The organism is Prochlorococcus sp. MIT 1306 (assembly GCF_047304515.1).
In the GTDB taxonomy this organism is placed as follows: domain Bacteria; phylum Cyanobacteriota; class Cyanobacteriia; order PCC-6307; family Cyanobiaceae; genus Prochlorococcus; species Prochlorococcus marinus_D.
Genome location: NZ_CP138959.1, coordinates 626,042 through 683,712, shown reverse-complemented (window position 1 = coordinate 683,712; position 57,671 = coordinate 626,042). Strand labels below are relative to the sequence as shown.

Here is a 57,671-nt window from a genome sequence, read left to right as displayed (position 1 = left end):
CTGCACCGCAGGCACACGCAACAAAGCCAAAGGCACAACAATATTCAGAGCAATCCAGGCAAAACCAAGGATTGCGCCGATTCGTCCACTCTTCTTGAGCAAACTCTCTTTCGGCTGCGGTTCGTCCATCGAATCACCGCTCATCAAGCTTTCTGCATTATGCCCTCCACCAAAAAGGAGGCTCATTGCAGCCCCATGGGGGGGGGCTGATCAACAAAAAAAAAGACCCTCGCGTGACGCGACGGGCCTGGGTGATGGGGAGCTTTATTTCTAAGGGAAAGAGCTTATTGACGCAAGCCCCTACAAATAGCGCTTCGGCTTAAAGAAAGTACAAGGGGCACCAGTAGTAGTGTTTCTACGCATGGCAGGTTCAAAGCCTGTTCCTAGTGTCAATGTGGCTGGGCGATGGGGAGCAGTTGGCTTTTTACTTCAGTGCGCCTCCATCAAGCAAAGGGGCTCCTTTTTTCAATGCGCAAGGTTCAACGACCAACCACCGAGCCGTGCTGAACTGATAACCAGAACAAACTGACCCCATTGACTTTCCCCACTCTTCTGGCCTACTCCACAGTCGGCGACGCAAGCAATGCAGGCGTACTTGGCCTAAGCATGGGGACATGGATGATCTTGACGTTGATCTTCCTAGGCATCTCATCGGTTTACTTCATTCTGCTGTGGTTCAAGATTGCCCAGCAAGAATCAAGCAAGAAGGGGAGCAGCAGTTAAGCCTTCCTGTTTTAATTTAGACATTTCAACAGTTTAACAGTATTGCATTAACAGCAAAAATTAATCCTAGCTAAGTCTTTAGATCCTTTTCCGGCCGAGATCGTCTGCACGACCTAGCAGGCCTCAGAGCAGTCAGATTTACGCCCATATCAACCTCCGATTAGACTACGTAGACTAAAGAATCAGAGATCTCAGCTAATTAGAGCGATGGCTTTCTTTTGTTAGCACTATGTTCATAAAGTGTAGGCTGGCTTGAAAATAAGATGGGAAGTTTGTATTAACAAATAGTCTGGTCATTAACAGCAGCGGTGAGCATTAAGTGTCTTCAATACCAGACAGAAGCCGACAAGAATAGACAACCCAGACACAAACGGTCTACGAAGTCTCCAGTACTGAAATCTCATATTCATGCGGCTTCAATTCAACAATACAGGTGACAAGTTATTGATTCGTGCCTGTCACCGGGAACCCAACCACCAGCCACATATTGGTAGCGCTTTGTACTGGCTTACGGCTAGACTATGAGCAGCCAAAATATCAATACTTGAACAACACCTCTAGCTGGTACGATTTCTTTGCGGGCAATGCAACAATACTTACAGAGTTTACAGTCGCACTAGCGACAGTTGCTTGGCTCTATATCCTGAGACAGCGACCTAAGGATAAAGAGTAAGAGCAACTAATTTTAGAGACATGCTATTGCTATGAATTTATCACTTAGCACTTTAATCCTACTATTATTAGTGATGCAGGATAGTGTCAATGCTCAGGGATTTAAAAACTCAATCCGTCAATGCAGCCGAGAAGTATATGATCTAATAGAAGGAGAGCATCAATACGTATGCATCACTAAATCGGCAGTAACGCAATCAGAAGCTAGAGAGAAAGTCTTCATAGAGGAATGTAAGACCACATATGCACGAAGGTTTGACAGGTGGTCTAGAACTTTAGTAGAAAGAGTTGTCAAAGAAGAGTGTACCTCTAGGCCTAAGGATCCTGAAATAATTATTGAGTATCCCGAAGTCTGGCCCTAGCTCAATACTTATGGTTGAACACTACTTAGGAATAGTCCCTTATAGTAATAGCGACTTAAGTGTAAATATTCAAACTATTAAAAAAGAGAGTGGAGTCCTAAAGTTTAAGCGGTATGGATTACCCTCGCTTAATCATTCAAGCTAGTATTTCAGTCTCGCGGAAGTGATGCTCTTTTTCACCAGCAATGAAAACTGGGATAAGGGTGCAAATGTTACATATTGGCGAGGGAGCCATACGGTAGGTAGCAAGATCTTCCACTTAGCTCTCTTGCTATTGGCTGTTCTGAACTTCCAGAATAAATGAAGTGATAGAGAAATTGCCCCGGCAATGACTCCAGCCATAGTTTTCTTTTTTCATTCACTCCATTATCTAGCTTTGTCAAGTTCCAGGGCCTTCTCCTATGGAGCCCCTCAAAGAACGAGGCCTGAGTAGACCTGTCTAAGGGAGGGATCGCTAGTATTGAGTATTCCCTCCGATCGCGCATTGCAGGTTGATGCGCTTTCCTTCAAGCAAAGAAAATACATGAGTACATGGCACATCAAGCAAGACAAAGAGAAGACCACTACGCATCCATCCTTGAGGCCTACAACAGAGGAGAGCTTTGGCCGACAGGCTCATGTCGCAGCACAGGCTGCTCAGCAGAAATCCCAGTCAACATCGAATCGTTCCGAAAAAAAATCAGCAATGCTTCAGATCAAGCAACTGCAAGATGATCTCGATTGGCTTAGCCATTGGCATGCGTGATTACGCTCCGTCTTCCCCCGTGGCCTTGATGTGAATACAGCATTGATTCTTAGCAACGCGAAGAACGTCAGATGAATCTTGAGTAGGCCAAGCAAAAAGCACAAAACCTATGTAGCAAAACTGAACGACGAAAATGCCCTCCTTCACCAGCTCGCACCCCGGACAGCAGCACTACTGCATTATAGCGCTACTGTTATTCAGCTGTCTGGTCTGCTTGATGTTTCCCGACAGGAATCAACGAATCATTTGCATTTCTTAGACCATGCATTGATCCAGTGTTCAGCGAGGTCACTTCACAGCTAGCCGTCATGGCTCATTCATCAACCAAAGCGATAGTGCTTACGAACTGCCTGATGAACCTCCCAAATGCATGACATTCCAGCAGGGAACACCACCAGATCACCTGCACCAAAGCGCACGGGCTTTCCGCCTTCGGGCTTAATGGTCACCTCGCCTTCCAACAACAGGCATGTTTCCTGTTCAGCATAGGTCCAAGGAAAGGTGCTGGCCTCACATGTCCAAATGGGCCATTGCCGGATGTCCAGTTCATTAATTGTGCTCTCTGGACATGCAGAGGTAACGCTAATCGCCATGGGCGGGTCGAAGGAAAGCTCTCTTGAACCTAGTAGCAGACCTGATGAATTGTTTAACAAGAACACGGAGCGGAAGCTTCAGGTTTCTTTAAAGATGACGAATAGAAGCAAAGATACTAACGAGAACAAACTCTTATATGGAGCTAAGTTTGTCTCTTGAATGAGACAAACCAATCATTTGCTCAGTTATGCCAAGAGCTCATTCAACAGAATCAAACCACTTTGCGGTAGCAGCTAACGTGGATCAATCTGCGCTCCAACGCCAAGAGAAAGAAGATGAAGAGACGCTGCAGCAAGCAAAAACAGCCACTGCAAGACTTGGGGAAGTCATAGGCAGCAGGGCCTAGGTGTTGACACTGGTCAGAAAAGCTGCACATCAGAGATGCCACTTTATTAAGCCTATGCGTGTCTATCAGCTAGTATTCAACAATTGTTCTGTGTTTTCAGAGGTCACATGTCAAAGAAAGACTGGTTCGGCATTGGATATGTGTCTGCATGGGTATTGATTTGGGGAACCATAGGTTCTCTGATTGATTTGCCATTTCTGAACTCTGAAATCTACTTGCCAGGTTCAATAGGCCAAGTCACTACATTCATTGTCACAGCGATCATATCGGTGATCATTGGTGTATTGCTATATCCAAAGGTATTAGAAAATACCCTTATTGTCTCAGCATTAGGCTTGGATACTGACGAGAAAAAATAATTTCAATCCTCGAACTCAGCCTGACATAATAGAGACATGTAGGATTACTAAAAGGTCTATATTTATTTGCATACGAGAAGAGAATGGGTGAAATTAGACAGGTAAGAATGAAAATAAAGCCTCTAAAATTAGATCCATGGATTGTCGCAGCATTATTGATCTTCTCATCAACAAACGAAGGCTTTATCACTTCATTGGACCTCAAAGAGTGATGTCGAAAATAGTCAACATTGCAAAAAGCATACGAGGCAAAGGCAATCAGCCCCTACAATCATCCCCATAGAGTTAGGAGCAAGAATTCTGATCACTATTTACCTTCCAATCAATTATGGTAAAAAGCCATAGGAAGCATCATGGCTAGCAATAAGCGGATCAAATCAAAGACTTACTTAAAAAATTGAATTGCTTAACAGGCAAGAAAGTCATTAAATCATATCTACAAAATGCTGTAAGTGTTCACGGCAATGGATAGGATCTCATGGAAATAAATGCAGCCATTAATAATCTTAATGACATTGGCTTATTGCATGATTTGAGTAAGGTTTCAGCAGCAAAACTCGCTGCTGCAGAGCTGATCAAAATTCACCGCGCAGTTATTACTCAACAAGTGCTGATTGCTATTTTCAATAAAATAAAAAAATAAATTGGAATTAACTTTATTATTCAGGTGGTACGGTCTCCTTGTTGAACAGCATTAAGCAAGCCTGCCTCCAAGCGATCAAAGGCATCTATCAATTCAGCGCCTTCAAGCATCCCCACGCTGATGCGCAGTACACAACTCTCGTTCTTAAAACCAAAACTACAACCTCCAATCGTGGCAACTCGATAATCTCTTACCAGCTGACGCATCAAGGTGTCTCCATTGCAACCACAATCCACTTCAAGTAAGCAATAAAAAGCTCCATTGGGTTGATGTAAAAAGCGCCAGGGTCGATTGTTACTAGCGGCAAAACGCTTCAAGAGCAACTGATATCGACTCATCAATTGAGAGACATTCTGACGCACCCAATCAGAACCATCCAACAAGGCCGCAATCGCTGCTCGTTGGCAAAAACGAGGTGGACAGATCAAGACTGTGTCTTGAACCTTGGCCAAAGCCTTACTCCAGCCAATAGGAACAGACATATAACCAAGACGCCATCCGGCCATGCCATAGGCCTTGGAGAACGAATAGAGCGAAACAGTATGGTTCCCTGCGCCAGGAAGAGATGCAGGGCTCCAATGAGGTACATCACCAAACACAAAATCCTCATAAGCTTCATCACTGATGTGCAGCAAACCATGCTGGGCACAGATCCCATTGATGGCGGCAAGTAAGGTTTGAGGGAAAACGATTCCGCTTGGATTATTAGGGCTTATCGTGACAATGGCACGGGTGCATTTTGTAATCGCAGCCTCTATGAGCTCAGGGTTAGGTATTAAACCAGCATTCACAGGCACAGGCACTCCACCGGCCAACTGAATAGCCATAAAATGATTAAAGTAATAAGGCAGCGGAAGAATGACCTCATCGCCAGGGTCACAGAGAACCTGAGCAATGGCATGAAATGCCATGTTGCTACCTGCAGTGACCATGACCATGCTTTCGGCCAAATCCAAACCATTCTGGATCATCAATTTCTGCTTAATTAGCTCAAGCAGATCAGGATCACCTCGAGCCGGGCCATAACGATTGAGGCTTGATTCTTGATTCAAAAGAGCATTGTTCATTGCCAGTTTTACAGCAACGGGTGGAGCCCAATTCACCATGCCCTGTGCCAGCGAAAGGGTCCCTGGCGTCTTCGCCACCAACTCGTTAAGTTCTGGAATCACAGGATCCAGAACAGCATCGATCTGCGTGCCAGGTTGAGGGTGTTTGCTTGAGGACAAAGAGTTCACTTCGATCGAGTTAAAGGTTCATCCATTATTTACCAGAATGGAATGGAAATCTCAAATCACCAAATCCATAAGATATTGACCGACTAAAAGAGAAGAGCCACCTTCTCAACATGAAGTTATTAAAGCATTTATCATTCCTGAAATAATCCGTCTTACACGATGCAATCTCAGCCGAGTACAAGTATCCTACCTAAGAAGCCTGCCGAAATCAAACCCATTACTGATCGCGATCTGCTGCCAATAGAGGCACTCACAGATCAAAAACACCTGGCATAGAATCAACATCTGCGGTTCAATCAGACCTGTAAATGTTAGCAACAAAATCAATTAGTTCCGATCTTTATGTCTCTTCTAAACACTGCCATAGGAATCTTTACTGTTGCTAACCCTATTGGCAATCTGCCGATCTATCTTTCATTCACAGATGGAGATCAAAAAACCGACAAGGCAATCGCACGCAACAGTGCCTTCACCTTCTTGATCGCACTTCTCTTGGCTACATGGCTCGGGAATGATTTGCTGGCAATTTTCGGAATAAGCCAAGGAGCCTTTCAAATATCTGGTGGGTTAATTGTTATCCTGATCGGCCTTTCCATGCTCCGATCCAAACCACCAGAGGAGCACCATGACCCAGCCTCGATTGATCGGGACAAGAGTTCTTCAGGGAAAGGAATCGTGCCTATCGGCATTCCCCTTCTTGCAGGCCCTGGCACACTGACGATTGCAATTGCCGACCCGGTGAATTCTTCCATCGATGGCAAAATTTCATTGAGCTTAATAGTCTTACTACTATCTTTGATAATCTATCTTATTTTTGATGCAGCCGAGATACTTTCCTCCAAGATTAGTGTATCAGCCCTGCAAGTGCTAACAAAAGTAATGGGAATAGTGCTTACATCTATTGCTGTTCAGATGTTACTTGATGGCCTAAAAATCTCGTTCCCAAACATTTCACAATGAGCCTATGTATGATCATCAAGGCAATGAGAAATTCATAAGCTCGCCGCTTGAACCAGTAAACACCTCCATCGAGACAACCAAAACAACAAGGTTGTGAAAGCTCATCGTCTTGTCACCTCAACTCGGATATCTGGCTCATCGATTGACTTTTGAAGCTTAAGCAGCATCTGTTTGATTGCATAAGCAGCAACACCAAAGATCACCAGTGCCCCGATGGCCTGAACAAAAACAACATAAGTGGCAGCAAAAGTGTTCATTCCTCTTTCCTCTTAAACCAGCCAAGCTCAGATCTGGCGCGGATCAATGCAGTGATGAGTGCGCCTCCAAAAAACGCTCCAACCGCTGTTGTAACCAGCAGAATTGCTAATGGAAGGTGTCTTCCCGTCTGGCTTAAAGGGTCTAAAGGATCCATCAAGCCATTAAATAGCCTCAAAGCAAATATGGAGCAAAGCTTTGATGAACTGGAATCTCACCAGATTGCTGAGTAGTGACTAGCCCAAAGTTCGCCATCACCAGCAAGGAGACCGGTCTTCGTTTACGAATCGTCCCAAGCAAGGGCAGTCTTAAGAGCTACGAGCTCCACAAGCCATTGAGTCCATCGGCACAATTGGTCATAGAAGAAGCTCTTTGAGATCTAAACAAGATCACAAAAGCCCTTATCAAGGCAAACCACCCACTCCTAGAAAGCCTGGCAGATCAACCCAGTGATCTAGGCAAAGCAACTCCTAGATCTGCCAGCTAAAGGCCCCATACTGCAGAAATCTGGCAGAAGGCTTCGCACCGACGACTCATGAGACAGCCACTCAAATGAAAAGCGAATGGATTGTGATCAAAGAAGGCTCAGTCCCCCTGCGCTGCTGGTGGTCAAAACCGAGTCAAGGTCGTGATGAAATCGTTGAAGCGCCGAATCGTGTTGCCCTGGTGTTACCAGAAATCTTCGGAGTCAATAACTGGGTTCGCAGTGTGGCCGATCGCCTCGCCACCAGAGGCATCCCAGCCCTGGCGATGCCACTATTTTCTCGCACCGCACCGGAGCTAGAGCTTGGCTATAGCGAAGGCAACCTGATCGAAGGTCGACGACACAAGGACTCAACCTCAATGGAGCAAATCCTTAGCGATACCTACACAGCTATTTGCTGGCTTAACAAACAGCTTGATCAACCACAAATCACTGTGATTGGCTTCTGTTTCGGCGGACACGCTGCTCTGATCACTGCAACCATGACCGAGGTGAGCGAGACCTTCAATTTTTATGGTGCCGGTGTAAGCAAAACCCGCCCGGGAGGTGGTGCACCAAGCCTCGAATTATTGCCGCAGGTCTCAGGCCGACTGACATGTCTGTGCGGTACAGCAGATCCGTTGATCCCAACTTCAGATCGGCAAGCAATCCAAGCGGCATTACGCATGCAGGATCCTGATGAAGATCGACTGCGCTACGTAGAGATCAATGGCGCCGATCATGGTTTTATGTGCGAAGAAAGAGAAAGCTTCGCCGCTGAAGCTTCCGCCCTAGGTTGGCACCTACTGCTAGAGAGTCTCGAACGCTAATCATTTGACAGCTTCTGGCGTCATCCTTGCGACGAACCATTCTGCTTAAAAGGCCTGGTTTTTAACCCTTTTGTCAAAGCCCAGTCCACGACATCTCTGGCATGTGCAACCAGGCTCAAATGTCATCACTCACCCCCTGAAACAAAGTCACTATCTCAACGTAGAGCTAATGAGCCTTGAAATTGTTGCTGAGTACCCACGTCCGCCAGCTCTTATGGCCTGCTCAGACCACGTGATTGTGGAGGCCCTCGGTACGCGTATCTGCGAAACCCATGACTGCCTGCGTGTGCTGGAGACATTCCATCCGCCCACCTACTATCTTTCGCCAAAGGCGATGCGGAAGGATCTACTGATACGCAGCCGTCGCAGGAGTTTCTGCGAATGGAAGGGAATCGCAAACTACTGGGATCTGGTGATTGCAGACAAACGTCTCGAGGGCGCAATCTGGTCATATCCAGATCCCTCCCCAACATTTAGGGCCCTTACGGGCTGGTATGCGCTATACCCCGGACGCATGGATCATTGCAGCGTCAATGGAGAGACAGTGATCCCCCAACCCGGCCAGTTCTATGGAGGATGGATCACATCGCAAGTGGTCGGTCCATTCAAAGGTGATCCTGCACATCCTCAGTTAATTTGATCCATGAGAGCACCTCAAAAGAAATCGAGGCTGTGTGACATCATGGTGACTCTGCATCAAAGTCAGCAGCGACTACTCCCTAGGTATTGATAGTGATCCACCATTGCAGTAGCGAGTCGCCCACAACTTCGAAACCAACTGTGGATCCGTTGGGAACGTTTTGCGATCCCAACGAAAGGACTCCTGGAAACATCCGTTCCAGCGTGTTGCCTGCCTAGAGATTGGAACAAGAGACCAGGCAATCACAATCAAGCTAACAGTACATAAAGTAGCCAAAACCACATAAGAGTGAGATCCAAACCCTTCAATCGGATTGAGGTTCTGTTCTTTACGGTCGGAGTCTTGCAACGATGTAGAGACGTTGTCTGAGAGAGGTTTTTGAACGGTCATCGGTGGATGCCAACTATCACTCATTGCTCCAATTTAGACATCAGACAAAGTTGTATACTTAAAATACAGCTTGATAACAGCCTACAACCTGTAGGTTTCTCTTAAATGATTGCTTTTCAATGAAACGTCTAGCATACAGTCTGCTTCCTTGCCTTTTGATAACGCTCATCACCATTCACAGTGATCCCGCCATGGCATTCACGATGGAGGGAGGTTTATCCGAATGCAAAGTTGACACAAACTGTGTGCTTGTTGAATGGGAAGTCAACGAAGTGAAGCAGTCCTATGAGGATCTTTTAGGCATTGCTTCTCAACTACCAAGGACCAAAGTCCTCGAGCAAACTAACAATTATTGGCATGCTGTCGTTAGAAGCCTAGTTTTTCGATTCCCAGATGACCTGGAGATTCTTCAAATACCAAACGAAAAGGTTATCCAAGTTCGATCAGCTTCAAGAGTTGGTGTTTCAGATCTAGGCGTGAATAAAAAAAGAGTCAGCAGTCTGTACAATCAACTGTTGAAAACATTAAAAAACTCATAAATATAGTGCTCAGGCCTATAAAGAAGAGCAACAAAAAAATGCATAAGTCTCTAACGAAAAAGCCTTTTCTACAATATTAAAACAGGGGTAGCAAAAGAAAAGACCACTTCAATGGTCAAAAAGCTATTAAAGATACTTGCATAAAAGAATCAATCATTAGAGTAATGATACAAAAGTCACACAATTAACCAGAACAACTGTCAAAAGGCCAATAGGGAATGACTTCTATATTCGTCTTATATTCTACAATCGGGACCCAAGAAAAAGTTGAATGCTGAAGCACAATATATAGTATTTCAAGGACGTAAAGAAAATAGACAACGCTATACAATTACCTAGACTAGAGTTAAACATTCTGCAAGCTATCTAGAAGATGTCAAATTGGTGGGAAGAGCCTTATTTCAATACTCTTTGGGCTTTTGGAAGCAATCCTGACGATGATAATGTTGGCGCCATAGATGCCTTCCAGCAATGGGCTGGGCCGGTAGATGGAATTACTGACCTCTCCATAGGTCAAAATATCATTGCCATTATCGATAGCGGTGTTCGCTATACGCATGAAGACCTTGCAGACAATATCCTGATAAACAAAGCTGAGATTCCTAATAATCAAATTGATGATGATCAAAATGGTTATACCGATGACTACTATGGATATAATTTTGCTTATAACAATGGTGATCCGTTTGACGATTCAGCCAATGGCCATGGAACACATGTCGCGGGAATTGCTGCTGCTGCTGCCAATGATCTAGGAATTGTCGGCACAAACCCAGCCGCTAAAATTCTGCCAATAAAGGTATTTGACAAAAACGGTGACGTATCATATTCCAGCCTTATAGCTAGTATTGATTATGCTGTAATTCGAGGGGCAAAAGTAATAAATATGAGTCTTGGAGTTGCACAACAATATGAACTTTTTTATCAAGCCATCCAATCAGCAGAAGGGAATGGATGCTTATTTATTGTATCGGCAGGGAATGATGATCGTGATATTGATCAACAAAAACCGACATACCCCGCGTCCTATAAAATGGAAAGTGGCATAAAAGTAGCTGCATCAAATCAAGATGGCCAAAGAGTTATGGAGGGTGGTCCAAGGTCCGATCCACCATATAGCCCTAGATGGGGCTCAAACTATGGGAAGCAAAGTGTTGATCTTTTCGCGCCAGGCATTGATATTTATAGCACTGTTAATACCTCAGATATTGCCTATGGTTATATGTCAGGCACCTCGATGGCAACCCCATTAGTAGCAGGCATTGCTAGTTCATTTTGGGCAAGAAATCCAGATCTTTCTGCAAGCGAAGTAAAAGCAAGAATCCTCTCAAATGTTGATGTACCGGAAGAGGCCTTCGATGGAGATACAGTAACAGGTGGTCGTATTAATATGGAGAGATTGAATCAGGACAAAATAGGTATTTCAAGCAAAATATCAAGCCACGAGTTCACTTCCACAACAAACTCCTATTCCCATGTGGAAAGATGGCAAAAAGAAATGGATATCACAAACTGGATCACACCTGCAAACCTTATCTTCCATGATTCAGATGATCTCAAAGGAAAGACAATTATCGGCCTTCTATCTGTTGACATAAGAGATAAAGAGAAGGTGGTGAATGATCTTGCTAAAGACATCAAAACTGATCAAGAAGAGCTAAAGCATATTGATTTTTTTAAATCAATGGAAGCGCTTGATCATTCAATATGTACAATTCAATTGTCAGATCAAGACGAGGCTCAGCCCAAAGATGCTATTAAAACATTGTTCAACGAATTCGGCTATACCAGTTTCTACTTTGACAGTGAGGTCTTAATTTAATAAGTCAAAGGAAAGTCCATCTAACTATTAATCAAGATGTCAATACGCAGGTGATCGCTTTATGTGTGCCATCGAGAAAATAAATCAATCTGCTTATAGGGAAACAGTTTCCCTGCTTGCCTTATTGGACGAAAGCACAGCGTGGGCCTTTATTCACCACATTGCTTATTAGTCGTTGAGATCCGGCGTTGAATGATTAATTCACCATTTTCAATTTTTTCAAGGCATTCCATGCAGCTTTTATTGCTCATCAATGCCTCCTTTTCCCATTGGTAGTCAGAAGAAATCGCCTTTCCGCAATATCGACAAAGAATTGAACTGACCATAGGCTCTTCAAACCAATAGCCTTTTCTAATCAAATTTCACAGCAAAAACCATTTGGCAATAAAGAGATATAAATTCTTCCACAATATTGTTTGATCATAAAAGGATTGAACCCTTTACAGAAAAAGCCTTTCCTATACAGGAAAGGGGTTGATGGTTGCTTTTGGCTCACTAAGAAAGTAACTGCTCAGACAATGACCCATAAGAATGCTTCAACAGCCATAGGCCTGGCCAGAGCGATCTCCCCAGGCCTCTGATGAAAGTCGCCTAGGGTACTGAATTGAAGAGGTTTCCAGTCGGCGCTTAGCGGCCCCAAAAAACGAGAACTTCATGCTCTAAGCAATATTTATACTATCCAAGGGGAGCTTATAGATGGCCAGGAGAAGGCGCATCTCATCTCTGCCACGAATAAAAAGAGCAGAAAGATCGGCTAGATTTTTTTCTTCAGTTCAAGTTCAACAAAAGCCAAGAGCTCGCCAATGGAGTCATGTGAAGCTACGACAGTTAGAAACAGTTTTGAGCCATTCCTACGATTACCGTCTAATTATGGGTAACGCACAGAGTCGTTAATGGCGTCACCAGTCGAACAGGCACTATCTCTCTTATCGATTATCAAGCATCCCGTGGAGGGGATGGCCTACCTCTTCTATTTGGCTCTAATCGTTCGCTGGAGGTGGCCAAAAGCTTGGAATAAGTTCCTTGATCGATGCAAGGCGCGTGAAGAGATCAAATCCCTATAGATAGCAATGCCATCAATACTGCGCTAATTTCTATCATCTGAAAACTCTCTAACCGCAACACCTATCACTAACTTTAAGACCAAAAAATGCCAGCTTATTGATATCTACGCATTTATCAGATTAAATTTCTTTGTACCAAAAAAATGACTTCATAAAAAATCTAAAGCAATTTGACTTATCAATTAATCAGCAAGTCTAGCCAACAGAAAAACTAGACAATAAAAAATCCATAACTATTGACTAGACTCTTATGGTAAAGCATACGTAAGTCAGCACTATCAATGCTGGTGCAAAGTAGAATTGGATTGATAGCTATTAGGGTATTTCTCAGGCTAAGGTTTTTTCGGATAGAGACTAGCTATCTTTTTTGCTCTCATCTCATCCTGATAGGCTTTGCTACCTTTGTCTGGGTTAAAATCATCACTTTTAATCAAAAAGAAGGGAATACAAAAGGTAAAAACCACCCCAAAAGTTAAAAGTGCGATTCCCCAAGGAGAGAAGGGATCTAAGCCGTTTGAAAGATCAGGCACAAGCAAGCTTGATTAAATCAGTCACTCATTCTAGCTATGCATCTGCCTGAACAACATCGCCGCAAATCGGCAGCCAAGACCCATCAGACATGGGTAAAAACCCCTATGTGCTATAAAGGCCTCCATCTCAAGACATAAAATGCAGTCAACAGGTTCACTGTCTCAAGCCTCTCTCAAGGAACGTATCACCGCTTTTGGCAATCAGAGATGGGAGCGCCTTACTGATCCTCAAAAGGCTTACGCCAAAAAGGCCTGGGGGATCCTGACCTTCAAATGGCGTTGGCAAATCGCGATGAACATTCCATATCTAGCAATTTTTATTCTGGATCGCACCATTCCAGCCGTCCACAAGTTCAATATGGATCTTCTTTCTTCACTAATGGCTAAGCTGCCAATCCCGGAATTTTTATCTTCAATGATTGCGGCTGGCTAGAGGATAATACTAAAGCCAACTAAGATCAAAACAATCGCAATCAAGTATACACTTAAAAGTTTAGCTCAACAAAATCATACTCGACGAGCTTCATGCAATAATGGATGAACCTCATGGAGAGGCTGATCAAATAAAATCAAAATCACAACTGACTCATAGATGTTTTTGTTCTGCTAAATACACAGAAAATGATCTTAAACCGATAACATAGACACTCGAAGCAACTCTTTCAATTTTTATCCAAGCAGAGCCCTAAAGGTTCTCTTCATGGCTAATTTGTACTTACCTATAAACAGAGAACCTTTACTAAATTTGAAGGCTTTGCTGAATATGCGAAAGAAGTTGTGCCTTGGATTAATTCAGTAGGCGGTCGCATCCTTTCTAAAGACTTAAAATCTGATATCTGTCAAGGCATCGGTGTTCTCTTGGAACTACTCATCGAATTTCCATCTAAATAGGATGCTCAAACGGCTTATAAGGCCCAATCAATTCTTGCAACTTACGCAAAAATGGCGAGGCTTCGTTTACTTCCTTGGCATTGGTAAAGAGCCGCCATTGCAGTAGCGAGTAGCCCACAACTTCGAAATCGTTTTGGATTCCGTTGAGAAGTCCCTACGTTGCCATCGTAAGGATTCCTCAAAACATCCGTTCCAACGGGCTGCCTGTCTAGAAATTGGGATCAGCGACCAGGCGATCACGATGAGGCTGATAGTACTTAAAGCAGCCAAGACGGGAAAAGCATGGGATCTAACCATTTCGCGTGGGGTCACTCTCCTGCCTTCCTGGTAAGCAGCGCTCATCGATGCAAGGCGAACATCAATAGCAGTATCAACCTTGAGCGGCGGTACCAATCAGGTCTCCTTGTCAACGACGTCGGCTCCTGAGCCAACGTCATCGCCAGAAGTGGCAGTGCCTGGTCGCCAACCACTGGACCAGATCGCTCTGGTCTTGGCATTAAGGGCTTCACGATCAAAACCCCAACTCTTAACCACCTTTGTCAGATCTTCCTGCAAGTCCATCGCACCTTGGAAGCCGTCGTAACGGTTGAGAAGCATCGCTGCCGTGGTGAGCTGGTCTTCGTTGGGATGCCCCTTATGCCCTAAGAGAGCATCAACTCGATCACGATCACTCGCATAGAGGGGGTGGTTTTGATCTGGAGGTGAAGTCTCCTCTTGTTTTTTCTTTTCCATACCAACAGGATATTTGAATGGGCCTATACAAAAGCCTGATTTGTATTGATCAATCTCTAGTTAGTAAGCCTTAAGCAGTTAGTGCCATAGCGATTGGGCTTACTTGAGGTTGAATCCAAGATGATCAGATCAGATCAACCGTGATGTGATCAAGAGTTTAATTAATCTTTGCATGCTACTCGGGCCTTTGATTTTTTATTCGATGTGGTTCTCAAAGACATCCAATAGCAGAATCTCTGCATAGCAAATCAGTTCAGAGCTGAATGACGATGACCACAATCTCCTGTTGCTACAAGGGCAATCTGCGCTGTGAAGCCCTACATACCCCCTCTGGGGATCGTCTTAGCACCGATGCCCCCATCGATCACGAAGGTAAGGGCGAGGCCTTCTCCCCTACAGACCTAGTCGCAACAGCTCTTGGCACCTGCGTGCTCACCGTGATGGGCATCACTGCCCGACGCAAGGGCTGGAGAATCGAGGGTGCAGCAGTTGAGGTCGAGAAGATCATGACCAATGAAGGCCCGCGCAGTATCAAAGCCCTAAAACTTCGAATTACCATGCCGCCTGAGCTGAGCGATGAACGGGTCAAGCTGCTTCAAAGGGTGGTTGATACCTGCCCAGTAAAACGGAGCCTCGAAGAAGGAATCGCTATGGAGTTCAGCTGGAGCTGATTAACTTCCCTCGTACGACAAGCCTGTCTAAAGCAGTTCTAAGCAGGGGGTCCACTGATACGACTTCACTTCACTCCCATACCTATCTTGCGTGAAAGACCCCAAGTGACCGTCTTCAACGCATACCTGCAGGCTTCAAACCTTACTGATGTTGTGAAGCCTGCAGGTTGAGCCGCTTCAACTCCTGATGACCGTGAATTTGAGCAGTACTGCCTACATCACCAGCAAACAGATCACAACCTCGTCATAGGAGACCGGCGCAAGCTCACTATGCTCAACAGCCTTATGGTCGCGAGTGCACCAGAGGATGCATTATCTATGACAAGCAATGGCTGCCCTTTGATGACCCATCTGCAACTATCAGCGAATGATCTTGCAGCATTCTTCACTGCACCAAAAAACTGAATACAATATGGTTTAGGAAGCGACTAGATCGATGAGCCGTCGCCGTCCAACATTTCTCGATCGATTCATGCATCAGTGGCGACGCGTTCGACGGCATGAGTTAACTCGTACCCTTCGTCACATGCATTACCAACAGAAGCGAGCTGCTTACGTAAGAACTTATGTTGAGAAATCCTTGAGCTCACTTGATCGAGCAGAGGGCAAAATTCAAGACGATCAGCAGGGCCCCCTAGCGGATCAGGACTACTTAGACGAATAGCCCTAACCAAGTTACTCAAGAAAAAATTGTGAAACGAAGTTGCGCAGAAAATGACTCCAGCTATTTATCTAAAAAAACATTACAAGCAACAACTTGCCCTATGCATCATTGTATTACTCTAATAGAAATAGAATGCTGTTCGAGAGAGTTGATCTTAAAGAAGGCATATGAAAGCATCGAAAGAAGATCAACTATCAACTGAATGATACATTCTAAAAGGTGTCTTCGTTAGGCATGTTCTCAAAAGCATGAACCTTTATAGGAAGGTCAATGAGGAAAGGCTTATTTACTCAGCTTAGATTAGATTGTGCCATCTTGCGTAAAAACTTCCAAAGGAAAGCAGAAGAAATACGTAACTCAGCTGAAAAGCTCTAGAACTTCTTCTGATGTCTCAATTGGCAATAATAACAAATCTATGGTATTCAAGAAGGGGATTTGTCACAGATAGAAAGCTGCTCATAGGCGACATTACTCTTCATCTGTTCTTCCAATGTGCTCAAGGCTGCCTTAATTGCTTCTAATTCACGCTCCATACGTTCACGTCTGTAGAGCAATACCCCAAGCCGTTTTTTCAAATCGAGGCGACGAATCTCACGGTAGTCAGCTTTAAGGGCATAGTTTGTTGAATAATAAACTGATTTTCTGGGTTTTCGTTTGCTATCTGGGCTTTGGCTTGCCATTGCTTGACTCCAACCGTTGTTAGCGGGGGCTCACAAAGTAGGCCCCTAAAGCCTTTCAGGACCGACCTCTCCATCCATCACCCTGTCCTTGGCTCTAATTCCGTTCTAGTCAGCAGCAAAACGAACGTCATGAGTGGATGCGCTGGAGTGTTTACACCCCCCAGGCACTACCAATGGTGTTTGAGCGGGCTGGATGGATCCTAAAAAGCCTGCGCTCAAAGCCGACTCAGGCAGACTCAACACATCTGGTCAAAGCTCCCAACCAGTGGAGGACCATAGGGGCCTAGCGATAGAACGTGTTGACGAGCACACCCATAATGCAAAGGTCCGGAACTAACCATTTGCGCCTCATTCAAGGGATTTTTAGCAGACCTAACAAAGTGGTCGCCCTGCAAAGGATCGACCTCTCACGCAATGCTGACCCTGTGCAGTCTTTGCAAGCTCGACTAGAGAGACTCGAGCGACAAATTGGCGAAACCAGCCGTGCACTCATTCAAGCTCAAGCAGTTAGTGTGCGCTCAATGCTCTCTGGCTCCTCAGATTTCTTGGGAGGTGTACAGAAAAAGATCGTTGAATCATCGGCGCGCAACTCAGTCTCCTGGCATCAGAGCCGTCTGCAGGAGATGGCTCAAGAACGTAGGGAGCTACAGGATCAACTAGATCGACTCACCGGCCAAGTATGGCCGAAAAGGCTGCGTCGCTGGTTACTTTGGGCTGGAATCGGAGCAGCAATAATTGTTGCCTCTAGTGTTTTCGTAATGGGGGTTTTCACCGCTATTTATCTATTACCAATCTGGGGAACGCTGTTGTTGGTATTGTTCTTATTCCAAAGGAAGAGGTGATGAGGCGGTAAAGCATAAACAAATAGACCGATATAAAGTCTGGGCATATTGGGATCTCAATGATTAAGACAGCAAGATTTGATAGCTCTATCGTACTAGGGGCTGTAACTGACAAAGGTATAATATATGATCAAATATCAAGAGGCAATGCGCGTAGCGTTGAATGCAAATCTGGGTTATTTCCCCATAGTTACTCTAACAGTAAAGAAAACCAAATGATAAGATAGTGTATCAAGAAAATCGCATTATGAAAATCTCGAAGGATCAACCATGGCGTGTTTGGGCATTTGTCATTGGTCTGAACTTAGTTGGATTTATTGGCTGGTATTTGATACAGGGGTATGATCTACATCAATAACCAACACAAGCCTCGTAGCGATAGCAGATGCAAAGGATTGAAGGCTTGAGAGAAAGTAGACGAGCAGGACACCAAGGCTGTTTCATCCACTGGGCCAGAAACCTCTAAATCACAATTTCTGCAGTTGATAGGGCCGGCTGTTATCGAAAAAAGAAGCTCAGTAATTCTGTGGTAGAGACAATCAAATCATCTTCCCAAAAACACTGGAGCATCATTATAGTTGCTAACTCTGCGAAGACAAAAATATTTAATTCTAATCAAGATCATTGATGGGACGTACTTGGCTGACAAACCTGACAAGGCTATAGAAGTGAAACTTCGACTAGGGTTTATTAGAGGAGCCAGATTGCTCTGACTATCTTCATAAAGCTGCTGTGAATTAGAACCAATAGCCCAATGGAATTGGTATTGTCTACAAAAATCAAGCAGAGAAGTAGGGATAAACAAACTGTTGACGGCAAGTATCGGATTCAAAATTATCCATTATTCACAAAGGTGCTATTGATTGTATTAAAATCAAGAACTGACTTCACCTCTGCCAATACTCCATCATCTGTGCCAATATCATCCTTGTACTTAAGACACAGATCAGAGCAAACATGAAAGTCGGCTTCGTTAGCATTATTGTTCTCGCCGCTGGGGTGATGCTTTTTTTATTTTTCACTAGTTACCGTTCAGCCTTTGAAGCAGACCAAGCCTGCCACTTCATAAAATGGGAATCCTATAAGGAAAGCCTGGAATTTGGCTGTGATCATGACCTAGAAACAAACCAATGGATCCTCTATCAAGAGGGTTCTAACCATCAACCAGCAAAAGTAGTGAAACGCTTCCGCTATTAACAGGAGCGTTAAGATTTCAAGGATTGATATATTACTAAAAAGCTTAACATTATAGATTCAACCTCATTAAGGATCTTCAAAAGAACTCTAGACATGATGAGCTAGTACTTGATAATGGTTTACAGAATTACAAGAGTGAACAAGCACTAAAACGAAAGGCATTAATATTTCCTAAGAACTCACTATTAAAATTTAACTTTTAGCGCTCCATCAAACAACTCAACAGTTCCTCTGGGTTCAGGTCGGTATTCCAAACCACGCTCATGCCGTCTTCCCTGATACCAAACCCCATTGCGACGACAAACACCATCGCCAACATAGTGGTAACCGATAGCACATACATAATGGTCATGATGATGATGATGTTTCCCGACTGCGGACATCGGCACCCCAACGAAAACAAATGTTGTAGCCAAGACAGATGTCAGGAGTTTGCTCATTTTCATTCGTTGTCCAAAAAGGTTAGCCATCCAACTCTTCAGAGGAATGGTAGTATTGTCCACACAATACCACCATCATATAAATTAGTTCCTGACGCGTTGAAGATTATATGATTGTTGGTCCATCAGATATAAGGTAACTATGAAGTTGTTAAATCATTGGCAAGATCTAAACGAAGTAGGAAGTATTACTATCATGAGCATATAAGTCATCTTTGAGACAATCAGGTTAGCACTGCTTACGGAGATTAAAACTCTCAACCTGACTAGATCTGCACCCATCAAACAGACTAGGTCCACTTCAATTCGCAATCAACTAAAATCATTATTTTCAGTAATTCGATATCAATTTCTCAACCCATCAGCAAGGAAGATCAACGATAGCTGTGTAAACAATGGAGCTGAAGACATCAGCGCTAACAGCGTGCCTGCTCAAAGCATTCGAACAAGACGAATTTAAGATTCTGGTCATCAGGCCCCTAAATCCTAAGATACATTATTGATATGAGAATCTATTAACGGAGTAATCAACAATCCAGTATCACCAACGACGTTTGGAAGAATGGACGATTGTATTTTTCAAATCAGTCTGGTGGTCCCCCAGCGAGGACGGAAAAGATCCAGTTCGATGAAATAGCTAAAAGGGCGGGTATCGAACTAAAAGGGAAGTACTGCAGCGCGTTTCTTCGTCAAAAGGATGATTGAATCGAACCACCATGAGCGAGTGGTCGAGATGGGGGTTCACGACCATTTCTGCCAGATGCATTATGGGGTCGCAGGAATAGTGCGGGTCGCGCTCAAAGGAACGTCAGGGATACCTTGCAGATCATTCCAATCATGCGTCTATTCGTTCAGGATGCCATCGGACTTTATACAGCAACAATAAGCAAGAATAAGCAAGAATCATTGCTAAAAAGCTTACATTATCAAGTGCATCTGTGAAGGAAGATCAAAAGGGTTTTCTGTCTTGACAAAAAAGCGGAGTGGCAATGAAATAACTCCTCTACTGATGTCTTACAATTGAAGAAATACAGGCTTTTCTCCTGAAGAGACAAATCGACGTTCAAAGCGACTACTCACAAAGGATGAAATAAGCTAAAAGGAGGCATGACCAAAGAAACAACCCCGGACTTTTTCGAAGACAGACGACGCCTGGCGATGGAGCTCCGCGATGCCCTGAAAAGCCTGCGCTCGTTATTTGTAGCGGCTGTCTCACTTGTGATCACCATTGCAGGATGGAGGCCACGATCAGAAGCTTCTAAATCAACGCCTCGCAACGATTATCAGACCCCTCAAATGCAAGCAATTCCTGCCTCTTCATATCCAATCCTTACCTCTCGATCGAGTCATGACTCACAACCAATATCTAACTCGCGAGCAAAACTCAACTCAGCTCTAACCCCTACCTCGCAAACGCGGTTTGACTGGAAGGCAATTCAGGCTTCCCAAAAAATCAAACAGCTAGAGCGTCCTAAAGTTAACAAACAAGAAATTGCCAAAGATTTCGCCTACACAGTGATGGCGGCAATCAGCACGATCGCCCTAGTCGTTGGTGTCTCTAGGCTTGAGCCGATTGCTGAAAGGCTTGAGCCTATTGCTCGTTGGGCTAAGTCACAGAATGAATGTATTGAATCTACTTCCAACAATGATGGAATGAATAGAAGTGATCTTCCGGCAAAAGTGATGAGTTGCAATGGTGGCCACGAATAAATATGAAATCAACCATCTATCTGTAAAGAATAAGCATTCCTCAATAAAACGGCTAAAACCACAATAAACTATATACAGACTGATTAAGCAAAGTAATACACTACGCCCAAATCGAGGCTCATACCAAAAAAGTCCAGATCAGCCATTGGTTATCAAATAAACCAAAATTCAAGATCTCTTTTTGAATCAATATAGCCAAAAATCTCAATTATTATATCTACAAGAGAAGTATTCATGAGGTGACTATAGAAATGGAAACTATACATTCATTAATTTGAATCGCAGCATTTATTGCTGAAAATCAAAAAGTTCCATGGATTAGATACAAGCCAAATGAGCAAGACTCAGGGGATATCAATATTAATAAAAGATGATAATGGAAAGAGTATTATCTCTGTACGTCATGGGCACATCCATCTCCCTCATACAAATCACTGTCGTAATATCCATTCCTAGTTCCAAAATAAAGCGTTATCAGCGCAAATGGCAAAGAAGCCCATAGAAGTACTGTTGACAAATCCATGGCGGAAACGAATGGGTGGTTCCTTATCAGAGGATATTAAACGAATCCGACCTGTGGTGTCTAATACTTATAACGCAACAAATTGCTCTTAGGGCAAGCCCTCCAACCGCATGCTGTCAGCAATAGAACACAAACCAAACAATTTGAGGGTATCGCCTCAGGTTAATGATGGGCTAGGAAATAACCTTAATTGGGGAATAGAGGTGCTTGATTTCATTTTTCTATGTTCAAGACAGGCATGAAAGTCTAGTCTCTCTAACCCAAAAGATACTTGTGAATAAAGTGATCGAAGCACTGCCCGCTAACCAGTAAGCAGGGCTAATTGGATTTCCACTTCCCTGAATTAACCAGGTCGCAATTAATGGTGTTGTACCACCAAAAATCCCCATAGAAGTGTTATAGGCAAAGGCCAGGCCGGTACAGCGAACCGCCTTAGGCATGAGCTCCACATTCGCGACGTTTAATCCTCCTGAAAGAGTTGCGAGTGCAATCACAAATCCGAGCTGCCCGAAGAAAATTCGTAACGGATCAGTGGTGTGTATCAATTGAAAAAGTGGAATCGAGCCAAACATCAACATACCACCACCGGCGATCAACAAGGGCTTACGTCCAATGCGGTCTGAAAGCAAAGCGGTTAATGGATAAAGTATTAAAAGTATTGCCATAGAAACTGTATTTATATTCAGAGCTATTCGTTCGGGCACCATATCTATTTCCTTGACGTAGCTCACAACATACACAAAAGCTGCATAGAAGCCAACACCGCCACCAATATTAAGCAAGAACAAGCGAAATACCTGCATACGGTATTTCCCGAAAACCTGCTGTACTGGGTCTATGGCCTCTTCAGTACATACATCAGTGACAAGACCACGTCGTATTAAAAGTCCTATTAATGCGACAAGTGAACCGAGCGCAAAAGGCACTCTCCAACCCCAGATGTCTAGCTGTTGAGGGTCAAGAATATTGGCAAGCAAACTGGCTATGGCAGAAGCCAAGAGGATTCCCAATACTGCTCCCCATAGACCCCAAATAGCAAAGAAGCCTCGTCGTTGATCAGGGGCATTCTCAACGAGATAAACAATTGATGTTGTGTACTCGCCGCCGACTGATAATCCTTGGATAATACGCAACAAAACGATTATGATCGGAGCTGCTATGCCAATCCGGCTGTAGTTGGGCATACAGGCCATCAGCACTGTTGGGATAGCCATCGCCAGCAAGGTAAGGATAAGTGCCTGTTTTCGTCCCAGCAAATCAGCAATACGTCCGAACAAAAGCCCTCCGAAAGGGCGAACTAGAAAGCCGACAGCAAACGCTCCGAAAGCAGCAATTAGAGAGACTGAAGGATTGCTAGAGGGAAAGAACTGTTGTCCAATAACGGTGGCAAAGTATCCATACAAAGCGAAGTCATACCATTCGATCACGTTGCCAACGAGACCAGCGAGTATCACACGTATGTTTGATGTCTCTTGGGCCTTTACGATCATGCCAAAGAAGCAAAGTAATGCTGTGTCAAGGTGAATCTCTAGTCATTATTAAGCAAGTAATTCTGATCTAAGACTCAATCATAAATGGTGCAATTGAGAGTCAAAAGACAGCAAAGGTGCTGCCCATACGTCGCTAAAAAAAGATCTTTCAATGTACTCTTAGTATCCTACTTAAACATATCCACAAGCGCTGACGTCTCTTGACTCTGTGTTCAAATCATAATTCAATCCTTGATGACAACCAAACCTCTAAAAAGGTAAAGACCTGAGATTGATCACCAAAAAGTTTTTTCGGAATTAATGTTCATTTTCGTTGATCCAATCAAGGGAATAAAGTAATTTTCACACACCAAATCCTCAAAGGAATCTATTGCTATATATTGAGATAGTGTTGATTCGAAAACTGCTTGAGATTGTTCTGTCTCTAACATTCAGAACAGTTCTGTGTGCTCATGATGCAGTAAAGCTATAAGAGCTTTTTCTAAATCGCGAGAGAATCAAATTTTCTCAACTTGTCAGAATAAATTGATGAGTTCGATTTCAATGGATGTGTTCCAAGAAACCTTAGAAGAATAAAAAAGCAATCGGGTAGAGAAAGGCTCTACCCGATAAGCAATTTATGTTCAGGCGTCTGCTGGATCGTTAACGGCCAACCAGAAGAAGAAAGCAAAACCAAGAATGCCAAGGACTCCAAGGATCGCAGCTGAAGGAATCATTTGAATTAGAATGCAAAGCCGGTTAATTATACACTATAAAATCCAACCCTAAGCAGCATTTCTACCATATTTTGAAATCTGTTTGGTCCCATAAGCCCTAAACGCTTAGGGCATTAGGTGAGATGCGCATAATCGATTGGTTGTAAGTAGTGAGGCAGGAAGCCTTCTCGGTCAATCTAAAAAAAATAATCCACAAAATGAACCTTGCCTGGCTAGCTCATTCTCTGTCAAAAGTCCCCATCGAAAAAAATGCGCTCACAGAGCTGCGATCAAGAAACAATCCAAATCATCTTGAAAAGCACATGCAAAGGCATTGCTTGTAAACAGCGCCTCACCAAGCTGCTATCAAGATTATTCTGATAAATTTAGGCCTGCAGATGGGGCGTCACAAGCAATGAAGAGTAACTTCAACTTTGCAATCAGATAATTCTAATTCGCCCAAGAAATGCTAGAACTATATGGTCTTCGCTCAACCCTGGAATTATGGGACGAAAAATAGGTGATCCAATTGACCCACTCGACGGTGCTCCCAAGTGGATGCAGCGGTGGCTGGCTCCACCTATTATTTGGTGGCGTGGTGTAGAGGATCAACAAGTTGGTGCCATTCATGCACTTTTACTTGGTGGGCCTGCTTTATTTGTAATGGTCCTTTGGTTCTTTGGCGTAAATGCTGATCCCAATGGCATTGGATCCGTTGCAAGTTGCCCGGCAGAATGGAAATGTCTAGGCCTAGGCTGGCTTTTAAATTTCAGTGGTGCCTAATAGCAAGAGAGTCCACGACAAGTCCTAATGAATTTAAAATTCAAATAGGTTCAATTAAACCCTGCACATAAGTGCAGGGTTTTTCTTTTGCAAAAATATCAAGCCATCTATCCACAAAAGGGAACAAAGCTACGCCCCCACCAATAAGAAGAAGGAGGGAAGTTGGGGGGTAAGCCATATAACCAACAAAGCCATACTCAACAAAACCAAAAGAGCTCAATCCTATTCGTGAGAAATAAGACTGGGGGCTTTTTAAAATGATGTGTTTTTTAGATGTGTTCTGTTTAGCTTGTAAGTTATACATTCATAAAATTAGGACCAGAACAAAACCATTCCAAGTATTTGCTTGAGGCCCGTTTAGCCCTGAACTTCATAGATAGCAGGTTTGCGCTTAGAAAAATCTGCAAAAACATAGAAAGGAATATTCAATCAATGGACAAATCAGACTATTTCTAAGCAAAAAAAAGCCCTGCACATAAGTGCAGGGCTTAATTTAATTACTGGAGAACCAATTCAGTTCAGAGTAATTGTTGCGCTGTCGGCATTGCCGATAGCATTGGAAACTCTCTTGAAATCAAATCCGAGAGCTCTGAGGGCATGCCACAGATGACCTTGGATATAGAAGAATCCCAAGTAGTAGTGGATGTTGGTCAACCAAGCACGTGATGTGTAGGTTCCTTCAGGAAGATTTGCAGTGTCAACCCAATAAGGGGAGATACTGAATTTGAGATCTAGAACTTCACCGAAGAATGTATCTGGATAAATGGTTGTGTTAGAAGCACACCAGAAGGCAGCAACTAAAGCCATCCAACCTACACCTGCAAGGGCCCATGAGAGCTGAGCTTCAGCACTAAGGATTCCTTTACCTTTAAACGTGGTGTATTCACCAGCTTGCTTGGTAACAATGTGCCAAAGGCCACCAGACATCATGAACAATGCGAGGAAGGCATGGCCGCCCATTACATCTTCCAGGCTATTAATAGCCAGGAAATTAAACTGAGCATTCCATACCATGCCAATGTTCAGGTTTGGTACTACGGTTCGTACTACCCCTTCTGCATTGTCATACAAGCCGTAATACTTAGCCCATTCAACAAATTGAACGTTGCCAAGGCCTAATAGGAACAGGTGATGACCAAGAATAAAGGTCAACTTGTCTGGATCATCCCACTTAAAGTCAAACTTTCTAGCCCACTTAACTCCCATTTCGCCAATGTCTCCATTGAATAGGAGGGAGTGCATAAGTCCGCCAGCTGCATAAACCATGGATAGAACCAGGTGCAGGACTGCCGTCACAACAATTGGGTAAGTATCAGTTATGACACCACCATCACCGACGCCTATTCCAAGAGTTGCCAGATGAGGGAGGGCAACCAGAGGCTGATGCCCCATGGGTACTGAGGGGTCATAACGGGAAAGTTCAAATAAGGTGAACGATCCTGCCCAGAAGGCCATCAAACCTGTGTGGGCAATATGCGCTGCCAGGAATTTTCCTGATCGATTTGTAGTTCCAGCATTTCCTGCCCACCACCCATAGGTGGGGTTAGGATTTCCATAAGTTTGCACGAGAACGGAGCAAGAGAAACGCCAGCAGCATTATGAACCTTTACTAAGGGATTCACCTAGAACCTGTAACAACACTCCACCTGAGCAGGAAAATAGTGCTAATTACCTAGGTGTTTATGCTAAAAAAAACGGTTTTTTAGGCACAATTGCCTACTGTCGATCAATTTACTGGCACACTCTGTCGACAATTAGAGGCAGGCCCTGCTAATAGGAGCATGTCTCACAATCCACTCAGCAGGCCTGCCATGGTTCAGGCAAGATCAAGTCATGAGGGATTAGGCCTTGCAGGTCAAGAAAATAAGGAGCGTGTTTTGCTCGAGATTCAGTTCAACCATTTCCAGAGGTGCTAAACACTCGCTGGGAATCGATTCCCCAATCGTTTGAGAATCAGCTTTTGTCATTAGTCACTCTCTATGGGTGTCTTAACAACGCTATAAAGAAGCATCTGATCTGATTTCGAGAAAATCCACTAGTAGCACTTCAATAATCTGTTGAAGACAGCCAAGCTAATGAGCCTCACATAGTTCATAACGGATCTTTAGCTAAATAAGGGTAAAAACAATTCATCAGCTTTCAGCTCATCAAGGAAACCCCCTTCAGATTCTGAGATGGACAATTCCAGCTCATCAGCGAAGATCGATCTAACATTAACCCTGCCATAATGACTTAATAGTAAGAGAACTAAAATTACGAAGTTGTCTGCATAGTTGCGAAGGGGTAAATCTCTTAGATAGCAAGGGGAAAGCTAAAGGCATTCATTCAGATCCTTTGCTTGGATGTTTCTTATAAAAAGAATTCAAGTCAATAAACATTATTGGAAAACCAATATTAGCCCCTATTCCAATCAGGGTCTTTCACGAGGCAAGGAATAGAAGAAGTGTATGGCTCGTTATTCTCAACACTCAACTTTTTTGACCAAGTAAGGTTATTTTTTACCTTTGGTGAGGAGGGTTGTCAATGCGCCAAACAACCAACTTGAAGTAAGGATAGCAAGCACCACTGCGGCAATAGTAAGGTTACTTGGACCACCCGCTTCATTCAATAAATGCATTTCATTTCAGCTCCGATCGGTTTCGAATGGCTTTGCTCAACATCCAAGCAATAAATGGAATGTGAATTGCATACTTCTGCAATTTGATCCTCTCCTCCAGACTTACTACTTCCCCAGTGGCTAAGCGATCAATGATTTCCTTGACTCGATTAAGGGTAACTGTAGTAAGCGAGCAAACAGCCATTGCTTTAATGATCTGTGCACCACTAGACAAATCTCGCCACAAATCCACTAAATCGCAACCAAGTCTCAACAAAAAGATGGCCTCGTAAGCACCAAGACTCCCTTACGGCCTAGCAATGAATCACGGAACTAGATCCGCATCCTCTTGAAACTACCCAAACACGATGCTGATGAGGTCAATCTGAGCGGGCTCCTCAGAGATCCCTCAACTTAAGCGAAGCCTGCTCAACAGACCAAACCGCAATTAGGAAAAGGATCAGCCCTACTCCTTTGCGGTACAAGAGCACAGTTCATAAAACTCTCAGGACAAAGATTCACGAATGCATTGTCCGAATTGCTCCCACTGAAGGTCGGTCATGTTGTCGCTGCCAAATGGGATGCCAATTTGCTTTGAACAAAGAACTCTGCGCGACTCTGCTTTAGCGTTCATCTGTTGGGGATATTTGTCCTGAATGCATATTCCCATAGCAATTAAAAGACATGTGACGGCGAGCTGTGATTTCATCTTTTGGATAGCGTGAGGGCTCTATGCCCGTTGTCTACCAGCCTGATTTCATGAAGCAGAAGAAGCCTTGAGGCCTCTCACTCATCTTCGTGATCTTGCTCACATGATGGGTTGAACAAGAAGAATCCAAGGTCTCCACTTTGATAGATCTTTTGAAGACCCCTTCTCAAGGCAAATTATTACCTGCAAAAGCTTTGCTCTTTGAGCCTGATTAGAACACCAAAAACCCCATGTGAAAGTCATTTACTGTTAGGGGAATTCGTAAACCTTTGAGGCATTACTGCGAAGACTTCAGAACTCTAGAAATCAAGCGCATCATTCTTCTACCACTCCGCCTTAAAATTATTTTCAACTATACCCTGCAATTGATCTTGCATGGATTGGCAAAATCCGTAGAGAAGCTACTCGCGGAGCAAAAGGTTTGAGTATCTCTCTCGAAATTATTTTCAGGGAGTTCCATTGAACTAATCAGTCTCAATGATCAATTAAACAACACAGCGGAAGCAGCTATCGCCAAGATCCTTTTGGACTAAAGAACCAAAGCTATCGGGAGCGAAGCATCAACACAGTGTTTGATCAGTGAGTCTTCAAACTAGAGATTGATACACCAATTACCATAAGCTTGGATGCATCATAAAACCAGGGAATAAGAGAGCAGTAGTGGTTCTGCAATCCGCAGCAATGGGCCCTGGAAAGCAGACTCTGTCTGTCAGTTATTAGGGTGTTTTAGATAGCACTGCAAGCAAGTTTAGAGTTTATCTTGAGCCTGCTTATAATCTTTCATGTCACTAAAGAGAAGCTTTCCAAGGTTGGCTCTCCTCATCACCGGCCAACCAGCCAGGTTCTCTTTATTGCCTCTCAAGCAGCCTGGAAGTCTGCCAATTGTTGATTTTCAACATGCTATTTAGCCATTTAGCAAGCCAACAAGATCAACTGCCAACAACCTCACTGCCAAAGTCAATATGTAGCAGGCGTTTAAATCTTTAATCATTAATTTTTATAGTTTTGTTCCATGGCTTAAATCGTTGCGCAAAGGTCAACGTAAAAAAGTTTGTTCAAGGGAAGTAATGATACCCAATCTAAAGATAAAAAACTTACAGAGACAACGCCTATAAGAGCTTGATAGCTTTTGAAATTTCAGGCTATTCCAGTTGCAAGCAACCCTCTCATTACCCACCTAAATGGTTCTTTTTAATGCATGCATCACTCCTCATGCAGGACACAAATCTGGGTTCCACCCCCTAGCGCTTCTGATTGCCTTTCAGCACCAGATTTTTCCTTGCTTAACAATGACTACAGAAAACCCAACCCCATAAAGTGGAATAGTGCCCACACAAGCTTCTGGAAGCATTGGCTTAGCTTGGGGCATCATTCTCACAGCAAAGAGATGCAAGTAGAGCTCAACAAATCAGTCAGATCTATCGAAGTGGCTCCAGGCTCACAGCTGAGCACAGTTCCGAATAGCTCATGCCTACAACAGTGAGGATTGACAGAAAACAGCTCTAAGTCATTTGGCTGACTCTTTCGACTTCGATTTTCTAGCTGACTTGCTTTCTAACAGTTCGAGTAAAGCTTCCAACTGGGCCATAGCAACTCAAACATCACCAGGCTGAGGGAGCACTGTTTCGTCAAGCACCCCTGCATGCATAACCCGCAAGGCCTTGCGGAGGCCATGAAGCTTGACCTTGACCTCTTCACGTTTCTCACTTGCTGTAGAAATCGAGAAACTCTTTTCCGATAAGGCCTCTGCACTTTGTCGGAAAGTGTGTCGTCTAACACTCATGAGCACAAATACGCAACAGAGTGCATTTGTCCACCAGAACCGAGAACTGGATTGAAAAACGAGCTACTCCATGGGTCGGTCAAAGGGGAAAGAAGCTATTCCCTGGGCTATGACGTTGAAATAGCCATTGACCCCGACAAGCCAATCAAAGAAGAAGTGGCAAGAACCTTCGAAGAGGCGACGCAACTCAAGCCAGTCCTCATCGAAAATCCACTCGTAGCAATCGACGCATCAAGCTGGAGCTGGGTCGTCGAAGATGACGAAGATACTGACGAATTCCTAGTGGTCTTCAAGAAAGTCGCTCAGGAGTGACAAGGCACGCACGAGTTTTGCAAGCTGACCACAACAATCTCAACAAAACCACCATCACAGCGTTCAAACGCAGGGCCAGCCGGTTTCAAAAGCCGGATGGAAACCCTGAGATGCGCTGCTCAAACGAAACAGTACGACAAAACTTACGCGTCCATTGACACGAACGCGATCCCCTCCCCCTCAACTAAAGGGGTTTATCCCGTTGCCTTAGGTATCCCGAAGCCACTTAAGCTAGGCATTTGAACCTATCAAAAGGTTTAGGCTTGGGATATGGCACTCAAGCCGGGGGAGCTAAAGACCAGAGTGGATGTAAGCAAGAGCCGAGAACTGGATCAACAAACAAATTAAGGATGATCGAAAGAAATCAAATAACTCAACTCCCAGAACGATGACTTTGCAATAGCCATTGACCCCGACAAGCCAGTCAAAGCAGAAGTGGTAAGAGCCTTCGAAGATGCGACGCAACTCAAGCCAGTCCTCATCGAAAATCCACGAGTAGCTCTCGACGCATACAGCTGGAACCAGGTCATCGAAGATGACGAAGACAGTGGCGAAGTCCTAGTGGTCTTTAAAAATCCTCTCAGGAATGTCAGCTCATGAGGTTTACTTCTTCGACTTCTTCGCTGACTTGGGTTCAAGTACTTCAAGCAGCTCTTCCAATTTGGCCATCGAGGCACGCACCTCGCTGGGTTCGGGCATCGTGCTTTCCTCCATCACTTTCGAATGGATCTCCCGCAATTCCTTGCGCAGAATTTGGAGCTTGCTTTTGATGTCCTCACGTTTTTCAGCGGCTGTCGCCATTGTTCCTTTTAATACGACTTTACCCCTCAAGATAAAGGTTGATTCTTCCTATCCGCGCCTAAGTCCATGTCGCAATGCTCGACATGCAAAAAACAAGCCCGAAGATCCTATTGGTGGAAAGGTTTTTTGATGCCTCTGACCAACTTCTGCTTCTGTTTGTAGTGGTAATAAATGCCAGCAAAGATGCTGATGATCACGAACTCAGTTCCTTCCAGCTGAGCAGCAACTGATCAGATTTCAACTGGGAGGGGCTCTCGAAAGATCAAAAGTGAACACGCCAGCGAAACTATGGCGAGTATTGCCGCCGCCCAAAATGGTGTTGATGGACCAAAGAATGAAACAAGGTTGGCGTCGGTCATCATCCCGCCGAACAGTGGCCCTACGACATAAGTAGTAGAGACAGCAACGTAGATGTAGCCGAACCATCGACCTCGATCCTCGGGCTTGACAACATCGGCAATGGACGATTGCACAATAACGATGTTCGCTTCAATGATCCCTGTTCTGACATCAAAGATTGTTCCAACTAAAATGGGGTCTCGCCAAGCAGTCTTTCAACGGTATGTCCTTGGGAAGCGTTAAAGCTCTTGTGCCAACAGCCTCTCATGTTGTTTGTACGGGCGCAGTGTTGCTGTCCATCACCGCCTTTCAACAGCAGCCTCCGCAAATCATTATTAACGCCAACTCTTCAGCAGATAAGACCAACTCCTTTTCCGCAACTGAAAGAACCACTTCAAATTCCAGGTCAGCCCAGATTGAAAACCAGCCGCCAGCAGTGATTGCGGTTGCTCCCGTTGCCACCGCTCCTCCTAAACCTGTTCCTGCCGCTGCACCTCCCACTGCTACTTCACCTAGCAAAGTGGCGGCTGCTTTCGGCACCTGCTACTGGAATGGAGCCCCTGAACAGTGCCTAGCTCAATGGAGTGGGCCGACAGTTTCCGTGACTTGGAGCAGCGATGGAAAGGTGACTCGCTACGACTTCAACGCAGGCACAGTTATTGATACTGCCAACGGTAAAACGTACAAGGCGACTCAAGTTGATTTAGCACAAGGCTGTATGTCAACTGCCAACGGCAGAAGCTGCATTTACCGCTAAAGCCCCCAGCTCGTACCACAGTAGATGGATTTCAACGATGGGATCAATCGTCTTGAACTCACCTCAGGGCTCTTGAATATCACCATCGGCAAGCACGGCAAAGATGCTCTGATTTTTCAGGGCAATGGCCTGCTGGCCTAAGTCCACCAAATTTATGGGAAAACTTTCCCATAAAACGCGACATCACCTTGCTTAACAAGAAGTCTGTCGCAGTGATTGACAGCACTTCAGCCCATGAAAAAAGCCAGTGACTTCAAGGGTTTTCCCTGAAGTCCACTGGCCTGACTGAAGTGGGTCGCCTGCGATTCGAACGCAGGACCAGTCGGTTAAAAGCCGAATGCTCTACCGCTGAGCTAGCGACCCGCCCTTTGGGCATGCCATTCAGGCACGCATGAAAATTATCATGCAGCCTATCGAGCAAAAAGGACACCTTGGCAAAGTATCCATGCAGCCACCGCATCAACTGAAGATTAAGGACCTAAAGTGGTTGATGAAAATTCGATCAGCTGCTGAGGCCAAGCATGCTTGGCCTTATGTAAGTCCGTAGAATCGGTTCTCTGCAAAACCCACTAAGCGATCAGCCCTCTCATGATTCTCATCGTTCTCCTCCCTATTTTACTTGCCGCCACCTGGGCCTTTATCAACATCCGCGGTGCTGCTTTAAAGCAACAGGGCTTGGGGCTTGTCAGCAAAAACAAAGGCTAAAAATCCGCAATGGCCATCCCCAAATGGCCACTACCTAAGCTCGAGTTCAGGCCAAATCTCGAATGACCTGAACTCTTGAGTTCCCTTCCTACTGTCCTTGTCATAGGAGCTGGCCTGGCTGGTTCAGAAGCTGCTTGGCAGATAGCACAAGCAGGCGTGCCTGTCAGGCTGATAGAGATGCGGCCGATCAAGCACTCACCAGCTCACTACAGCAGTGAATGTGCAGAGCTGGTCTGCAGTAATAGCTTTGGTGCTCTGAGTAGCGATCGTGCGGCCGGCCTACTCAAGGAAGAGCTGCGCCGGCTGGGCTCAATCGTGATCCGCACAGCCGATAGCCACGCCGTACCTGCTGGTGGTGCACTAGCTGTCAATAGGGCTTCCTTCAGTGCATCCCTTACCAAAGAACTCTCTGCCCATCCACGCATCACGATCGAGCGTCAAGAGCAGGAACACCTTCCAGATGAAGGACAAATCACTGTTCTGGCAACGGGTCCTCTGACCAGTGAATTGCTTGCAGAAAATCTACGCACCTTCACCGGCCGTAGCGAATGCCACTTCTTTGATGCCGCCAGTCCAATTATCGAAGGCGAAAGTATCGATCTCACGCTGGCATTTCGGGCAAGCCGCTACGACAAAGGTGACGCTGACTACATGAATTGCCCGATGGACAAAGGGCAATACCTTGCCTTTCGGGAAGCACTGCTCAATGCTGAGCAAGCCGAACTCAAAGAGTTCGATAAGGAATCTGCCAAGTTTTTCGAGGGCTGCCTACCAATCGAAGAGCTTGCTCGTCGCGGCGAAGACACAATGCGCTACGGCCCACTCAAACCAATCGGACTCTGGGATCCCCGTTGGGGCGATCTCAATGATCGAGACGTGCGTCGCTCCAAGCGGGCTTATGCAGTTGTGCAACTGCGCAAAGAAGATCACGAGGGTCGTCTCTGGAATCTGGTGGGCTTTCAGACCAATCTCAAATGGAGCGAACAAAAGCGAGTTCTAAAAATGATTCCAGGCCTGCACCAGGCTGAATTCGTGCGTTTTGGGGTCATGCACCGCAATACCTTTCTCGAAGCCCCGCAGCTACTTGAACCAACCCTGCAATTCAGCAAACGATCCAACCTCCTCGCTGCTGGACAGATCACCGGCACAGAGGGTTATACCGCTGCAGTAGCTGGAGGCTGGCTTGCTGGAAACAATGCAGCGAGATTGGCAATGGGTCTCAACACCATTACGCTTCCTTCTACAACAATGATCGGTGCCCTTGCACACTTTGTGAGCGACAGCGACTGCTTTAGGGGCCGCAAAGGTGGGTTCCAGCCGATGCCCGCAAATTTCGGCCTTCTGCCAGAACTTGCAGAGCGAATCCACGCTAAACGCGCACGCTACGGTGCCTACCGAGATAGGGCGCTCAAGATGCTTGAGGAAGCCCAGCAAAAATGGGACACGAGAAAGGCCCCTGTCCAGATAGGGAGTTCATAATCGTCTCGAGCAGGGCAAGGATCAAACTGATTCTTTAATCTCTCCAGCAAAGCTGCCGCAAACTTCACAGTCAGAGTTGACGGGTTCAGAGTTGCATACAAGCCCTTAGCGTCAAGCTGTTGAGACCATGCCATGGAACCTATCCGCATCGAAAAAGACGCAACACAGCCTTGGGATGCTGTGGTTATCGGTTCGGGCATCGGCGGCCTGGTCACCGCCAGTCAGCTAGCTGTCAAAGGTGCCAAGGTCCTTGTTCTGGAGAGCTACACAATCCCAGGTGGTAGTAGCGGCTCATTCCAGCGAGAGGGCTACACCTTTGATGTAGGTGCATCAATGATCTTCGGGTTCGGAGAAAAGGGATACACCAACCTGCTCACCCGAGCCTTGGCCGATGTGGGGGAGCACTGTGACACCCTGCCTGACCCCGCCCAACTCGCCTACCACCTTCCTGGAGGATTAGAGCTCGCAGTTGATCGGAAATACGAGCAGTTCATTGCTGATCTCACCGCACGCTTCCCCCACGAAGCGAAGGGGATCCGTCACTTTTACGACATCTGTTGGCAAGTGTTCAACTGCCTGGATGCAATGCCACTGCTATCGATCGAGGATCCCACTTATCTGGCCAAAGTTTTTTTCAAGTCCCCCCTGGCCTGTCTCGGTCTTGCGCGCTGGTTGCCCGTCAACGTGGGTGATGTAGCCAGGCGTCACATCAAAGACCCAGAACTGTTGCGGTTCATCGACATTGAATGCTTCTGCTGGTCAGTGATGCCTGCCGACCGCACACCGATGATCAATGCTGGCATGGTGTTTTCAGATCGCCATGCCGGTGGCATCAACTACCCCAAAGGAGGCGTTGGTGTGATAGCCCAAAAGCTCGTCAAAGGCATGCAACGTCATGGTGGTGAGATCCGCTACAAGGCACGTGTCACACGAGTGGTGCTGAAAGACAATCGTGCTGTTGGTGTACAGCTAGCAAATGGAGAAATCATCCACGCCCGCAGGGTGATATCCAACGCCACTCGCTGGGACACATTCAGCGGCGAGGGGTCCAAACAGGCCCTGGTGGATGCAGAACACACACCCGCAGCGGAGCAGACCTGGCGACGCCGCTATGTGCCATCGCCCTCCTTCCTCTCTCTTCACCTTGGAGTCCGTAACGAGGCCATTCCAGCCAACAGCCACTGCCACCATCTGCTCCTAGAAAGCTGGGATGAAATGGAGAGTGAACAGGGTGTCGCATTCGTCTCTATGCCGACTCTCCTGGATCCATCCCTGGCGCCAGAGGGACATCACATCGTCCACGCCTTCACACCATCCTCAATGCAGGCATGGCAAGACCTAAGCCCTGCGACCTACAACAGCAAAAAGCAAGCTGATGCTGACCGTCTAATCAGGAAACTCGAAAAAATCCTGCCTGGCCTAAGTCAAACCATCGTTCACCGAGAGGTGGGCACTCCTCGTAGCCATCGACGTTTCCTAGGACGATTTCAGGGTAGCTATGGGCCAATCCCCTCAAGTCGTTTACCAGGCCTTCTCACCATGCCCTTTAACCGCACTGGACTCAAAGGGCTTTATTGCGTCGGCGACTCTTGTTTCCCTGGCCAAGGCCTAAATGCAGTTGCTTTTAGTGGCTTTGCCTGCTCCCATCTAATCGGTGCCGATTTAGGGATCAACCCCTGGGCCCTGCCCAATTGAGCCATCTTCTAGAGATCTTCATAGAAGACAGTCGTTGCCAGAACGAACTTGAAGTACAAGACAGCAGCAGAAATTGTTCCGCGGTTTGGCTAGCACATCTCAAATGATGTCATCAGGAAATTAGCGCGAAAGCTCAAACTCAAAAATCTCTACAAGCAAACACTCCCCCATGACAACAGCAACCACCCGATTAGCGGATTACAGGCCATATCCCTTCCAGATTCCTAACATTGAACTGGATGTTGTTGTCGAAGAACAGCACATCGCGATCTCCAGCTCCATGCAGATCGAGCCTGCCTTGACAACCAAAGTTCCTTTAGTCCTTCAGGGGTTAAACCTGGAGTTGGACTCCATTGTTATAAACGGCAGTTCTGTACCAACGGATGCCTACAGCCTATCTAGCAGTGAGTTAGTTCTCCATCAGCCACCAATTCATCCTTTTGAATTGAAGATCATCTGCCGAATTGATCCCTTCAACAACACCTCACTAGAAGGGCTTTATTCCAGCGAGAGCATGCTCACAAGCCAATGTGAGGCAGAAGGCTTCCGTCGCATCTGCTTCCATCCTGATCGTCCGGATGTGCTCAGTCGCTATCGAGTACGAATTGAGGCGGATCGGACGCGCTATCCAGTGTTGCTCTCGAACGGAAATCTTGTGAGCAAAGGGTCTTTAGCTAAAGATCCAATGCGACATGAGGCAATTTGGGACGATCCCTATCCCAAGCCTGCCTATCTCTTTGCTTTGGTTGCAGGGGCACTTCAGGAAGTTCAGGCTCATTTCAAAACCACATCTGGACGCTCAGTTCTATTGCGTTTGCATGTTGAAAACGGAGATGAGACCTACACCTCTCACGCCTTGGATTCTCTGAAAAAAGCTATGGCCTGGGATGAAAAGGTCTATGGGCTGGAGTACGACCTGGATGAATACAACATTGTGGCAGTGCGCCACTTCAACATGGGTGCAATGGAGAATAAGAGCTTAAATATATTCAACTCAAAACTTGTATTGGCTGATTCCGAATGTGCCACCGATGGTGAACTTGAACGAATCGAAAGTGTTGTTGCTCATGAATATTTTCACAACTGGACTGGCAACCGTATCACCTGTAGGGACTGGTTTCAGCTCTCCCTAAAAGAAGGTCTCACTGTTTTTCGGGATCAGAGCTTCACAGCGGATCTGCATTCAAAAGCAGTGAAACGCATCGAGGATGTATCAATGCTGCGAAACACCCAATTTCGCGAAGATTCAGGCCCTACATCTCATCCAGTCAAGCCTAGTGAGTACAAGGCAATTGATAACTTCTACACCACAACTATTTATGAAAAAGGTGCAGAGTTAATCCGCATGCTTCACACCCTGCTTGGGCAGCAACGCTTCATGGCAGGAATGGCGTTATATGTGCAGCGTTTTGATGGCACTGCTGCCACCACAGAAGATTTTATCCACTCCATTGCTGAAGGAGCCTGCGCAAATGGGGAACAACTTGGGTTTGATCTTGATCAATTTCAGCGTTGGTATCACCAAAGCGGAACTCCTCAAGTCTGCGTCAAACGCCACTGGGATTCTCAAGGCGGAACACTCACACTTGAGGTCAGCCAATTCACACCACCAACGCCTGGTCAACCCTCAAAAGCACCTCTAGTCATTCCGATGGCCCTCGCCGTGATCGGCCCAAATGGACGCATCGGCGAAGAGAAACTGGTTGTGTTGGACCAAGACACGCAGAGCGTCTCACTAAGGGATCTACCAAGGCAAGCAAAGCCTCCAGCTCTATCGATATTTCGTCGTTTTTCAGCTCCGATCACGTTGCAGATGGACGTCTCAGTCGACGAATCGTTGCAGCTACTTGCTCTGGATGACGATCCCGTTGCTCGATGGGAAGCAGGCCAGAGATTATGGAGAAAGATCCTTTTAGCAAGGGCTCGCAAGCAAGCTGACAAGCCACTTGAAGAACGTTTAGCTCTAGCGCTAAATCAACTGATCACCAGTGGAGGGGAGAGTGATCCCTCTTTTCTGGCGATGTTATTTGGCATGCCAGGACTCGCTGAACTAGAGGCCGCCCAGGATGTCGCCGATCCATTGATGCTCTATCAGGTCTATCAATCACTCAAGTCATGGTTGGGAGTCAAGCTTTCAGATCCGCTCAAGAATCTGCTTGAACGTAGTCGATTGAATTGGGGGGCTCAATGGCCAGCTGGACAAGGTGAACGCATGCTCACAGGACTGACCTGGAGCTGGTTAGCGGCTGCTGGTGATTGCGAAGTTCGCAAGGAAGCAGTTGAAGCAGTCAACGGACCCTCGATGTCTTTGGCTCGAGCGGCCCTTCGGGCACTACAACCCATTGAATGTACTGAGCGAGACGAAGCTCTCAAAAGCTTTTACGAGCGCTGGCAAGATCGACCAGTGATCCTAGATACCTGGTTCGCTCTGGAGGCATCCACTCCACGGTCAGATGGGCTTGAACGAATCAAACAGTTACTAGATCATCCCCGCTTTGACCCAATGGCACCCAACTCGATAAGGGCTGTCCTTGGTGGGTTCGCTTCAAATCCACCTGTATTTCACGCTATTGATGGAAGTGGTTACAAGTTCATGGCTGAACAGCTCATCGCCATTGATCAACGCAACCCAATCACTGCTTCACGCATGGTGAAAGTGTTCAGTCGTTGGCAAACTTATGCTCCCTCAAGGAAAGAGGCGATGCACCGGGCCATCGATCAACTGGCCAGTGCAGAGCTGTCTGCAAACACCAGAGAAGTGGTCACACTCATGCAGCCAAAACACTAGAAGTAAGCCTAGTTTTTCTTCTCATGCAATTGCTTGAACTGCCTGAGGCGCTGAATTCCACCCTCTATCCCAGCGTGCTGTCCCCAGAGCCCCTCCCAATAAAAATAAATCACTCCATGGCCGCGCTCAGCTGCCATTCGAACCTTTTCAGCCAAAATCGGCATGGGCGTGGTGCGTTTGCCGAATCCTGCTAACACGCCAATATGCACAGGGACACCCAATTGAGGTGCTTTGCGTAAGGCCGGCTGGTCGAGATCCTTCGCAAATCCCTTCAGTGAGTAGGCGTAGTTCTGCACAACCAACTCGTCTATCAATTTGCCTACAGTCCAAAGCTCCCAGTCTTGAAGCCAGTTGTTGTAAGCAAACCTGAAAGGCCCAGGGGCAAGGCTGATGTTGACAGGTAGCTTTTCCTTCTCCAATGCTTGCCTCAGTTCTCTAAGCAAACCGGTCAGTTTCCGCCTTCTCCATTGCATCCAAAAGCGGTCGCTGTAGTCCCGGGGCGGAGAGGAGCCGGTTTCTTGTTGATAAAGAGCCACGGTGTAAGGGTCATAACCAAGCTGCACCGGCCAAGCAAAATGATCATCAAGCTGAACGCCATCCATCTTGCAGCGCTTCATGACCTCAATCACTACGCCAATGAATCGCGCACGAACCTCTGGATGGGCTGGATTAAGCCAAACCCGCTGGTGATTCCCATGCATCTTCACAACTGGGTTGCCATCAGCTCTGGCAAGAACCCAGTCGGGATGAAGCTTAACCACCTCTGCGTCATCAGGCTCCATCAGCCCGTATTCAAACCATGGCACCACCTTCATGCCGCGGGCATGACCTTCTCTACTCAGGGTGCAAATAGGGTCGAGAGCCAAACCTGCTTTCTGAAGGGGCCCTTCTACAGGGGCATAGTTGCTGCGATGGAAGGTGGACCCCCGACTCCAAACATTGAGATAAAGCGCCGTAAAGCCTGCGCGATAGAGATCTTTCACCGCCTTATGCATCAAGTTACGGCTGTAATAAAGAGGGCTCGGACTATTGGTCATCCAAACACCAACAATCGGCAACTGATCACTTAAATGACGCAAGCTTGATTGGGCCACTGATGGGGAAGTTGATGCCTGCGCTGAAATTGCGCATGGTTGAGAAGTCATCAACAACACAACCACTAACACTCTCAAGTAGGGATAGCGCCAGCAAAAGCTGAGTGATGGCATCGTGTTATCAGGGCATGGCATATTTCTTGGCATGACGCGAGATTCAACCAAAAACAGGATTTAAGCAAAGCGTGGAGAAGGGTTGAAGTTTTAGAAAGGTATCTAGTACTGAAAGATGAGCATAAATAGCCTGCTTGCTAGCAAAGAAGCAAAAGAGATGAAAGAACGAAACCAATCGCACTTAATCGTTATTGAGCCCCTACATATCCTTGCTAACACTCAGACCAACGGACAATCCAAAAGGCATTGATCGCAACACGTGTTTTTGTCTGGCCTATGGGCAAAGGTCTACCTGAAGACCACGGTCAAACTTAGTCATGCTTTGCAGTGCTTCTGGTCAGATTTTTCCATGTGCATACGCGCAAGATAAAAAGGTCAACTTTTGGAGTACTCGATGAACTTTTCCATACGTTCCAAAGCCCTTTGGCTGATTCCTTGTTTTGCCCTTGCTGGTTCGGCCTTTGTCGTCCGCGATGCTGACGCCAACAAAGGTGGCCAAAGTTTTGGAGCCAAACTTAGCGAAGCTCAGCAACAGAAGCTTTTTGAGGCCCGCAAAGAATGGGAACTAAGTAGCGCAGACAATCGGATTGCCATCATCAACGCTTCCCAGAACTGTATTGATGCTGCCCAAACACCAGAAGCTTTTCGAAACTGTAAACAAAAAGGACGGCAATCTCATAGAGCCTTAAAAGAGCAACGCCGCAAAAAGATCAATGCCACCCTAAAGAGCATGGGGCTAGAGCCTATGCAATCACACCTTAAACATGGCCATCGCAAAGGCAGAGCAAACAATCAAAGAATTGGACCTAAGCTGAGATCAAATCAAGTTTAAAGCCTCAGAATTGGCTTCTTGTTTACTGCTTTAGATCAGTTATACTTGCATAGCTCCAACTCTCTGAAATCCATGAGAGTTGGAGCCATACAAGCCACTTCCCTTTCCACGAAGACTTTCCGACAGGAAAATACTGAGTCTCTGATCAGACTTCTCTAATCAAAGCAAGCAAGCGATTCATTCAACCTTGCAAGATTAATTGCTCGAACAAAACCAACTATTCATGCATCCATTTAACTAGCATTCCTTCGTGAGTGTACCCAAAAAACTTCACTTCAGCAAGAGTCAGATTACTGGAAAGCCTGCTTAGAGATGTTCAACTGTTCTTGGCCTAAACTTAGCAAATCTCTAACTAAAAAAACATACAGACACGCTTTCTTCATGGCTGTGTTGTTTACTTCCTAGAACTGTGTTCCATCTGCCGTTGTCTTTCAGCAAAACGAATACGGTCCGTATCACTAAATTGATCCACGCAGTGGCGACACTGAACACCAGGTCGATAACTATTCATCGCCTGATCCTCAGGGGTGAGGGGCATTCCACAGGCATGACAAAGACGATGAACACCAGGTGAAAGCTGATGATTCAAAGCCACACGTTGATCAAAAACAAAACACTCTCCTTGCCAGCGACTTTCAGCTTGGGATACCTCCTCAAAATAACGAAGAATGCCACCACGAAGATGATGGACGTTAGTAAAGCCCTTCTCAATCAGATAAGACGTAGCCTTCTCACAGCGAATGCCACCTGTGCAATACATGGCTATTCGTGCTGAAGGTTGTGCTTTAACCATTGAACGCAACTGCTGTTCAACCCAAGCAGGAAAGTCGCGGAAGCAGTTCATTTGGGGGTTTATTGCTCCTTTAAATTCCCCAATCGCAATCTCATAGTCATTTCGCGTATCGATCAAGAGAGTATCTGGATCATCAATTAGATCATTCCATTCATGAGCGTCCACATAAGTCCCCACCGTCTTTGATGGATTCAGCCCGGCAAGACCCATGGTCACAATCTCTGCCTTACGGCGAACCTTGAAGCGACGAAAAGCCTGCTCAGGCGTCCAGCTAATTTTCAGCTCAAACAAACCATCGATCAAATCGCGTTCTAACCTCTCAAGCAAAGCTCTAACACCATCAACCGATCCACATATCGTTCCATTCACCCCTTCCTCTGCTAACAGAACAGTTCCCATCAGTTGATGTTCATCCCCAAGGCTCAGCAGATCCTGCAATAAGCAGGCAATAGTGACCTCAGGCCAAGCAGTAAAGGAATAGAAAGTCGCTACCTGAAATAGATCTGCAGAGGTCTGATCATCTTGCAGATTCATTCGTCACTCTCCTCCCAATTCGCATGAACTCCTGCCTGAGAGAGAAGTTCGCGATCAGTTTTTACATCAGGATTGCTGGTAGTTAGCAAACTATCGCCGTAAAAGATCGAATCAGCTCCCGCTTGGAGACAAAGGATCTGAGCCTCTCGGCCCAGCTGCTCACGCCCTGCGCTTAGACGCACACGACTGCGAGGCATCAGAATTCGAGCCGTCGCAACCATGCGCACCATCTCTAAAGGATCCACCGCAGGGAGGTCCTGCAATGGCGTGCCCTCCACTGCCACCAGACCATTAATAGGAACACTCTCAGGATGAGGGTTGATATTGGCTAGTACACAAAGAAGAGAGGCTCGATCCAGCGTTGATTCCCCCATCCCGATGATGCCCCCACAGCAAAGCGTGATGCCAGCTGAACGAACCTTCTGAAGGGTTTCGATTCGCTCCTGGTATGTGCGCGTTGTGATGATCTGGTCGTAGTACTCAGGACTGGTATCGAGATTGTGGTTGTAGGCAGTCAATCCCGCATCTGCCAACCGAGAAGCCTGCTTTTCAGTCAGCATGCCGGCAGTAACACAGGCCTCTAGTCCCAACTCCCGTACACCACTCACCATCGCAAGCATGGCTTCAAACTGGGCACCATCTCTGATCTCCCGCCAAGCCCATCCCATGCAGAAGCGATCCGCACCAGCATCTTTGGCGGCCCGTGCGCGCTCAAGCACTGTTTGGATCTGAACCACTAGATCGGGCTGCCCTTCAACATCACTACTGTTGTGCATGGACTGGGGGCAATAAGCGCAGTCCTCCTGGCATCCTCCCGTCTTCACGCTGAGCAAAGAAGCCAGCTGAACCCGGTAGCCAGGATTTGCCGTCCGATGCACAAGCTGGGCCTGCCAGAGCAAGTCCATAAGTGGTCGCTCCAATAGTTCCTGCACCTCATCCACTGTCCAGTCATAACGATGAACAACGGGTTCAAAGGTGTGATCCTTGGCAATAAGCACGGTCATGGAACGACTGAAGCCAACGGTCAAGATCCCAGATGATTCGCTGCGATTGGATCCAAACCACCGAAACGACGACAGCGTGACTGGTAATCAAAAAGAGCTTTTGTCAAAGCTACTTCATCAAAATCAGGCCAGCACACATCGGTGACGTGAATTTCTGCATAGGCGAGTTGCCAGAGCAGAAAATTACTGATCCGTCGCTCACCACTAGTGCGGATCAGAAGGTCTGGATCAACCTCACCAGCCGTGAGCAACTCAGCCTCGAAACTGTTCTCATCAATCAAAGTTGGATCAAGGTCCCCTCTTGCAGCGCGTTGTGCAAGTTTCTGTGCCGCCAGAACCAGTTCACGTCGACCACCGTAATTGGTACAAACATTGAAGTGAATGCCAGTGTTCCGAACAGTGAGCTCGGTGGCCTCACTGATCAACTCCTGCAGACCTGATGGGAGACCCTCAAGGTCTCCCAGGAAACGAATCCGTACCTTTTCACGCTCAAGTGACTCCAACTCTCTCTGAAGCACACGCTCAAACAGAGTCATCAAGAAATTCACCTCATCTCCAGGGCGAGACCAATTCTCCGTAGAAAAGGCATAAGCCGTAAGGGCGCCAATGCCCCAGTCACTGCAAAGACGAAGGGTTCTCTTGAGAGCTTCTACGCCAGCGCGATGGCCAACCATCCTAGGCAGGCCCCTGGCCTTGGCCCAGCGTCCATTCCCATCCATAATCACAGCCACATGGTTAGGTAGCCGATAGGGATCAAGCCCCGAGGGACATGCACAGACCTTTGGATGGTCTGAACTGGTGGCCGAACGGCGGCTCACGGGAGTGGTTCCTCACTAGAGCTGCTCACGCTAAGCCTGGATGAAGCTTGTGTAGCAACAGCCGAAGCTTTGACTGGACTAGAGGCACCCTTTGTCGCCGCTGCTCCTGATGAAGAAGCGATCAACTCCTTAAGCAAATCCTGCAGACGACTACTGGTGATGGGCCGTTCAAGCCGGCCCTGATTTGCAAGGGACAATGTTCCAGTCTCTTCGGAAACCACCACACAAATACAGCGGTCAAAACGTTCTGTTATCCCCAAGGCTGCTAAATGTCTCGTGCCATAACGGCTGATGCCCTGCCGCGAGAGAGGCAGAATGACACCAGCAGAAACGATCCGATTCCCCTTCACAAGTACTGCCCCGTCATGGAGGGGCGTATCAGATGCAAAAAGATTCAGCAGCAACTCACTACTTAGCTGGGCATCAATAAGCACACCAGGGTTAAGGAAGTCTTCTGGACGAAGATCACTACCCATATCAACAACAACCAATGCTCCACGGCGGCTCTGAGATAAGCGTCCAGCCGCCTCAGTCAGCTGGGCAACGGTGCTCGCGGTGGCCCGTAGCTCGTTCTGAGGATTGCCAAGGAGAACGGCCAGGCGACCTGTTCCCAGTAATTCCATCAAACGTCTCAGTTCCCCCTGCCAAAGGATCGCTAATGACAAAGAACAAGCCAAAACCAGCGCATCCACCAACTTTGAAGTGAGCGGAAGATTTTCAAAGCGCTGCACAAACCAGGCCAAGGCAACCAAAAAGAGGTAACCCCTCAACAACCAAAGGGTGCGCCGCTCATTGACCCTAGAAAAAAGCAAGACGCCAAGGGCCGAAGCAAACAAAACATCAAGCAGGCGCGGATCTACCACCCCCCACAAGTTCACTCCCACTCCCCATCCTTGCCCCCTAAGCCTAACGCTACAAATCGTTCCGGCATCACGTCATATCGCAGAAGATCTTCTTGCTGCTCCCGCCTCTGCACCAACTCCGAGTGGCCTGAATGAACAAGTACCGCTGCAGGTCGTGGGATGCGGTTGTAGTTAGAACTCATTGAGACGTTGTAAGCCCCTGTCGCAAACACGACCAAGACTTCTCCACTGCTGGCATATGGCAAGGCAAGGTCCTTAAGCAGAACGTCCCCAGATTCACAATGCTTGCCAACCAGAGTGATCGTCTCGTCTGGCGAGGCCAAAGGGCGGTCAGCAAGGCAAGCCGTATAGAGAGATTGATACGTGATTGGGCGGGGGTTGTCACTCATGCCTCCATCGACAGAAAGATAGGTGCGCAGCCCTGGGATGGTCTTGCGTGATCCAACCCGATAAAGGGTGACTCCGGCAGCAGCGACCAGAGAGCGACCCGGCTCACACATCAACCGGGGCAAATCCAGGTTGCGAGAACGACAGGCTTGATTCACTGCCTCGGCAACCACCTTGACCCAGTTGTCAATTGAAGGTGGATCATCAGAGCTGACATATCTGACACCTAGGCCTCCTCCAACGTTGAGATCCATGACTGGATGCCCCAGGCGCCTAGCCAGTTGCAGAGCACCAGCCATCACATCTGCCAGATCCTGATGAGGTTCCAATTCAAAGATCTGCGATCCAATATGAGCGTGGAGTCCCGTTAACCGTGCCCAGCGACAGCCGAGTAACTGATTCAGAACCGATTCAAGCTGATCTGGATCAAAACCAAACTTGCTATCAAGATGGCCGGTGCGGATGTACTCATGGGTATGGCATTCGATGCCCGGAGTGAAACGCAACATCAAGTTTGCAGGATCTGCCCCAACCGGCACCAGTTGTGAGAGGCGATCTAGATCATGCTGATTATCAGCAACGATTGTGACGCCATTGCGATAGGCAAGCAGCAGCTCCTGATCAGATTTGTTGTTGCCATGAAGCACAATGCAATCGCCTGGCACACCTCCCTTCAAAGCGGTAAGCAACTCACCTGCTGAGACCACATCCAGCCCAAAACCTTCTGAAGCCACCAGGCTGCTCATCATCAATGAGCTATTGGCCTTAGAGGCATAGATAGGAAGAGATGGGCCTGGATAGTGACGCTGCAATGCCCCACGGTAAGACTGACAAGCTGCCCTCAAAGTGGCTTCATCAAGCACATAGAGAGGGGTGCCATAGCACTCAGCCAATTCGCTCAGTTGACAGCCTCCTACGATCAAGCGTGATTGCGCATCAAGTTCGGTTGTAATCGGCGCGAGGTTGCAATTGGGGCTAAGGAGATCCCGCCCAGGCTCATAGGGGCTGGATGAAATCATGGCGATGGACGAGGAAATTAGTTAGAGGGATCAATGTAGGGATCAATCCCCCCAAGGAGGGGGTTAGGCATGTTGAAGCACGACATCCCAGCAATGGAAGTCATCCATCTAGGGCCGGAACAGATCAATGGGTGCATGGAGCTGAATCAACTCGCACTCAATGGACTCTGGAGCAAACAGCAATGGATTCAGGAATTGATCGATTCCCGCAGTCTCTGCATGGGAGTGCTCAAGTCTTCAACACTGCTTGCTTTGGCCTGTGGCTGGCTAGTGGTAGACGAACTTCATCTCACCGCAATAGGCGTTCATCCTCAACATCGCAGAAAGGGCCTAGCCCGTCTGCTGCTATCAAAGTTGCTCGAGCAAGGGCAACTAACTGGAGCCATCCACGCCACACTCGAAGTTGCCAGAAACAATTCGGCGGCCAGAGGGCTTTACGAAAGCTGCGGATTCAAGACAGCAGGATGTCGTCATCACTATTACAGCAACGGCCAAGATGCTCTGATTCAGTGGCGAAGCTTAGAGAAGAAGGCTGAGCCAAGACAAAAGATTTGAATAAGTACGGATTACCGTCCGGAAAATACAACGAAGACAAACATCTTAGCTACTTTGTTGTTACTATTGAAACCTCTAACTCCCTTGCAGTAAAGGGACTAGCCCAAATAATCTAACAGCTCACATTCCAACACCAACCCTGATAAGTTAGAGATAGATTCACGTGCCCCGGACCATGTTCGAGCGGTTTACCGAGAAGGCCATCAAGGTGATCATGCTGGCCCAGGAAGAGGCCCGGCGCCTTGGTCATAATTTCGTGGGCACCGAGCAGATTCTTTTGGGATTGATCGGTGAGGGCACAGGTGTGGCAGCGAAGGTTCTCAAGTCAATGAGCGTGAACCTTAAAGACGCCCGCGTTGAAGTTGAAAAGATCATTGGCCGTGGTTCAGGCTTCGTAGCCGTAGAAATCCCCTTCACACCCAGAGCAAAGCGCGTACTGGAACTTTCTCTAGAAGAAGCCCGACAACTTGGCCACAATTACATCGGCACAGAACATTTACTGCTTGGTCTCATCCGAGAAGGTGAGGGTGTAGCAGCCCGAGTACTCGAAAACCTTGGTGTAGACCTAGCAAAGGTGCGCACCCAAGTAATCCGCATGCTCGGAGAAACCGCCGAGGTCACTGCAGGCGGAGGTGGAGGCAAAGGCTCAACGAAGACAGCCACACTTGATGAATTCGGCAGCAACCTGACCCAGCTAGCCAATGAATCCAAGCTTGACCCTGTTGTCGGGCGACAAAATGAAATCGATCGTGTTATTCAGATCCTCGGAAGACGCACAAAGAACAACCCTGTACTGATTGGAGAGCCTGGAGTTGGAAAAACAGCAATTGCTGAAGGCCTCGCTCAACGCATCCAACAGGGAGATATTCCCGACATCCTTGAAGAGAAGAGGGTTCTAACCCTCGACATCGGTCTGCTAGTTGCTGGAACCAAATACCGGGGAGAGTTTGAAGAACGGCTCAAAAAGATCATGGAAGAGATCAAATCAGCAGGCAACGTGATCCTGGTCATCGATGAAGTGCACACACTGATTGGAGCAGGTGCTGCAGAAGGTGCAATCGATGCCGCCAACATTCTCAAACCAGCGCTAGCTAGAGGAGAGCTGCAGTGCATTGGTGCCACCACTCTTGACGAATATCGAAAACACATCGAACGGGATGCTGCCCTAGAACGCCGATTTCAGCCGGTCATGGTTGGCGAGCCATCGATCGCTGAAACCATTGAGATCCTGCAAGGATTAAGGGAGCGCTACGAACAGCATCACCGCCTAAAAATCACAGACGAAGCCCTAGATGCCGCCGCAAACCTAGGCGATCGCTATATCTCTGACCGCTTCCTGCCGGATAAGGCCATCGACTTAATCGATGAAGCTGGCAGCCGTGTGCGTTTGCTTAACTCCAAACTTCCCCCTGCGGCAAAAGAGGTTGACAAAGAATTACGCAAGGTTCAAAAGGAAAAAGAAGATGCCGTTCGTGATCAGGACTTCGCCAAAGCCGGGGAATTACGTGAAAAAGAAGTTGAGCTAAGAGAAAAGATCCGCACTCTGCTTCAAAGCAGTCGCCAAGACAGCGAGGAATCGCCCCCCGCTGAAGCAGAAAATGCTGTTAGTTCCAGCGATGAGACTCCAACACCTCAACCTGAAAAAGACACAACAGCTGCATCAATTCCTCATCTCACCACACCACTGGTGACAGAAGAAGATATTGCCAACATCGTGGCGGCTTGGACCGGAGTACCTGTACAAAAGCTCACCGAAAGCGAATCAGTGAAGCTCCTAAACATGGAGGAAACCCTCCACCAGAGGCTGATTGGCCAAGATGAAGCCGTCAAAGCAGTCTCGAAAGCCATCCGTCGAGCCAGGGTGGGCCTCAAAAACCCCAATCGCCCCATTGCCAGTTTCATCTTTTCAGGCCCTACGGGCGTCGGCAAAACCGAACTCACCAAAGCTCTCGCCACCTACTTCTTTGGTAGCGAAGAAGCCATGATCCGACTAGACATGTCGGAATTCATGGAGCGACATACGGTCAGCAAGCTGATCGGATCACCTCCTGGTTATGTGGGGTTCAACGAAGGGGGACAACTCACCGAAGCTGTTCGTCGCAGACCTTATACCGTTGTGCTCTTCGACGAAATCGAGAAGGCACACCCAGATGTTTTTAACCTGCTGCTTCAATTATTGGAAGATGGTCGACTAACTGACTCCAAAGGAAGAACAGTGGACTTCAAGAACACCTTGATCATTATGACTTCGAATATCGGTTCAAAAGTTATTGAGAAAGGAGGCGGAGGACTTGGCTTCGAATTCTCAGGTGAAAATGCAGAAGAAAGTCAATACAACCGGATCAAATCCCTGGTCAACGAAGAACTAAAACAATACTTCCGTCCTGAATTTCTGAACCGTCTCGATGAAATTATCGTCTTCCGCCAACTCAGCAGAGATGAGGTGAAAGAAATCGCTGAGATCATGCTCAAAGAAGTGTTCTCTCGTATGCAAGACAAAGGGATCACTCTCACTGTTTCAGATGCATTCAAAGAGCGACTAGTGGAAGAGGGATACAACCCCTCTTATGGAGCGAGGCCGCTGCGAAGGGCTGTCATGCGACTCATGGAAGACAGTCTTGCCGAGGAAGTGCTTACTGGCCGCATCAAGGACGGTGATGCTGCGGAGATGGACGTGGATGACAACAAGCAAATCGTTGTACGCCATGTGAGCAAAACTACTGCCACACCGGAACTCGCTGGAGCAGGCGTCTGACACCTCTCCAACATCAATGAACAAAAACAATTTGCCTGAGGAGGTCTCTCACTGCTCTCACTCCATCGCCCCCGCAAAGGTTGTTAGGGGAGAAAGGGCTTGGGAAGAAAGCCATCAACTCATTGCCTCGATTTGCCGCTCACCTTTACTTCTTGGACGCAGCTTCGCCACGGCTGAGTTACGCCAGGGATTACTCAACAACCTCAACAGCCTTGGACTCAACACAGTGTCTGCTGAGCTCAAGCACGATTGTTGCGAGATGGATCTCAAGCGAATCAATGCTCTTGCCTTGTACAACTCCTGCGACGGTGTGATTGCCGCCGGTGGGGGCAAGGTGCTAGATGCCGGGAAGCTTTTGGCCCATCGGCTAGGCATCCCATGCATCACAGTTCCACTTAGCGCAGCCACCTGTGCCGGTTGGACCGCCCTCGCCAATATCTATTCACCAACAGGTGCTTTTCAACGCGATCAAGTTCTGGCTCGATGTCCAGATCTGATGATCTTTGATCATGGTCTCGTGCGTCAGGCTCCTCCCCGGACTCTCGCAAGCGGCATCGCAGATGCAATCGCCAAGTGGTACGAAGCGTCTGTCAGCAGTGGCTCCAGCAACGATGGCTTGATTCAACAAGCTGTGCAGATGGCAAGGGTCTTGCGCGATCAGCTGCTGCTTGATGGGCCTGAAGCGCTGAAAGATCAAAACAGTCTGGCCTGGATCAGGGTTGCCGAAGCCTGCGCACTAACTGCAGGGCTGATCGGAGGGATTGGTGGTTCTCGCTGCCGTACTGCCGCTGCCCACGCGGTACACAACGCACTCACGCAATTAAAAGATTGCCATGAGGTCCTTCATGGAGAAAAGGTGGGTTACGGGATTCTCGTACAGTTGCGTCTTGAGGAGATTATTGGAGGCCATCAACTGGCCGGACAAGCAAGGCGGCAGCTGATTCCATTCCTCAAAGGGCTTGATCTGCCTGTAAATCTTGAGGATCTGGGCCTATCGAATTTGAGTCTTCACGAGCTGCATGAGGTCTGCCAATTTGCCTGTCAAAAAGGCTCTGACCTATACCAACTGCCTTTTCCCGTCAATTCCAGCGCCCTACTCGAAGCACTCCTTGGCGCTAGCGACAATGGCCCGATCCCCGTCGAATCCACAGTCAGCAAGCGAATGGCAGCCTCTTGAACCTCAAAACTGTAATGGCAGCCCAAACAATCGCCTCGTCAGAGACCCTTTTACGTCAGCTCACACCACAACTTCTGGATCCATTAGCCCGTGACCTGGCCAATCAAGTTCAGTGGTGGTCTTTACCGGGGCTTGTCCCATGCTCGACTTCAGAGCCTGAGTCCTACCCAGTAGCCATCACTGGCGAGGGGGCTCCAGTGCTGCTGCTGCATGGGTTTGATAGCAGCTTCCTTGAATTCCGACGCCTAGCGCCGTTATTAAGCCCTCACCATCAGCTTGTGATTCCGGATTTGTATGGTTTTGGCTTCTCTCCACGTCCCCCTGAATCTGACTATGGACAAGAGGCGCTCATCCGTCACCTCGATGAACTGCTAGCCCATCTGCCCTCTAAGTCTCCAGTGGGAGTCATCGGAGCATCAATGGGAGGTGCTATTGCCATGGAGATTGCTCGACGTCATCCAAATCAAATCAACCGCTTGCTCTTACTTTCGCCTGCAGGATTAACAGGACGGCCAAAACCTATCCCTCCAGGCCTAGATCAACTGGGCGCATGGATCCTTAGTCAACCGGCCGTGCGACGCAGCATCTGCCGACAAGCCTTCGCTGATCCCAAAAACTCAGTCGGAGATGCTGAGGAACAAATCGCTTCCCTTCATCTACAGGTATCAGGCTGGAGGAGATCACTAGCTGCCTTTGCCCGCAGTGGAGGTATCGCCAATTGCGGAACACCGCTACCCCAACAACCACTTCATGTGATCTGGGGTGCCAACGACCGTATTCTAAATGGACCTCAGAGACGGGAAGCCCTCACCCTGCTGGGGTCTCACGTGGAAGAACTTGACAACTGCGGCCATTTACCACACCTCGACCATCCCAAGATTGTCGCCCAACGCTGGCTTCAAGCTTTGTCCTAGCCATGGGAGATCCTTCATCCACCACCACCAGTACGGGCCCTTTACTGCAACTCCTCGCCAATGGTCTAAAGATTTGGGTCCGCCGACAATGCGATGCCGTTGGTGAACTGAAGCTGGAACTGCACGGATCTGCTCTCGAGCTATTGAGAGGTCGTCTTTCAGGAGTCAGTCTCATGGCCAAGGAGGTGATCTTTCAAGGCCTGCCATTGCATTACGCCGAATTAAAAAGCGGCCCCCTCAGGCTGAAAATGAACCTCGGCAAATCAGCCCAGGCTGTGACTCTCGAGCAAAGCTTCGATCTTCAGGGCACTGTATCAATCACGGACAAAGACCTCAATCAGGTCCTGCTATCAGATCCATGGAGATGGCTTGGCGATTGGCTAGCAGAAGAGCTCATTGGCATAACGCCTCTTGGAGGACTTCAAATCAACAACGACACCTTGGAATTACAGGCTCAAGTGATTGGTCAACAAGAACCGGCAAGACGACGTTTTCTAATCAGAGCGGATCAAGGAACCGTGCTGATTAGACACCAGGATGTGGATTTAGAAGCTTCACTACCCATGGACCCGGCTATTCACATTGAAGAAGCCGTTCTGAACGGTGGACAACTTCACCTCAAGGGTCGCGCATCAGTAACACCCTGATCGCATTAACTCATTACAGGCAGGATCAGCGTTACTGCGTAATACACCACTGCAGGAGTGAAGAGATAGCTATCAATGCGATCAAGGATGCCGCCATGACCAGGCAGCGCATCACCAGAATCCTTAAGACCCGCATCTCGTTTCATCATCGACTCGATCAGGTCTCCAACCAGCGCAAATAATGCAACCAAAACTCCAAGCAGCACGCCCAGCAAAAACCCCAATGGCCAAGCCAAAAGCTCACCAGCGACTGCCCCTATAGTCATTGCGCAAAACAGGCCTCCGACAGCACCTTCCACAGTCTTGCCAGGCGAAATAGAAGATAAAGGTAGGCGTCCAAAACGACGTCCCAATTCATAAGAGCCAATATCACTAGCGACGATCATCAAGCAAGCCACCAAAGTGATCGCCATCCCAGAAGTCAACCAGCCTGCACACCAGCCAGGAAGCTGACCCAGCCCAGGAGCAAGATCGAGAGCACTCAAATTGCGCAATCGCAACCAATGACTGGGTAAAAACCCCAAGTAAAACAACCCAAAGATCGAGGCGGCGATATCGGCAATGGAGCCGGTGATCGGCTGAAGCAACAACCAACCGCAAATGGCTGCTCCAGAGAGAGGCAGCACTGCCGCAGCAAGATCAGATGGCAAGCCGCCAACCACTCCCCACTGTGTACTGATCAGCAACAACTGACAGGCCACAAGAGTCGTTTTCGTCGCCGGCCTGATTCCGGTGAACTTCGCCATGCGGAAAAACTCAAGCAAAGCAAGGTGCACGATCACACCCAAACCAACCGTGAACCACCAACCCCCTAAAGCAACCACCACCAAACCGAAGGCTCCGGCAGCCAGACCACTGCTAATCCGCTGGCTGGAAGATCCGGCTGCAACCAATCTCCATCGAAAGGCCTCTGCTCTCACGCCCACACCATTGATGGTCTTACAAGGCCAGAACTTTTACCGTACCAGCTATCTGCTCGGGCCAAAGGTTCTGCTGCTCTAAAAGCCAGTCCACACGTCTGTGATCCAGCTTCTCACCTGGCACTAGCAAGGGAATCCCTGGAGGATAGGGACAGATTAACTCCGCCGCGACTCTCCCTACCGCATCAGCAATCGACACTCTCCGACTTTGAGCGCGCCAAGCCAAGCCGCAAGCCATTGCTGGTGCTGTAATGCGCGGCAGTGGCGGGGGCGTAAAAACTGGCAAAGGGAGGCCCTTACCTTTGGCGGCAAGGAGTCCCCGCCAGCGACGATGCATCAGCCTGACCAATCCACGCTGGGGCGCCAAGCCAAGACAGAACGTTAGGCAGCCTGGTTCTGGAAGTTCGCCCACCAGCCCCCTGGCCATCAGCCAAGCATCTGCTTCAAGTCCGCTGATACCCTCTTCAGCGGTGTGCAAAATCAGCCGCAAGGGATCCTGGTTTTCAAGCAAAGGCAATCCCAACTGACGAAGTTGAACCGCCAATTCGCGAGCATCCTTGAGGCGCGTTCCCAGCTTGTGCAAGCCTGCAGGCTTGCACAAGTCACTCAGCGACGCTTCACAAGAAGCCAGCAAGAGTGCGCTTGGACTGGTGGTTTGCAACCAGCCGAGACTGCGCTCGACAGCCTTGGGATCAACGCGATCCCCTTGGCTCCAAAGCACTGCCGTCTGAGTCAAACCGGCAGCAGATTTGTGCAATGAGTGGACGATTAAGTCAGCACCTGCTGTGATCGCAGAATCAGGCAAAGATGCATCCACCCGACTAGCGAAATGAGCACCATGAGCCTCATCCACTAATACCGGCCAACCCCGAGAATGAAGCTCAACAACCATGGGCTTGAGATCCGTCGCATAGCCCTGATAAGTGGGATGCACCAACACAGCTGCAGCAATCTCAACACCAGCGATGGGAAGTTCATTCAAAACGTCCTTCAACCAAGGTCCATCAGGGGGCAACACATGACCCCGATCAACCATGAAAGGCAGGTCAAACAAGACAGGCGTGAGATCGCCCAAAACACAAGCCTGAATGAGGCTGCGATGGACATTGCGAGGCATCAACACAGCCTGACCAGGCCTTGCTATTGCCAAGAGAGCAGCCTGCAAGAGGCCTGTCGCGCCATTGACGCCATACCACCCCCGCTCAGCCCCGATAGCAATCGCTGCCTGCCTTTGACTCTCTGCCACCGCCCCCTGCTGCATCAATGGCCCACCCAACTCAGGAAGTTCCGGCAGATCCCAGATGCCAGCTCGATGGCGCAACATTGCACGCAGATCATCAGGCAAGCCAGCCCCACGACCATGAGCGGGGAGATGCAAGCTGCGACCACGGTCGCGAGTCAACAGGGGAAGAAAGCCCATGAAGGTGAATCGCCGTTTCTAAAGTCTGATGATCAACGTGCCCGTGCGGTCTGTTGAACACCTCCAATCCATCGTCCGCTTCAGCATCCCGCAAAGCCCCGATGCGTTACGACGCGAATCAGGATCTGCTCTGGTTGCTAGCCAGGCCCTGGGTGTGGATACCTCGATTCATTCATGTCCTCACCTCACTGCTCACACTGGCGGTGACAGTGCTGTCTCAGGGCTCTAACAACAACGAAGAGGAACAAAAAAGGCTCGCAAAAAAACTGCTCATCACCCTCACCAACCTCGGGCCTTGCTTTATCAAGGTGGGCCAAGCCCTTTCCACCCGACCAGACCTAATCAAGCGTGAATGGCTCGAGGAACTCACCAGCCTTCAAGACAATCTGCCCTCCTTCAACCATGCCACGGCCCTCGCCACGTTGGCAGAAGATCTTGGGGCTCCAGCTAGTCAACTCTTTGAAGAGTTTCCTAGCCAGCCAATTGCTGCAGCCAGCCTTGGCCAGGTCTACAAAGCTCGCCTACACGGTAATCAATGGGTAGCCGTGAAAGTACAACGTCCTCAACTGGCGTTCATCTTGCGCCGCGATCTCGTCATCATCCGCCTTCTCGGAGTGCTGTCAGCACCAGTGCTCCCGCTCAACCTGGGCTTTGGGCTAGGCAACATCATTGATGAATTCGGTCGCAGCCTATTTGAGGAAATTGATTACGAACAAGAAGCTAACAATGCTGAACGATTTGCGGCTCTTTTCGCCAAAGACCCAACGGTGACGGTCCCGAGGGTGGAGCGATTGCTGTCATCCCGCCGTGTACTAACCACAAGCTGGATCGAGGGCACGAAGCTACGAGACCGCAAGGAGTTAAAAGCCCAACTCCTTAATCCAACAGCACTGATCAGGACGGCCGTCATCAGCGGTCTTCAACAACTTTTTGAGTTCGGCTATTTCCATGCTGATCCTCACCCAGGCAACATTTTTGCCCTCAGTGGTCAAAGTAAAAAGATGGGCCATCTTGCCTACTGCGATTTCGGCATGATGGATTCAATTAGTGATGACGATCGTCTCACTCTTACTGGAGCAGTAGTTCACCTAATCAACAACGATTTTAATGCGCTAGCTAAAGACTTTCAAAAGCTGGGCTTCCTTAGTCTAACAAGTGATCTAACGACAATCATACCGGCACTAGAAGAAGTACTTGGTGGCTCTCTTGGTGAATCAGTGGAGTCCTTCAACTTCAAGGCAATCACCGATCGTTTCTCAGAACTGATGTTCGATTACCCCTTCAGAGTCCCGGCGAGATTTGCCTTGATCATCCGAGCTGTTGTTAGTCAAGAAGGTCTTGCATTAAGGCTAGATCCAGAGTTCAAGATCATCGCAATTGCCTACCCATATGTGGCCAAACGTCTACTGGCAGGAGACTCAATGGAGATGCGAGAGAAACTGATGGAGGTGATTTTTGATAATAATGGGCACCTGCGCCTGGAGCGAATTGAAAGTTTACTGAAAGTGATAAACCAAGACGCTGTAGCACCAGACGCAGAACTAATCCCTGTAGCAGGAGCAGGCCTAAAACTGCTACTTGGCCCAGATGGATCCACTTTGCGTAGTCGTCTACTGATGACATTGATCAAAGACGAGCGTTTAAGCGCATCTGATATCAAGGCCTTAATGAGCCTGCTAAGGCGAACCTTCAGCCCTCGCAAGGTCGCAAATGGCATGTTGCAAACCCTTACTCCACGAACCACCTAAACATGGGCATGAAGAATAACAATCGCTAGGGGGAAAGAAACCACTCCACAATACAAGTCTCTGCCATTCATCAATGTTATTATTCCAGAATAGCTATCTATCGATTGGCACGAAGATTTAGCAAAAGTCCAACTAAGTTATATTCATCCCATGCTAAACAGGCAATGACAAAGGGAAGAGAATATGCAACTAATACGGACGAGAGTTGGGATAAATTAATCCAGGAACAATCCCTAAATCTTAGCTTTGGTTGTCTACTCTCAGAAAACTAAAAAGCAAGTTTCAAACCGCCATATAAGCCTCAAGTTCAAACGAAGAGGTTCGCATCAACGCCAAGCCTTCTCTCTCCAGACGGCGTGTTCTATCGCGACTCATTCCTAAAGTCTTAGCAATCCCGGTGAGGTTCATCGGCTCGCCTCCGTCGATTCCATAACGCATCCGCAGCACCCGACCCTGCAGCTCAGGCAACTTTTCTAGCAAGGTACGTAAATCGCCTTTCATGCAATCCACTTCCACCTTCTCGCTCGGCAACTCCTCTTCCCCAGCAAGCAACTCAAGCAACTCCGTTTCATCACCATCTCCCACCTTCATCTCCAAACTCATCGGCTGACGTGCACGGCACATCAGATCCTTCACCTCCTCCTCGGGCAACTCCACAAACTCTGCAAGTTCGCTCACTGTTGGCGTGCGCCCCATCTCCTGACTTAACTCTCGCTGGCCTTTCTTGAGCTTGTTCAACATCTCCGTGATATGGATCGGCAGACGGATCGTCCGGCTCTTCTCCGCAATCGCACGCGTGATCCCCTGACGAATCCACCAATACGCATAGGTCGAAAACTTGTAGCCACGGGTTGGGTCGAACTTCTCCACTCCCCTCACCAAGCCGATCGTTCCCTCTTGGATCAAATCAAGCAGCTCCATATTCCTTTTGGTGTACTTCTTGGCAACACTCACCACTAAGCGCAGGTTCGCCGACACCATCCGCTCCTTCGCACGTCGTCCGCTCTGCAACTTCTTCTTGAGCTGCAACGCAGTCAAGCCAGCTGCCTTCGCTAGCTCTTTATGACTCGCTGGCTCACCTGTTTGACCTTCCAGTTCAGACTCAAGCTGCTCTAAAGACATCAACTCCTGCACCTGACGACCCAGCGTGATCTCCTGCTCATGGCTCAGCAGCGGCACTCGACCGATATCGCGCAGGTACGAACGCACCAGGTCGACATCTGAAAGCACAGCCAACGGAGCCATACTGAATAACGAAACAACCAGGTTTCCTAATTTACCATCGTTTACCACGAGCAAATCAATGCCTTGCGGACGAATTCCACACCATTGCCAAAATGAAGAAGGCTTTAAAGTCGAGAATTAACGTTTTATCTTCAAACGCCATCAATAGAGACAGTCTTTTGATGCGCCAAGCACTTGCAAATCCTTATCTATAATGATGCCCTCGAAAACCTCACCACATCTTCCAAAACACTCTTCCAACTATTAAATGTTTGGAGATGGATATGGTGCAGCTGGTTCTCGGCGCCCGCTGAAAACCATGCTGACAACATTGGCATGAAGCAACAAAGACTGCAAAAGCTGATTGCAGCGTCAGGACTCTGCTCCCGGCGCCATGCC

56 protein-coding genes and 1 tRNA gene (2 of these 57 running past the window's edge) are annotated in these 57,671 nt (G+C 47.5%); 31 read left to right on the top strand and 26 right to left on the bottom strand.

The features are described from left to right. On the bottom strand, positions 1 to 186 hold the 5' portion of the coding sequence (locus SIB74_RS03550; protein ID WP_156486072.1) for a Signal peptidase I. It extends 57 nt beyond the left edge of the window; the window shows 186 of its 243 coding nt (coding positions 1–186); its start codon is at positions 184 to 186; its stop codon lies beyond the left edge, outside the window. Positions 187 to 534: 348 nt separating this feature from the next. Between SIB74_RS03550 and SIB74_RS03545 the strand changes: the two genes are divergently transcribed. Together SIB74_RS03545 and SIB74_RS03540 are read left to right on the top strand one after the other, a co-directional pair. Next, positions 535 to 723, top strand: a complete 189-nt coding sequence (locus tag SIB74_RS03545; RefSeq protein ID WP_156486073.1) for a cytochrome B6 — start codon at positions 535 to 537, stop codon at positions 721 to 723. A gap of 1,494 nt (positions 724 to 2,217) precedes the next feature. Then, positions 2,218 to 2,502, top strand: a complete 285-nt coding sequence (locus tag SIB74_RS03540) for a hypothetical protein (RefSeq protein ID WP_156486074.1) — start codon at positions 2,218 to 2,220, stop codon at positions 2,500 to 2,502. A gap of 320 nt (positions 2,503 to 2,822) precedes the next feature. Here SIB74_RS03540 and SIB74_RS03535 read toward each other — a convergent pair whose 3' ends face one another. Continuing rightward, the gene (locus SIB74_RS03535; RefSeq protein ID WP_063395399.1) at positions 2,823 to 3,095 is read right to left on the bottom strand and encodes a cupin domain-containing protein; all 273 of its coding nucleotides are present in this window, start codon (positions 3,093 to 3,095) and stop codon (positions 2,823 to 2,825) included. 454 nt (positions 3,096 to 3,549) lie between these two features. Between SIB74_RS03535 and SIB74_RS03530 the strand changes: the two genes are divergently transcribed. Both SIB74_RS03530 and SIB74_RS03525 read left to right on the top strand, forming a co-directional pair. Beyond that, positions 3,550 to 3,801: a hypothetical protein gene (locus tag SIB74_RS03530; RefSeq protein ID WP_063395400.1), complete on the top strand. Its 252-nt coding sequence runs from the start codon at positions 3,550 to 3,552 to the stop codon at positions 3,799 to 3,801. Positions 3,802 to 4,279: 478 nt separating this feature from the next. After that, a complete protein-coding gene (locus SIB74_RS03525) occupies positions 4,280 to 4,444 on the top strand; it encodes a hypothetical protein (RefSeq protein ID WP_156486075.1) in 165 nt (54 codons plus the stop codon). A 20-nt stretch (positions 4,445 to 4,464) separates the two neighbouring features. Here SIB74_RS03525 and SIB74_RS03520 read toward each other — a convergent pair whose 3' ends face one another. Then, entirely contained in the window at positions 4,465 to 5,679 is a 1,215-nt protein-coding gene (locus SIB74_RS03520; protein ID WP_063395401.1) for a pyridoxal phosphate-dependent aminotransferase, read from the bottom strand. Positions 5,680 to 6,021: 342 nt separating this feature from the next. On the opposite strand from SIB74_RS03520, the gene SIB74_RS03515 reads away from it, so the two are divergent. Further along, complete coding sequence (locus SIB74_RS03515; RefSeq protein ID WP_063395402.1) at positions 6,022 to 6,639, top strand: MarC family protein; 618 nt, start codon at positions 6,022 to 6,024, stop codon at positions 6,637 to 6,639. A 101-nt stretch (positions 6,640 to 6,740) separates the two neighbouring features. On the opposite strand, the gene SIB74_RS03510 is transcribed toward SIB74_RS03515, so the two are convergent. Beyond that, positions 6,741 to 6,896, bottom strand: coding sequence for a hypothetical protein (locus tag SIB74_RS03510; protein WP_156486076.1), 156 nt, complete (start codon positions 6,894 to 6,896; stop codon positions 6,741 to 6,743). A gap of 550 nt (positions 6,897 to 7,446) precedes the next feature. Here SIB74_RS03510 and SIB74_RS03505 point away from each other — a divergent pair. Both SIB74_RS03505 and SIB74_RS03500 read left to right on the top strand, forming a co-directional pair. Continuing rightward, on the top strand, positions 7,447 to 8,187 hold the full coding sequence (locus tag SIB74_RS03505; RefSeq protein WP_063395404.1) for a dienelactone hydrolase family protein: 741 nt from the start codon (positions 7,447 to 7,449) through the stop codon (positions 8,185 to 8,187). A gap of 169 nt (positions 8,188 to 8,356) precedes the next feature. Beyond that, positions 8,357 to 8,827 (top strand): DUF427 domain-containing protein, encoded by a 471-nt coding sequence (locus tag SIB74_RS03500; protein ID WP_063395442.1) that lies wholly within the window; start codon positions 8,357 to 8,359, stop codon positions 8,825 to 8,827. Positions 8,828 to 8,899: 72 nt separating this feature from the next. On the opposite strand, the gene SIB74_RS03495 is transcribed toward SIB74_RS03500, so the two are convergent. After that, positions 8,900 to 9,241, bottom strand: coding sequence for an Ets-domain-containing protein (locus SIB74_RS03495; RefSeq protein ID WP_074159115.1), 342 nt, complete (start codon positions 9,239 to 9,241; stop codon positions 8,900 to 8,902). 95 nt (positions 9,242 to 9,336) lie between these two features. On the opposite strand from SIB74_RS03495, the gene SIB74_RS03490 reads away from it, so the two are divergent. Beyond that, positions 9,337 to 9,756, top strand: a complete 420-nt coding sequence (locus SIB74_RS03490; protein ID WP_197463263.1) for a DUF1499 domain-containing protein — start codon at positions 9,337 to 9,339, stop codon at positions 9,754 to 9,756. Positions 9,757 to 10,129: 373 nt separating this feature from the next. Continuing rightward, positions 10,130 to 11,578, top strand: a complete 1,449-nt coding sequence (locus tag SIB74_RS03485; RefSeq protein WP_063395405.1) for a S8 family peptidase — start codon at positions 10,130 to 10,132, stop codon at positions 11,576 to 11,578. A 1,396-nt stretch (positions 11,579 to 12,974) separates the two neighbouring features. On the opposite strand, the gene SIB74_RS03480 is transcribed toward SIB74_RS03485, so the two are convergent. Further along, positions 12,975 to 13,172, bottom strand: a complete 198-nt coding sequence (locus SIB74_RS03480) for a hypothetical protein (protein ID WP_413681771.1) — start codon at positions 13,170 to 13,172, stop codon at positions 12,975 to 12,977. A 139-nt stretch (positions 13,173 to 13,311) separates the two neighbouring features. Here SIB74_RS03480 and SIB74_RS03475 point away from each other — a divergent pair, with 139 nt between their 5' ends. Further along, positions 13,312 to 13,605, top strand: coding sequence for a hypothetical protein (locus tag SIB74_RS03475; protein WP_041384453.1), 294 nt, complete (start codon positions 13,312 to 13,314; stop codon positions 13,603 to 13,605). A 524-nt stretch (positions 13,606 to 14,129) separates the two neighbouring features. Here the strand turns inward: SIB74_RS03475 and SIB74_RS03470 are convergent. Beyond that, positions 14,130 to 14,405: an Ets-domain-containing protein gene (locus SIB74_RS03470; protein WP_231906013.1), complete on the bottom strand. Its 276-nt coding sequence runs from the start codon at positions 14,403 to 14,405 to the stop codon at positions 14,130 to 14,132. 51 nt (positions 14,406 to 14,456) lie between these two features. Next, positions 14,457 to 14,795 carry a DUF3288 family protein gene (locus SIB74_RS03465; protein WP_041384454.1) on the bottom strand — a complete coding sequence of 113 codons (339 nt, stop codon included), beginning with the start codon at positions 14,793 to 14,795 and terminating at the stop codon, positions 14,457 to 14,459. A gap of 263 nt (positions 14,796 to 15,058) precedes the next feature. Between SIB74_RS03465 and SIB74_RS03460 the strand changes: the two genes are divergently transcribed. Both SIB74_RS03460 and SIB74_RS03455 read left to right on the top strand, forming a co-directional pair. After that, positions 15,059 to 15,466: an OsmC family protein gene (locus SIB74_RS03460; RefSeq protein ID WP_063395407.1), complete on the top strand. Its 408-nt coding sequence runs from the start codon at positions 15,059 to 15,061 to the stop codon at positions 15,464 to 15,466. A 436-nt stretch (positions 15,467 to 15,902) separates the two neighbouring features. Beyond that, positions 15,903 to 16,130 carry a hypothetical protein gene (locus SIB74_RS03455; RefSeq protein ID WP_063395408.1) on the top strand — a complete coding sequence of 76 codons (228 nt, stop codon included), beginning with the start codon at positions 15,903 to 15,905 and terminating at the stop codon, positions 16,128 to 16,130. A 422-nt stretch (positions 16,131 to 16,552) separates the two neighbouring features. Here the strand turns inward: SIB74_RS03455 and SIB74_RS03450 are convergent, their stop codons facing one another. Next, positions 16,553 to 16,810 carry a lactate dehydrogenase gene (locus SIB74_RS03450; RefSeq protein ID WP_231906014.1) on the bottom strand — a complete coding sequence of 86 codons (258 nt, stop codon included), beginning with the start codon at positions 16,808 to 16,810 and terminating at the stop codon, positions 16,553 to 16,555. Between the two features lie 380 nt (positions 16,811 to 17,190). On the opposite strand from SIB74_RS03450, the gene SIB74_RS03445 reads away from it, so the two are divergent. Both SIB74_RS03445 and SIB74_RS03440 read left to right on the top strand, forming a co-directional pair. After that, positions 17,191 to 17,652 carry a Sema domain-containing protein gene (locus SIB74_RS03445; RefSeq protein ID WP_231906015.1) on the top strand — a complete coding sequence of 154 codons (462 nt, stop codon included), beginning with the start codon at positions 17,191 to 17,193 and terminating at the stop codon, positions 17,650 to 17,652. Between the two features lie 957 nt (positions 17,653 to 18,609). Continuing rightward, a complete protein-coding gene (locus SIB74_RS03440) occupies positions 18,610 to 18,849 on the top strand; it encodes a hypothetical protein (protein WP_063395410.1) in 240 nt (79 codons plus the stop codon). Positions 18,850 to 19,048: 199 nt separating this feature from the next. On the opposite strand, the gene SIB74_RS03435 is transcribed toward SIB74_RS03440, so the two are convergent. Further along, positions 19,049 to 19,201, bottom strand: a complete 153-nt coding sequence (locus SIB74_RS03435; RefSeq protein ID WP_156486077.1) for a hypothetical protein — start codon at positions 19,199 to 19,201, stop codon at positions 19,049 to 19,051. Between the two features lie 1,195 nt (positions 19,202 to 20,396). Here SIB74_RS03435 and SIB74_RS03430 point away from each other — a divergent pair. Then, positions 20,397 to 20,999, top strand: coding sequence for a hypothetical protein (locus tag SIB74_RS03430; protein WP_063395411.1), 603 nt, complete (start codon positions 20,397 to 20,399; stop codon positions 20,997 to 20,999). Between the two features lie 750 nt (positions 21,000 to 21,749). Here SIB74_RS03430 and SIB74_RS03425 read toward each other — a convergent pair. Then, positions 21,750 to 23,012, bottom strand: a complete 1,263-nt coding sequence (locus SIB74_RS03425) for an MFS transporter (RefSeq protein ID WP_063395412.1) — start codon at positions 23,010 to 23,012, stop codon at positions 21,750 to 21,752. Between the two features lie 1,199 nt (positions 23,013 to 24,211). On the opposite strand from SIB74_RS03425, the gene SIB74_RS03420 reads away from it, so the two are divergent. After that, positions 24,212 to 24,490: a hypothetical protein gene (locus SIB74_RS03420; RefSeq protein ID WP_063395413.1), complete on the top strand. Its 279-nt coding sequence runs from the start codon at positions 24,212 to 24,214 to the stop codon at positions 24,488 to 24,490. Between the two features lie 40 nt (positions 24,491 to 24,530). On the opposite strand, the gene SIB74_RS03415 is transcribed toward SIB74_RS03420, so the two are convergent. The 3 genes from SIB74_RS03415 to SIB74_RS03405 all read right to left on the bottom strand — a co-directional run bounded on the left by SIB74_RS03415 (position 24,531) and on the right by SIB74_RS03405 (position 29,578). Next, the gene (locus SIB74_RS03415) at positions 24,531 to 24,794 is read right to left on the bottom strand and encodes a hypothetical protein (protein WP_063395414.1); all 264 of its coding nucleotides are present in this window, start codon (positions 24,792 to 24,794) and stop codon (positions 24,531 to 24,533) included. 209 nt (positions 24,795 to 25,003) lie between these two features. Then, complete coding sequence (locus SIB74_RS03410; protein WP_011130418.1) at positions 25,004 to 26,056, bottom strand: chlorophyll a/b binding light-harvesting protein; 1,053 nt, start codon at positions 26,054 to 26,056, stop codon at positions 25,004 to 25,006. Between the two features lie 3,333 nt (positions 26,057 to 29,389). Continuing rightward, complete coding sequence (locus SIB74_RS03405; protein WP_369818008.1) at positions 29,390 to 29,578, bottom strand: hypothetical protein; 189 nt, start codon at positions 29,576 to 29,578, stop codon at positions 29,390 to 29,392. 51 nt (positions 29,579 to 29,629) lie between these two features. Here SIB74_RS03405 and SIB74_RS03400 point away from each other — a divergent pair, with 51 nt between their 5' ends. Further along, positions 29,630 to 29,890 carry a hypothetical protein gene (locus tag SIB74_RS03400; RefSeq protein ID WP_063395416.1) on the top strand — a complete coding sequence of 87 codons (261 nt, stop codon included), beginning with the start codon at positions 29,630 to 29,632 and terminating at the stop codon, positions 29,888 to 29,890. A 603-nt stretch (positions 29,891 to 30,493) separates the two neighbouring features. On the opposite strand, the gene SIB74_RS03395 is transcribed toward SIB74_RS03400, so the two are convergent. Beyond that, positions 30,494 to 30,691 (bottom strand): hypothetical protein, encoded by a 198-nt coding sequence (locus SIB74_RS03395; RefSeq protein ID WP_063395417.1) that lies wholly within the window; start codon positions 30,689 to 30,691, stop codon positions 30,494 to 30,496. Between the two features lie 83 nt (positions 30,692 to 30,774). Between SIB74_RS03395 and SIB74_RS03390 the strand changes: the two genes are divergently transcribed. Then, entirely contained in the window at positions 30,775 to 30,921 is a 147-nt protein-coding gene (locus tag SIB74_RS03390; RefSeq protein ID WP_413681770.1) for a hypothetical protein, read from the top strand. Here SIB74_RS03390 and SIB74_RS03385 read toward each other — a convergent pair whose 3' ends face one another. After that, positions 30,922 to 31,167, bottom strand: a complete 246-nt coding sequence (locus tag SIB74_RS03385) for an MFS transporter (protein WP_255359800.1) — start codon at positions 31,165 to 31,167, stop codon at positions 30,922 to 30,924. It lies immediately after the preceding gene. A 113-nt stretch (positions 31,168 to 31,280) separates the two neighbouring features. On the opposite strand from SIB74_RS03385, the gene SIB74_RS03380 reads away from it, so the two are divergent. Next, on the top strand, positions 31,281 to 31,787 hold the full coding sequence (locus tag SIB74_RS03380; protein WP_197463264.1) for a hypothetical protein: 507 nt from the start codon (positions 31,281 to 31,283) through the stop codon (positions 31,785 to 31,787). Between the two features lie 291 nt (positions 31,788 to 32,078). Here the strand turns inward: SIB74_RS03380 and SIB74_RS03375 are convergent. Beyond that, a tRNA-Lys gene (locus tag SIB74_RS03375) sits at positions 32,079 to 32,150 on the bottom strand. A gap of 225 nt (positions 32,151 to 32,375) precedes the next feature. Here SIB74_RS03375 and SIB74_RS03370 point away from each other — a divergent pair. The 4 genes from SIB74_RS03370 to pepN all read left to right on the top strand — a co-directional run bounded on the left by SIB74_RS03370 (position 32,376) and on the right by pepN (position 38,454). Next, a complete protein-coding gene (locus SIB74_RS03370; RefSeq protein ID WP_011130420.1) occupies positions 32,376 to 32,492 on the top strand; it encodes a photosystem II protein Y in 117 nt (38 codons plus the stop codon). A 75-nt stretch (positions 32,493 to 32,567) separates the two neighbouring features. Beyond that, positions 32,568 to 33,971 (top strand): FADH(2)-oxidizing methylenetetrahydrofolate--tRNA-(uracil(54)-C(5))-methyltransferase TrmFO, encoded by a 1,404-nt coding sequence (gene trmFO / locus SIB74_RS03365; protein ID WP_063395420.1) that lies wholly within the window; start codon positions 32,568 to 32,570, stop codon positions 33,969 to 33,971. Between the two features lie 132 nt (positions 33,972 to 34,103). Further along, positions 34,104 to 35,666, top strand: a complete 1,563-nt coding sequence (gene crtH / locus SIB74_RS03360; RefSeq protein WP_063395421.1) for a carotenoid isomerase — start codon at positions 34,104 to 34,106, stop codon at positions 35,664 to 35,666. 169 nt (positions 35,667 to 35,835) lie between these two features. Next, the gene (gene pepN / locus SIB74_RS03355) at positions 35,836 to 38,454 is read left to right on the top strand and encodes an aminopeptidase N (RefSeq protein ID WP_063395422.1); all 2,619 of its coding nucleotides are present in this window, start codon (positions 35,836 to 35,838) and stop codon (positions 38,452 to 38,454) included. Positions 38,455 to 38,462: 8 nt separating this feature from the next. Here pepN and SIB74_RS03350 read toward each other — a convergent pair whose 3' ends face one another. Beyond that, on the bottom strand, positions 38,463 to 39,695 hold the full coding sequence (locus SIB74_RS03350; protein ID WP_063395445.1) for a glycoside hydrolase family 10 protein: 1,233 nt from the start codon (positions 39,693 to 39,695) through the stop codon (positions 38,463 to 38,465). Positions 39,696 to 40,056: 361 nt separating this feature from the next. On the opposite strand from SIB74_RS03350, the gene SIB74_RS03345 reads away from it, so the two are divergent. Next, positions 40,057 to 40,494, top strand: a complete 438-nt coding sequence (locus tag SIB74_RS03345) for a hypothetical protein (protein WP_063395423.1) — start codon at positions 40,057 to 40,059, stop codon at positions 40,492 to 40,494. Positions 40,495 to 40,888: 394 nt separating this feature from the next. On the opposite strand, the gene SIB74_RS03340 is transcribed toward SIB74_RS03345, so the two are convergent. From SIB74_RS03340 to lysA, 5 genes are read right to left on the bottom strand one after another with little or no spacing between them, the layout of a single operon-like run. Next, complete coding sequence (locus SIB74_RS03340; RefSeq protein ID WP_063395424.1) at positions 40,889 to 41,821, bottom strand: rhodanese-related sulfurtransferase; 933 nt, start codon at positions 41,819 to 41,821, stop codon at positions 40,889 to 40,891. Next, complete coding sequence (gene bioB / locus SIB74_RS03335; protein WP_063395446.1) at positions 41,818 to 42,825, bottom strand: biotin synthase BioB; 1,008 nt, start codon at positions 42,823 to 42,825, stop codon at positions 41,818 to 41,820. The genes SIB74_RS03340 and bioB overlap by 4 nt, the downstream gene beginning before the upstream one ends. Positions 42,826 to 42,845: 20 nt before the next feature. Further along, positions 42,846 to 43,643 (bottom strand): isoprenyl transferase, encoded by a 798-nt coding sequence (locus SIB74_RS03330; RefSeq protein WP_063395425.1) that lies wholly within the window; start codon positions 43,641 to 43,643, stop codon positions 42,846 to 42,848. Continuing rightward, the gene (gene cdaA, locus SIB74_RS03325; RefSeq protein ID WP_063395447.1) at positions 43,640 to 44,521 is read right to left on the bottom strand and encodes a diadenylate cyclase CdaA; all 882 of its coding nucleotides are present in this window, start codon (positions 44,519 to 44,521) and stop codon (positions 43,640 to 43,642) included. Before cdaA ends, SIB74_RS03330 begins: the two co-directional genes overlap by 4 nt. Beyond that, entirely contained in the window at positions 44,518 to 45,912 is a 1,395-nt protein-coding gene (lysA, locus tag SIB74_RS03320; protein WP_063395426.1) for a diaminopimelate decarboxylase, read from the bottom strand. Before lysA ends, cdaA begins: the two co-directional genes overlap by 4 nt. A gap of 69 nt (positions 45,913 to 45,981) precedes the next feature. Between lysA and SIB74_RS03315 the strand changes: the two genes are divergently transcribed. The 5 genes from SIB74_RS03315 (at position 45,982) to SIB74_RS03295 (ending at position 51,960) form a co-directional block, all read left to right on the top strand. Continuing rightward, entirely contained in the window at positions 45,982 to 46,467 is a 486-nt protein-coding gene (locus SIB74_RS03315; RefSeq protein WP_063395427.1) for a GNAT family N-acetyltransferase, read from the top strand. 175 nt (positions 46,468 to 46,642) lie between these two features. Beyond that, positions 46,643 to 49,222, top strand: coding sequence for an ATP-dependent Clp protease ATP-binding subunit (locus SIB74_RS03310; RefSeq protein WP_063395428.1), 2,580 nt, complete (start codon positions 46,643 to 46,645; stop codon positions 49,220 to 49,222). Positions 49,223 to 49,238: 16 nt separating this feature from the next. Beyond that, entirely contained in the window at positions 49,239 to 50,399 is a 1,161-nt protein-coding gene (locus tag SIB74_RS03305) for an iron-containing alcohol dehydrogenase family protein (RefSeq protein ID WP_063395429.1), read from the top strand. Between the two features lie 14 nt (positions 50,400 to 50,413). Further along, the gene (locus SIB74_RS03300) at positions 50,414 to 51,313 is read left to right on the top strand and encodes an alpha/beta fold hydrolase (RefSeq protein ID WP_063395448.1); all 900 of its coding nucleotides are present in this window, start codon (positions 50,414 to 50,416) and stop codon (positions 51,311 to 51,313) included. 2 nt (positions 51,314 to 51,315) lie between these two features. Continuing rightward, positions 51,316 to 51,960, top strand: coding sequence for a DUF2993 domain-containing protein (locus SIB74_RS03295; protein WP_063395430.1), 645 nt, complete (start codon positions 51,316 to 51,318; stop codon positions 51,958 to 51,960). Positions 51,961 to 51,965: 5 nt separating this feature from the next. Here SIB74_RS03295 and SIB74_RS03290 read toward each other — a convergent pair whose 3' ends face one another. Together SIB74_RS03290 and SIB74_RS03285 are read right to left on the bottom strand one after the other, a co-directional pair. Next, positions 51,966 to 52,880 (bottom strand): phosphatidate cytidylyltransferase, encoded by a 915-nt coding sequence (locus SIB74_RS03290; protein ID WP_063395449.1) that lies wholly within the window; start codon positions 52,878 to 52,880, stop codon positions 51,966 to 51,968. A gap of 19 nt (positions 52,881 to 52,899) precedes the next feature. After that, on the bottom strand, positions 52,900 to 54,300 hold the full coding sequence (locus tag SIB74_RS03285) for a lysine decarboxylase (protein ID WP_063395431.1): 1,401 nt from the start codon (positions 54,298 to 54,300) through the stop codon (positions 52,900 to 52,902). Positions 54,301 to 54,401: 101 nt separating this feature from the next. Here SIB74_RS03285 and SIB74_RS03280 point away from each other — a divergent pair, with 101 nt between their 5' ends. Beyond that, positions 54,402 to 56,048, top strand: a complete 1,647-nt coding sequence (locus tag SIB74_RS03280) for an ABC1 kinase family protein (RefSeq protein ID WP_063395432.1) — start codon at positions 54,402 to 54,404, stop codon at positions 56,046 to 56,048. A 282-nt stretch (positions 56,049 to 56,330) separates the two neighbouring features. Here SIB74_RS03280 and SIB74_RS03275 read toward each other — a convergent pair whose 3' ends face one another. Further along, the gene (locus tag SIB74_RS03275) at positions 56,331 to 57,293 is read right to left on the bottom strand and encodes an RpoD/SigA family RNA polymerase sigma factor (protein WP_413681136.1); all 963 of its coding nucleotides are present in this window, start codon (positions 57,291 to 57,293) and stop codon (positions 56,331 to 56,333) included. A gap of 315 nt (positions 57,294 to 57,608) precedes the next feature. Here SIB74_RS03275 and SIB74_RS03270 point away from each other — a divergent pair, with 315 nt between their 5' ends. Beyond that, positions 57,609 to 57,671, top strand: the 5' portion of a protein-coding gene (locus SIB74_RS03270) for a pseudouridine synthase (protein WP_063396372.1). The gene runs 672 nt beyond the window's last position; the window shows 63 of its 735 coding nt (coding positions 1–63); the start codon lies at positions 57,609 to 57,611; the stop codon falls past the right edge of the window.

Bases quoted from the DNA above. Each gene is read 5' to 3' on its own strand.
- SIB74_RS03505 (WP_063395404.1), top strand. From the start codon at position 7,447: ATGAAAAGCGAATGGATTGTGATCAAAGAAGGCTCAGTCCCCCTGCGC.
- pepN (WP_063395422.1), top strand. From the start codon at position 35,836: ATGACAACAGCAACCACCCGATTAGCGGATTACAGGCCATATCCCTTC.
- SIB74_RS03525 (WP_156486075.1), top strand. From the start codon at position 4,280: ATGGAAATAAATGCAGCCATTAATAATCTTAATGACATTGGCTTATTG.
- SIB74_RS03430 (WP_063395411.1), top strand. From the start codon at position 20,397: ATGACCAAAGAAACAACCCCGGACTTTTTCGAAGACAGACGACGCCTG.
- SIB74_RS03315 (WP_063395427.1), top strand. From the start codon at position 45,982: ATGTTGAAGCACGACATCCCAGCAATGGAAGTCATCCATCTAGGGCCG.
- SIB74_RS03425 (WP_063395412.1), bottom strand. From the start codon at position 23,012: ATGATCGTAAAGGCCCAAGAGACATCAAACATACGTGTGATACTCGCT.
- SIB74_RS03420 (WP_063395413.1), top strand. From the start codon at position 24,212: ATGGGACGAAAAATAGGTGATCCAATTGACCCACTCGACGGTGCTCCC.
- SIB74_RS03460 (WP_063395407.1), top strand. From the start codon at position 15,059: ATGACGATGACCACAATCTCCTGTTGCTACAAGGGCAATCTGCGCTGT.
- SIB74_RS03530 (WP_063395400.1), top strand. From the start codon at position 3,550: ATGTCAAAGAAAGACTGGTTCGGCATTGGATATGTGTCTGCATGGGTA.
- SIB74_RS03495 (WP_074159115.1), bottom strand. From the start codon at position 9,241: ATGAGTGATAGTTGGCATCCACCGATGACCGTTCAAAAACCTCTCTCA.
- SIB74_RS03280 (WP_063395432.1), top strand. From the start codon at position 54,402: ATGCGTTACGACGCGAATCAGGATCTGCTCTGGTTGCTAGCCAGGCCC.
- SIB74_RS03295 (WP_063395430.1), top strand. From the start codon at position 51,316: ATGGGAGATCCTTCATCCACCACCACCAGTACGGGCCCTTTACTGCAA.
- SIB74_RS03405 (WP_369818008.1), bottom strand. From the start codon at position 29,578: ATGAGTGTTAGACGACACACTTTCCGACAAAGTGCAGAGGCCTTATCG.
- SIB74_RS03275 (WP_413681136.1), bottom strand. From the start codon at position 57,293: ATGGCTCCGTTGGCTGTGCTTTCAGATGTCGACCTGGTGCGTTCGTAC.
- SIB74_RS03490 (WP_197463263.1), top strand. From the start codon at position 9,337: ATGAAACGTCTAGCATACAGTCTGCTTCCTTGCCTTTTGATAACGCTC.
- SIB74_RS03455 (WP_063395408.1), top strand. From the start codon at position 15,903: ATGAGCCGTCGCCGTCCAACATTTCTCGATCGATTCATGCATCAGTGG.
- SIB74_RS03475 (WP_041384453.1), top strand. From the start codon at position 13,312: ATGCAGTCAACAGGTTCACTGTCTCAAGCCTCTCTCAAGGAACGTATC.
- SIB74_RS03440 (WP_063395410.1), top strand. From the start codon at position 18,610: ATGAAAGTCGGCTTCGTTAGCATTATTGTTCTCGCCGCTGGGGTGATG.
- lysA (WP_063395426.1), bottom strand. From the start codon at position 45,912: ATGATTTCATCCAGCCCCTATGAGCCTGGGCGGGATCTCCTTAGCCCC.
- SIB74_RS03415 (WP_063395414.1), bottom strand. From the start codon at position 24,794: ATGTATAACTTACAAGCTAAACAGAACACATCTAAAAAACACATCATT.
- SIB74_RS03305 (WP_063395429.1), top strand. From the start codon at position 49,239: ATGAACAAAAACAATTTGCCTGAGGAGGTCTCTCACTGCTCTCACTCC.
- SIB74_RS03370 (WP_011130420.1), top strand. From the start codon at position 32,376: ATGATTCTCATCGTTCTCCTCCCTATTTTACTTGCCGCCACCTGGGCC.
- SIB74_RS03515 (WP_063395402.1), top strand. From the start codon at position 6,022: ATGTCTCTTCTAAACACTGCCATAGGAATCTTTACTGTTGCTAACCCT.
- SIB74_RS03390 (WP_413681770.1), top strand. From the start codon at position 30,775: ATGCAAAAAACAAGCCCGAAGATCCTATTGGTGGAAAGGTTTTTTGAT.
- crtH (WP_063395421.1), top strand. From the start codon at position 34,104: ATGGAACCTATCCGCATCGAAAAAGACGCAACACAGCCTTGGGATGCT.
- SIB74_RS03465 (WP_041384454.1), bottom strand. From the start codon at position 14,795: ATGGAAAAGAAAAAACAAGAGGAGACTTCACCTCCAGATCAAAACCAC.
- SIB74_RS03300 (WP_063395448.1), top strand. From the start codon at position 50,414: ATGGCAGCCCAAACAATCGCCTCGTCAGAGACCCTTTTACGTCAGCTC.
- SIB74_RS03340 (WP_063395424.1), bottom strand. From the start codon at position 41,821: ATGAATCTGCAAGATGATCAGACCTCTGCAGATCTATTTCAGGTAGCG.
- SIB74_RS03470 (WP_231906013.1), bottom strand. From the start codon at position 14,405: ATGAGCGCTGCTTACCAGGAAGGCAGGAGAGTGACCCCACGCGAAATG.
- SIB74_RS03500 (WP_063395442.1), top strand. From the start codon at position 8,357: ATGAGCCTTGAAATTGTTGCTGAGTACCCACGTCCGCCAGCTCTTATG.
- SIB74_RS03435 (WP_156486077.1), bottom strand. From the start codon at position 19,201: ATGACCATTATGTATGTGCTATCGGTTACCACTATGTTGGCGATGGTG.
- SIB74_RS03310 (WP_063395428.1), top strand. From the start codon at position 46,643: ATGTTCGAGCGGTTTACCGAGAAGGCCATCAAGGTGATCATGCTGGCC.
- SIB74_RS03485 (WP_063395405.1), top strand. From the start codon at position 10,130: ATGTCAAATTGGTGGGAAGAGCCTTATTTCAATACTCTTTGGGCTTTT.
- SIB74_RS03450 (WP_231906014.1), bottom strand. From the start codon at position 16,810: ATGGCAAGCCAAAGCCCAGATAGCAAACGAAAACCCAGAAAATCAGTT.
- SIB74_RS03510 (WP_156486076.1), bottom strand. From the start codon at position 6,896: ATGAACACTTTTGCTGCCACTTATGTTGTTTTTGTTCAGGCCATCGGG.
- SIB74_RS03345 (WP_063395423.1), top strand. From the start codon at position 40,057: ATGAACTTTTCCATACGTTCCAAAGCCCTTTGGCTGATTCCTTGTTTT.
- SIB74_RS03535 (WP_063395399.1), bottom strand. From the start codon at position 3,095: ATGGCGATTAGCGTTACCTCTGCATGTCCAGAGAGCACAATTAATGAA.
- SIB74_RS03350 (WP_063395445.1), bottom strand. From the start codon at position 39,695: ATGCCAAGAAATATGCCATGCCCTGATAACACGATGCCATCACTCAGC.
- SIB74_RS03395 (WP_063395417.1), bottom strand. From the start codon at position 30,691: ATGGCGACAGCCGCTGAAAAACGTGAGGACATCAAAAGCAAGCTCCAA.
- SIB74_RS03285 (WP_063395431.1), bottom strand. From the start codon at position 54,300: ATGGGCTTTCTTCCCCTGTTGACTCGCGACCGTGGTCGCAGCTTGCAT.
- bioB (WP_063395446.1), bottom strand. From the start codon at position 42,825: ATGACCGTGCTTATTGCCAAGGATCACACCTTTGAACCCGTTGTTCAT.